The sequence below is a fragment of the Micromonospora sp. NPDC051141 genome, assembly GCF_044455765.1.
GTDB lineage: Bacteria > Actinomycetota > Actinomycetes > Mycobacteriales > Micromonosporaceae > Micromonospora.
Map to the genome: position 1 here is coordinate 1 of NZ_JBITFD010000020.1, position 57,671 is coordinate 57,671.

General features: G+C 73.7%; 32 protein-coding genes, 4 pseudogenes and 2 riboswitches (1 of these 38 running past the window's edge). Of the genes and pseudogenes, 22 read left to right on the forward strand and 14 right to left on the reverse strand.

Annotated features, from left to right (window positions below; genetic code table 11):
• A partial coding sequence (locus ACIA6B_RS29275) for an amino acid adenylation domain-containing protein (RefSeq protein ID WP_396778258.1) occupies nt 1-4,434 on the reverse strand: 4,434 nt, incomplete at its 3' end.
• 295 nt (nt 4,435-4,729) lie between these two features.
• Between ACIA6B_RS29275 and ACIA6B_RS29280 the strand changes: the two genes are divergently transcribed.
• Entirely contained in the window at nt 4,730-5,878 is a 1,149-nt protein-coding gene (locus tag ACIA6B_RS29280) for an acyl-CoA dehydrogenase family protein (RefSeq protein ID WP_396778260.1), read from the forward strand.
• Nucleotides 5,879-5,891: 13 nt separating this feature from the next.
• Here ACIA6B_RS29280 and ACIA6B_RS29285 read toward each other — a convergent pair whose 3' ends face one another.
• Nucleotides 5,892-7,214, reverse strand: coding sequence for an NAD(P)/FAD-dependent oxidoreductase (locus tag ACIA6B_RS29285; RefSeq protein WP_396778262.1), 1,323 nt, complete (start codon nt 7,212-7,214; stop codon nt 5,892-5,894).
• A gap of 201 nt (nt 7,215-7,415) precedes the next feature.
• Between ACIA6B_RS29285 and ACIA6B_RS29290 the strand changes: the two genes are divergently transcribed.
• The gene (locus ACIA6B_RS29290; protein ID WP_396778264.1) at nt 7,416-9,167 is read left to right on the forward strand and encodes an AMP-binding protein; all 1,752 of its coding nucleotides are present in this window, start codon (nt 7,416-7,418) and stop codon (nt 9,165-9,167) included.
• A 1-nt stretch (nt 9,168) separates the two neighbouring features.
• Here ACIA6B_RS29290 and ACIA6B_RS29295 read toward each other — a convergent pair whose 3' ends face one another.
• The 5 genes from ACIA6B_RS29295 to ACIA6B_RS29315 are packed head-to-tail and all read right to left on the reverse strand — an operon-like array spanning nt 9,169 to nt 24,689.
• Nucleotides 9,169-10,422: a cytochrome P450 gene (locus ACIA6B_RS29295; protein ID WP_396778266.1), complete on the reverse strand. Its 1,254-nt coding sequence runs from the start codon at nt 10,420-10,422 to the stop codon at nt 9,169-9,171.
• Nucleotides 10,423-10,431: 9 nt separating this feature from the next.
• Nucleotides 10,432-12,192, reverse strand: coding sequence for an amino acid adenylation domain-containing protein (locus ACIA6B_RS29300; RefSeq protein WP_396778268.1), 1,761 nt, complete (start codon nt 12,190-12,192; stop codon nt 10,432-10,434).
• Nucleotides 12,179-12,937 carry a thioesterase II family protein gene (locus ACIA6B_RS29305; RefSeq protein WP_396778270.1) on the reverse strand — a complete coding sequence of 253 codons (759 nt, stop codon included), beginning with the start codon at nt 12,935-12,937 and terminating at the stop codon, nt 12,179-12,181. Before ACIA6B_RS29305 ends, ACIA6B_RS29300 begins: the two co-directional genes overlap by 14 nt.
• A 14-nt stretch (nt 12,938-12,951) precedes the next feature.
• Nucleotides 12,952-13,170: an MbtH family protein gene (locus ACIA6B_RS29310; protein ID WP_396778272.1), complete on the reverse strand. Its 219-nt coding sequence runs from the start codon at nt 13,168-13,170 to the stop codon at nt 12,952-12,954.
• Nucleotides 13,167-24,689: an amino acid adenylation domain-containing protein gene (locus ACIA6B_RS29315; protein ID WP_396778274.1), complete on the reverse strand. Its 11,523-nt coding sequence runs from the start codon at nt 24,687-24,689 to the stop codon at nt 13,167-13,169. The genes ACIA6B_RS29310 and ACIA6B_RS29315 overlap by 4 nt, the downstream gene beginning before the upstream one ends.
• 277 nt (nt 24,690-24,966) lie before the next feature.
• Between ACIA6B_RS29315 and ACIA6B_RS29320 the strand changes: the two genes are divergently transcribed.
• Genes ACIA6B_RS29320 through ACIA6B_RS29330 form a run of 3 tightly spaced genes read left to right on the forward strand, consistent with a single transcriptional unit; the run spans nt 24,967 to nt 27,816 of the window.
• The gene (locus tag ACIA6B_RS29320) at nt 24,967-25,716 is read left to right on the forward strand and encodes an O-methyltransferase (protein ID WP_396778276.1); all 750 of its coding nucleotides are present in this window, start codon (nt 24,967-24,969) and stop codon (nt 25,714-25,716) included.
• The gene (locus ACIA6B_RS29325) at nt 25,706-27,583 is read left to right on the forward strand and encodes an HAD-IIIC family phosphatase (protein WP_396778277.1); all 1,878 of its coding nucleotides are present in this window, start codon (nt 25,706-25,708) and stop codon (nt 27,581-27,583) included. The genes ACIA6B_RS29320 and ACIA6B_RS29325 overlap by 11 nt, the downstream gene beginning before the upstream one ends.
• Nucleotides 27,580-27,816: an acyl carrier protein gene (locus ACIA6B_RS29330; protein WP_281939081.1), complete on the forward strand. Its 237-nt coding sequence runs from the start codon at nt 27,580-27,582 to the stop codon at nt 27,814-27,816. The genes ACIA6B_RS29325 and ACIA6B_RS29330 overlap by 4 nt, the downstream gene beginning before the upstream one ends.
• Here ACIA6B_RS29330 and ACIA6B_RS29335 read toward each other — a convergent pair.
• On the reverse strand, nt 27,786-28,568 hold the full coding sequence (locus ACIA6B_RS29335) for a thioesterase II family protein (protein ID WP_396778279.1): 783 nt from the start codon (nt 28,566-28,568) through the stop codon (nt 27,786-27,788). The genes ACIA6B_RS29330 and ACIA6B_RS29335 overlap by 31 nt on opposite strands.
• A gap of 129 nt (nt 28,569-28,697) precedes the next feature.
• On the opposite strand from ACIA6B_RS29335, the gene ACIA6B_RS29340 reads away from it, so the two are divergent.
• The gene (locus ACIA6B_RS29340; RefSeq protein WP_396778281.1) at nt 28,698-29,738 is read left to right on the forward strand and encodes a ketoacyl-ACP synthase III family protein; all 1,041 of its coding nucleotides are present in this window, start codon (nt 28,698-28,700) and stop codon (nt 29,736-29,738) included.
• On the opposite strand, the gene ACIA6B_RS29345 is transcribed toward ACIA6B_RS29340, so the two are convergent.
• Nucleotides 29,722-30,870: a glycosyltransferase gene (locus ACIA6B_RS29345; protein ID WP_396778283.1), complete on the reverse strand. Its 1,149-nt coding sequence runs from the start codon at nt 30,868-30,870 to the stop codon at nt 29,722-29,724. The two genes, ACIA6B_RS29340 and ACIA6B_RS29345, sit on opposite strands and share 17 nt — an antisense overlap.
• A 115-nt stretch (nt 30,871-30,985) precedes the next feature.
• On the opposite strand from ACIA6B_RS29345, the gene ACIA6B_RS29350 reads away from it, so the two are divergent.
• Complete coding sequence (locus ACIA6B_RS29350) at nt 30,986-31,399, forward strand: hypothetical protein (RefSeq protein ID WP_396778285.1); 414 nt, start codon at nt 30,986-30,988, stop codon at nt 31,397-31,399.
• 99 nt (nt 31,400-31,498) lie between these two features.
• On the opposite strand, the gene ACIA6B_RS29355 is transcribed toward ACIA6B_RS29350, so the two are convergent.
• Nucleotides 31,499-32,791 carry a cation:proton antiporter gene (locus ACIA6B_RS29355; protein WP_396778286.1) on the reverse strand — a complete coding sequence of 431 codons (1,293 nt, stop codon included), beginning with the start codon at nt 32,789-32,791 and terminating at the stop codon, nt 31,499-31,501.
• A 335-nt stretch (nt 32,792-33,126) separates the two neighbouring features.
• Nucleotides 33,127-33,330, forward strand: a riboswitch (cobalamin riboswitch).
• A 33-nt stretch (nt 33,331-33,363) separates the two neighbouring features.
• On the opposite strand from ACIA6B_RS29355, the gene bluB reads away from it, so the two are divergent.
• From bluB to cobA, 15 genes and pseudogenes are all read left to right on the forward strand, one after another.
• Nucleotides 33,364-34,005, forward strand: a complete 642-nt coding sequence (bluB, locus tag ACIA6B_RS29360; protein ID WP_396778287.1) for a 5,6-dimethylbenzimidazole synthase — start codon at nt 33,364-33,366, stop codon at nt 34,003-34,005.
• A 196-nt stretch (nt 34,006-34,201) separates the two neighbouring features.
• Nucleotides 34,202-34,331: riboswitch (cobalamin riboswitch) on the forward strand.
• 335 nt (nt 34,332-34,666) lie between these two features.
• The gene (gene cobN, locus ACIA6B_RS29365) at nt 34,667-38,335 is read left to right on the forward strand and encodes a cobaltochelatase subunit CobN (RefSeq protein ID WP_396778289.1); all 3,669 of its coding nucleotides are present in this window, start codon (nt 34,667-34,669) and stop codon (nt 38,333-38,335) included.
• Complete coding sequence (locus ACIA6B_RS29370; RefSeq protein WP_396778291.1) at nt 38,332-40,653, forward strand: VWA domain-containing protein; 2,322 nt, start codon at nt 38,332-38,334, stop codon at nt 40,651-40,653. The genes cobN and ACIA6B_RS29370 overlap by 4 nt, the downstream gene beginning before the upstream one ends.
• A gap of 81 nt (nt 40,654-40,734) precedes the next feature.
• Nucleotides 40,735-41,346, forward strand: a complete 612-nt coding sequence (gene cobO, locus ACIA6B_RS29375; protein WP_396778293.1) for a cob(I)yrinic acid a,c-diamide adenosyltransferase — start codon at nt 40,735-40,737, stop codon at nt 41,344-41,346.
• Entirely contained in the window at nt 41,343-42,704 is a 1,362-nt protein-coding gene (locus tag ACIA6B_RS29380; protein WP_396778295.1) for a cobyrinate a,c-diamide synthase, read from the forward strand. Before cobO ends, ACIA6B_RS29380 begins: the two co-directional genes overlap by 4 nt.
• Entirely contained in the window at nt 42,701-43,489 is a 789-nt protein-coding gene (cobI, locus tag ACIA6B_RS29385) for a precorrin-2 C(20)-methyltransferase (RefSeq protein WP_396778297.1), read from the forward strand. The genes ACIA6B_RS29380 and cobI overlap by 4 nt, the downstream gene beginning before the upstream one ends.
• Nucleotides 43,486-44,325 carry a precorrin-4 C(11)-methyltransferase gene (gene cobM, locus ACIA6B_RS29390; protein ID WP_396778299.1) on the forward strand — a complete coding sequence of 280 codons (840 nt, stop codon included), beginning with the start codon at nt 43,486-43,488 and terminating at the stop codon, nt 44,323-44,325. The genes cobI and cobM overlap by 4 nt, the downstream gene beginning before the upstream one ends.
• 50 nt (nt 44,326-44,375) lie before the next feature.
• Nucleotides 44,376-45,392, forward strand: a pseudogene (locus tag ACIA6B_RS29395) (cobalt-precorrin-5B (C(1))-methyltransferase); the annotation flags it as partial.
• Nucleotides 45,353-46,684: a precorrin-6y C5,15-methyltransferase (decarboxylating) subunit CbiE gene (gene cbiE, locus ACIA6B_RS29400; RefSeq protein ID WP_396778387.1), complete on the forward strand. Its 1,332-nt coding sequence runs from the start codon at nt 45,353-45,355 to the stop codon at nt 46,682-46,684. The pseudogene ACIA6B_RS29395 and the gene cbiE, both read left to right, overlap by 40 nt.
• Nucleotides 46,672-47,205, forward strand: a pseudogene (locus ACIA6B_RS29405) (precorrin-3B C(17)-methyltransferase); the annotation flags it as partial. The gene cbiE and the pseudogene ACIA6B_RS29405, both read left to right, overlap by 13 nt.
• A 156-nt stretch (nt 47,206-47,361) precedes the next feature.
• Nucleotides 47,362-48,552, forward strand: a pseudogene (cobJ, locus tag ACIA6B_RS29410) (precorrin-3B C(17)-methyltransferase); the annotation flags it as partial.
• Nucleotides 48,540-48,763 (forward strand): annotated as a pseudogene (locus ACIA6B_RS29415) (4Fe-4S binding protein); the annotation flags it as partial. The pseudogenes cobJ and ACIA6B_RS29415, both read left to right, overlap by 13 nt.
• 63 nt (nt 48,764-48,826) lie before the next feature.
• The gene (locus tag ACIA6B_RS29420; protein ID WP_396778389.1) at nt 48,827-49,834 is read left to right on the forward strand and encodes a HoxN/HupN/NixA family nickel/cobalt transporter; all 1,008 of its coding nucleotides are present in this window, start codon (nt 48,827-48,829) and stop codon (nt 49,832-49,834) included.
• Nucleotides 49,831-50,427 carry a precorrin-8X methylmutase gene (locus ACIA6B_RS29425; RefSeq protein ID WP_396778301.1) on the forward strand — a complete coding sequence of 199 codons (597 nt, stop codon included), beginning with the start codon at nt 49,831-49,833 and terminating at the stop codon, nt 50,425-50,427. Before ACIA6B_RS29420 ends, ACIA6B_RS29425 begins: the two co-directional genes overlap by 4 nt.
• Nucleotides 50,424-52,067: a uroporphyrinogen-III C-methyltransferase gene (gene cobA, locus ACIA6B_RS29430; protein ID WP_396778302.1), complete on the forward strand. Its 1,644-nt coding sequence runs from the start codon at nt 50,424-50,426 to the stop codon at nt 52,065-52,067. Before ACIA6B_RS29425 ends, cobA begins: the two co-directional genes overlap by 4 nt.
• A 96-nt stretch (nt 52,068-52,163) precedes the next feature.
• Here cobA and ACIA6B_RS29435 read toward each other — a convergent pair whose 3' ends face one another.
• From ACIA6B_RS29435 to ACIA6B_RS29450, 4 genes are all read right to left on the reverse strand, one after another.
• Nucleotides 52,164-54,212: a glycogen debranching N-terminal domain-containing protein gene (locus ACIA6B_RS29435; RefSeq protein WP_396778391.1), complete on the reverse strand. Its 2,049-nt coding sequence runs from the start codon at nt 54,210-54,212 to the stop codon at nt 52,164-52,166.
• Nucleotides 54,213-54,217: 5 nt separating this feature from the next.
• Entirely contained in the window at nt 54,218-54,577 is a 360-nt protein-coding gene (locus ACIA6B_RS29440) for an SCP2 sterol-binding domain-containing protein (protein ID WP_396778304.1), read from the reverse strand.
• A gap of 109 nt (nt 54,578-54,686) precedes the next feature.
• Complete coding sequence (locus ACIA6B_RS29445) at nt 54,687-57,041, reverse strand: AbfB domain-containing protein (protein ID WP_396778306.1); 2,355 nt, start codon at nt 57,039-57,041, stop codon at nt 54,687-54,689.
• Between the two features lie 180 nt (nt 57,042-57,221).
• Nucleotides 57,222-57,671, reverse strand: the 3' end of a protein-coding gene (locus ACIA6B_RS29450; protein WP_396778308.1) for a hypothetical protein. It continues 561 nt past the right edge of the window; the window shows 450 of its 1,011 coding nt (coding positions 562-1,011); the start codon falls outside the window, past its right edge; its stop codon occupies nt 57,222-57,224.

Consider the following 57,671-nt stretch of genomic DNA (forward strand, 5'->3'; position numbering starts at 1 on the left):
GTCGGTGAGGATCCGGAGCCACCGGTCGATCAGGTCGGTCACCACCGCCTGGTCGAACAGGTCCAACGAGAACTCCACCACCCCGTCCATCCCGGACGGACGGCCGTCCGGGCTGCGGTGCTGGCGGACGATGACGCTGAGGTCGAGGCGCGCGCTGTCGCGCCCGACCGGCAGGACATCCGCGTCGAGTCCGGGTAGGTCGAAGGCGGTCGCGAGGATGTCGTCCTCGATCGCGAGCAGGATCTGGACCAGCGGGTGGGCGGCCAGAGAGCGGGTGGGGTTGAGCACCTCCACCAGGTGGTCGAAGGGGACGTCCTGGTGGGCGTAGGCGTCGAGGGTGGTGTGGCGCACCCGGCGCAGCAACTCGGCGGACGTCGGGTCGCCCGAGGTGTCCACCCGCATCACCAGCGTGTTGACGAAGAAACCGACCAGCTCGTCCAGCCGCTCGTCCAACCGACCCGCCACCGGAGAACCGATCGGAATGTCCACCCCCGCACCCAACCGGCTCAACAACCCACCCAGACCGGCCAGCAACACCATGTACACCGTCGTACCGGTCTCCCGGGCCAGCCGGACGATGCCCGCGTGCAGGTCGGCGTCGAACGTGAACCGGTAGGTGTCACCGCGGAATGAGGCGGCCGCCGGTCGTGGCCGGGCCAGTGGCACCGAGACGATCTCGGGCAGCCCCGCGAGCACCGACCGCCAGTAGCCGGTCTGGCGGGCGAGGCGGCTGTCGGGCTCGTCCGGCGGGCCGAGGTACTCCTCCTGCCAGAGCGTGTAGTCGGCGTACTGCACGGCCAGCGGTGGCCACGCCGGTGTCGTGCCGGCGAGCCGGGCCCGGTAGGCGGTGCTCAGGTCACGCACGAGCGGGCCCATGGAGGCGCCGTCGGCGGCGATGTGGTGCAGCACGATCAGCAGGACCGCCGTCGTGTCGTCCACGGCGTACAGGTGACACCGCACGGGCAGGTCGCGGGTGAGGTCGAACGGCGCCGCCACGGCGCGTCGCAGCGCGGGCCCGAGATCGTCGGCGGGTACCGGACGTTCGTCGAGCGCGATGTCGAGGCCGCCGGCGTCGAGGACGGCCTGGTGCGGCTCGCCGTCGACCTCCGGGTACACGGTACGCAGCGACTCGTGGCGCGTGGCGAGGTCGGTGAGGGCGGCGCGCAACGCGTCCCGGTCGAGCGGTCCGCGCAGCCGCACGGCCAGTGGGACGTGGTAGGTGTCCCGGCTGCCGAGCCGGTCGAGGAACCACAGCCGCCGCTGGGCGGGGGAGAGCGGGACGAGATCCGGTCGATCGGCGGGGCGCAACGCCGGACGGGCGGCGCGACCGGGCGCCACGTGGGCGAGCACGCCGGTGACGGTGGGCCGGGCGAAGAAGTCGGCCATCTCCAGATCGGTGGCCAGCGTGGACCGGATGCGGCCGATCAGCCTGGTCGCGAGCAGCGAGTGGCCGCCGAGGTCGAAGAAGTTGTCGTCGGCGCCGACCGCGCGAACGCCGAGCGCGTCGGCGAACAGCTCCGCCAGGATCTGGGCGTACGGTTCGTGGTGCACGCCCGCGCTGACGCCGGGCGATGCCGGCGCCGGTAGCGCGGCGCGGTCCAGCTTGCCGTTGGCGGTCAGCGGCAACGCGTCCACGATCACCAGCGCCGCCGGCACCAGGTGGTCAGGCAGCGTCCGGGCCAGGTCGTGGCGCAGGGCGGCCGGGTCGAGCGTGGCGTCCGGGGCGGGGACCGCGTAGGCGACGAGACTGGTCTCGCCGCCGTCGTTCTCCCGTGGCACCACCACGGCCTCGGCGACGCGGGTGTCCCGGGCCAGCACGGCGGCGATCTCGCCCGGCTCGACCCGGAAGCCGCGGACCTTGACCTGGTCGTCGGTGCGGCCGAGGAACTCCAGGGCCTGCCCGGTCCACCGGACCCGGTCACCGGTGCGGTACATGCGCGCGCCGGGCGGCCCGAACGGATCGGCGACGAACCGGGTGGCGGTGAGGCCGAGTCGACCGAGGTAGCCGCGGGCGACACCGGCACCGGCGACGTAGAGTTCCCCGGCGGCGCCGGCCGGTACCGGGTGCATGCTGCCGTCGAGTACGTAGGCGGCGAGATGTGGCAGCGGCGTGCCGATCGGGCTGACCGGGCGACCGACATCCCCGGCGGTGACGTCGTAGCGGGTCACGTGGACCGTCGTCTCGGTGATGCCGTACATGTTGACCAGCCGCGGGCGGTCGGCGCCGTGCCTGTCGAACCAGCCGCCGAGGCGGTCCGGGGCGAGACGTTCGCCGCCGAAGACGACGTAGCGCAGGCTGAGGTTGTCAGGCGCCGCGACGTCGGCGCGGTCGAGCGCGGCGAACGCGGAGGGTGTCTGACTCAGGACGGTGACGCGTTCGCGGGCGAGCAGCCGCCGGAAGGCGTCGGGTGCGCGAGCGACGTCGCGGGGCACGATGACGACGCTGCCGCCGGTGGTGAGCGCGCCCCAGATCTCCCAGACGGAGAAGTCGAACGCGTGGGAGTGGAACATCGTCCAGACGTCGGCCGGGCCCACGTCCAGGTCGACGAGCGTGTTCGCGAGCAGCCGTTCGACGTTGCGGTGGGTGACGACGACACCTTTCGGCGCGCCGGTGGAGCCGGAGGTGTGGATGACGTACGCCGCGCTGTCCGGGGTGGGGCCGGCGATCGGCTCGGCGGTCTCGGGCACACCGGTGTCGTCGTCCCCGTCGACGGTCAGCACCGCGATGTCGAGTGGCGGCAGCAGGGACCGTAGCGCGTTCGTGGTCACCACGGCGGCGGGTGTGGTGTCGGCCAGCAGGTAGGCGACGCGGTCGGCGGGGTGGTCCGGGTCGATCGGCGCGTAAGCGGCCCCCAGCCGGGTCACGGCCAGCATCGCGGTGACCAGTTCCGCGGAGCGGGGCAACACCAGCGCCACCCGCTGCTCGGGTCGGACGCCGTGCCGGTGCAGCAGCGTGGCCAGGCGCGTCGAGTTCGATTCGAGGTCGCCGTAGCTGAGGGTGCGGGACCCGTCGACGACCGCCGGCGCGCCGGGCGAGGCGTCGACCTGCCGGCGAACCAGGTCGACGAGGGTGGTGTCGGCGGAGGCCGAGGCGGACGCGGTTGCGGGGGCGACGCCGGCTCCGGTTCCCACGCCCGTGCTCAGGCCGCCGACCGGCCGGTCGATCCGGCGGGCGGCGGCGGCCAGCAACGCGAGCAGGCGGGTGGCGTGGTCGTCGAGGTCGGACGGGGTGTAGAGCGCGGGATGCCCGTTCAGGTCGACGCGGGGTCCGGCGCCGGCGCGGTCGTAGGCGACCACGGAGAGGTCTTCCAGCAGCGGCGCGGCCGGATTGTGCATGATCGTGCGGTGCTCGCCGAACCGGAGTTCCTCGAACCGCATCACGTTGACCATCGGGCCGAAGAAGCGCCGCTCGGGCCCGCCCAGCCGCAGTTCGCGGTGCAGGTCCTCGCCGCGGTAACGCTGGTGCGCGAGCGCGGCGCGCAGTTCGCCGTCGACCTGCCCGACGAGGTCGGCCACGGTGGTCGTGGGACGCACGGTCAGGCGTAGCGGCACGACGTTCGTCGTCATCGCCGGGGTGCGGCCGGCGTGGGGTGCGCTCCGGCCCGCGACGGGCAGACCCAGCACGATGTCGTCGGCGCCGGCCATGCGGTGCAGGTACACGGCTGTGGTGGCGATGAGCAGCCGGGACCAGCGCACGCCGGTACGCCGTTCGGCCGCCAGCAGTTCGTCGACGGTGCCGGTGGGCAACTCGTGACGACTGCGGACGAAGGTGGCGCTGATCGACGTGTCCACCGGGTTCAGGCTGATGCGCTCGGGCCGGTCGGCGAACCGCCCGTGCCAGAAGGCACGGTCGGCGGCGCGGGTTCCCGAGCTGTGGTAGGCGGCTTCTTCGTCGACGAGCGCCGCCAGCGGGCCGAACGGGGTCGGCGGTGGGGTCCGGCCCGATACGAGTGCCGGGTAGAGGGCCGCGACGCGGCGGGTGATCAGGCTCGCGCCGTAGGCGTCGACCGCGATGTGGTGGTAGCGCTGGTACCAGAAGACCCGATTCGGCCCGGCGGTGAACACGACGTGGGCGAACGGCGCGTCCGTGGTGAGATCGACCGGCCGGGCGAGGTCGGCGCGGGCGTACGCGTCGACGGCCGCGATCGCGTCCTGACCGGTGTCGAGATCGACGACGCGGGGCGCGACGGGCGTCGGTGGGTGCAGCACCTGCACCGGCCCGTCGGCCGAGCGGGCGAATCGCACGTGCAGCACCTCTGCCTCGGCCACCGCCAGGGTGATGGCCCGCACCAGCGCCCCCACGTCGACCGCCCCGTGGATCTCGAGGTAGTTGCCCCAGAGATAGAGCGACGCGTCCGGGTCCATCTCCTGCCCGAGCCAGACGCCGGTCTGGGCCGCCAGCAACGGGTACCGCGTGGGTGACGCTACGGACACGGCACTCCCCTCGTCGAATCTGACCGGCACACCGATCGGCGGCGCGATCGGCGCTGCTGTGGTTGCCGCACAAAACAGACGCAGGTCCCTTGCCCCGCGGTGCACTTAATTCGAAGTGCATAAATGTTTGGTCAGGCTTTCATGATGCCCGGAACGCTGTCAACACTTCGGTTCGCTTCGATGTAAGGGTCTTAGTGATCGTTTTTGTCCGCGCGGGAGCGGGGTGGTCGCGGGCGCGGAAGGTGAACGATGTGAGTCGATGCGAGTGGCCGTCGGCAGTGGTTAAGGTGAGGTGGTGGACGACACCTACCGATCGCCGTGGCAGGTCGACGACGTCGCCGAGCTGGCCAGCCTGAGCCGTCGCTTCTTCACCACCGAGGCCGCGCCGCGACGTGCCGAGTGGGCGGCGCAACGGCACGTCGACCGGGTCTTCTGGCGTCAGGCGGCAAAACTTGGCCTGCTGTGCGCCGGTGTGCCGGCCGAGTACGGCGGCGGTGGCGGCGACGCCCGTCACGATCTCGTCGTCATCGCCGAGCAGGCGCGCGCCGGGGAGTTCGGCTTCGGCAACGCGGTGCACAGCGGTGTCGTGGCCCGGTATCTGGTCACCTACGGCACCGACGGGCAGAAGCGCCGATGGCTGCCGCCGATGGCGAGCGGTGACGTGATCGCCGGAATCGCGCTGACCGAGCCGGAGGCGGGATCGGATCTGAAGGCGATCCGCACGCGCGCCGAGCGCGACGGTGACGGCTGGCGGGTGAGTGGCGCCAAGACGTTCGTCACCAACGGCGGCTCGGCCGATCTGCTCGTCGTGGCGGCGAAGACGAACGCGTCCGCCGGGGCGCGGGGCATATCGCTGTTCCTGGTTCCGGTGGGCGACCAGCCCGGGGTGGTACGTGGCCGGGTGCTCGACAAGATCGGCCAGGAGTCGGCCGACACGTCGGACATCACCCTCGACGACGTCCGGCTGCCCGCGGAGGCGTTGCTGGGGCGGGAGAACGCCGGCTACGCGATGCTGCTCGACCAGTTGTCGTGGGAGCGCCTGCTGGTCGGTGTCATGGCCGCCGCCGTGACCGAGCGCGCGGTCGAGCTGACGGTGGCCTACGCCCACCAGCGCACGGTGTACGACGACGAGCTGTTCGCCCTTCAGCACGTGCGCATGGAACTGGCCGAGTGCGCGACGTTGGCGCAGGTCGGCCGGGTCTTCGTCGATCACTGCGTCGCCCGGCACCTGGACGGCACACTCGACGCGCGCACCGCGTCGATGGCGAAGTTCTGGCTCTCCGACGTGCAGTGCCAGGTGCTCGACCGGTGCCTGCAACTGCACGGCGCCAACGGCTACACCCGCGACTACCCGATCGGCCAGCTCTACGTCGACGCCCGCGCGCAGCGCATCTACGGCGGCGCGAACGAGGTGATGAAGGAACTCATCGCCGGCACCCTCTGAAGCTCGCGCGAGGCTACGCGTTGGCGGGCTCGCCGAGCGCGACGTGGTCGCGTTCGGCGGCTTCGAGTTCCGGATAGACCGGGCAGCCGTAGAGCGGCTCGTACGGCGCGAAGCTCCGGTACGCCTCGATCGTCCGCAGGTGTCGGGCCAGCGGGTTCTTCTGGCTCCAGAAGTCACCGCCGAGCAGCCGCGCGATCCAGATCGGCGCCACCCGCGCGCCGGTGCTCTTGAGAAACCGGCCGAGTCGGAAGTCGTGCTCGTAGAACGCGTAGATCAGCCGGAAGTACGTGTCGTATCCGGTCTTGTAGAACCGCGAGTAGAGTTCGGTCGCCTCCGTCTCGTCCTGCGCGCCGTCGAGGATCGCCACCGTCGTCTCACCGGCCCGGATTCCCGAGGTGAGCGCCAGGTAGACCCCGGCGGAGAAGATCGGATCAACGAAACAGCCCGCGTCGCCGGCCATCAGGTAACCCGGGCCGGCGACCTGGTCGGAGAAGTAGGTGAAGTCGCTCTCCACCCGCGTCTCGCTGTGCTCGGTGAGATCCGCGATCCGCTGGTGCACCCGTGGTATCCGCCGCGTGAACTCGTCGAACACCCGATCGGCGCCCATTCGTTGCAGGATCTCGGGTCGGGTGACCGCGCCGACGCTGATCCGCTCGGGCCGGATCGGGATCGCCCACACCCAGCCATCGGCGTGGCTGCCGATCTGGATGTCACCCGCCACGCCGGGATTGGTGGCCTCCCGCACCCCGTCGTAGTGGCGGAACGCGGCGACCATGCGCAGTCGGTCCGGGGTGCGACGGCTACGCAGCACGCCGGTGCTGATCACGCCGGCCCGGCCGCTGGCGTCGACGATGCGGCGCGCGGACAGGTGACGCGTCACGCCGTCCTGGGTGTAGGTCACGCCGGTGAGGCGCTCGCCCGCGCGCTCGAACCTGGTGACCCGCGCGCCGAAGCGCACGTCGGCGCCGGCCTTGGCGGCGTGCCGCAACAGCATGTCGTCGAAGGCGGACCGCTCGACCTGGTAGGTGGTCAGCTCGCGCCCCGCGCCCTGGTCGGTGAAATCCACCCGGGTGTAGCCGCCGTCGACGTCACAGAACTCGGCCCCGGTCTTGACCGGGAAGTCGGTCGCGTCGACCTCCTCCCGCACGCCCAGGCGGTCGAGCAGCGCGGCGGTGTAGGTCAGCATCGACTCGCCGATGTGAAACCGGGGGAACTGCGCGCGCTCCAGCAGAACTGTCGAGTGCCCGCTCGCCGCGATGAGCTTCGCGGCCGAGGAGCCGGCCGGGCCGCCCCCGATCACGACGGCGTCGACTTCTTCCCGGATTGTCTCGGACACGATGTCCACTCCCCACATAGATCGACACCCGTCGCTACCCACTATTGCATCGACCGGGGTCCACGAAAAGGGTTTGCGGGCTTGTGGTCCGCGCCTGGGTGATCGTCCGGGGTTTGCCGCTGCGGTCGTCCGCGTGAAACGATAACGATCGATCCGCTGACCGATTGTCGCGTGGCCGTGCACCGTGTCCGGAGGTTTACCGTGTCCGCATCCTCGTCGGCTCCCGCCAGCGATCTCTTCCGGGCCGCGCGTGACCTGCTCCAGAGACACCGCGACGACTACGCCGCCGCCACCGCCGCCTTCAGGTGGCCGAGGCTGCCGTCGTTCAACTGGGCGCTCGACTGGTTCGACCACGTGGCGGAGCAGCCGGATCGCCGCGACCGACCGGCGTTGCAGCTCTGGGAGACCAGCACCGGCAGCCCGCGGTGCGAGACCACGCTGACGTACGCGCAGCTCTCCGCCCGCTCCAGTCAGCTGGCCAACTGGCTTCTCGGGCACGGGGTGGCCCGCGGCGATGCCGTGCTGGTGATGCTCGACAACCGGGTGGCGCTGTGGGAGACCATCCTGGCCGTGATGAAGCTCGGCGCCGTGATCGTGCCGGCCAGCCCGATGACCGGCGTCGACGGCATCGCCGACCGGATGCTCCGGGGCGGAGTCCGGCACGTGATCGCGACGGTGGCGAGCGCGCCGGTGTTCGACGTGGCCGGGCGCGGCGACGTCACGTTCATCGCCAGCAGGGACGAGCCCGGTCAGCCGGTGCCCCCCGGGTGGCTCGACATCGAGGACGCCGCCACGGCGGCCACGACGTTCACCCCGTCCGGTCCGACGCGTGCCCAGGACCCGCTCATGCTGTACTTCACCTCCGGCACCACCTCGCAGGCCAAGCTGGTCAGTCACACCCACTCGTCACTGCCGGTCGGCCAACTGTCGACGATGTACTGGATCGGGCTGCGGCGCGACGACCGGCACCTGGCGGTGGCGTCACCGGGCTGGGCCAAACACGTGTGCAGCAACCTGTTCGCGCCGTGGTCGGCCGAGGCGTGCGTGGTGGCGTTGCGCGCCGGCAGGTTCGACCCGGACGTCACCCTCGAAACGCTACGCCGGGGCGAGGTCACCACGTTCTGCGCGCCGCCGACGGTGTGGCGGCAACTCCTGCCGCGCACGACCGCCCGCACCCGGCTGCGGCTGGATGCCGCGACGTCGGCCGGTGAACCCCTCGACGCGGCGCTGCTCGACGGCGTGCGTGCCGAATTCGGCGTCACGGTCCGCGACGGCTACGGCCAGACCGAGATTCCGGGCCTGATCGCGAACTCACCCGGCGTCACCGTACGACCCGGGTCGATGGGCCGGCCGCTACCGGGGTTGCCGCTGGTGTTGCGGGACAGCCGCGGCGCGCTCGCCGACGAGGGCGAGATCTGCCTGGATCTCGCGTCGGACCCGATCGGCCTGATGGCGGGATACCTCGGCGACCCGGCCGCCACCGCCCGGGTGATTCGGGACGGCTTCTACCACACCGGCGACATCGCACGCCTCGACGGCGACGGGCACTTCGGGTACGTCGGCCGGGCCGACGACCTGTTCAAGTCGTCCGGGTACCGCATCTCACCCTTCGAACTGGAACGGGCGCTGCGCGAGCACGACAGCGTCACCGACGTCGTCGTGGTGCCGGCGGCCGACCCGGTCCGGTTCACGGTCCCGAAGGCGTTCGTCGAGCTGACCCCCGGTACCCCACCGGGCACCGACGCGGCCGGTGAACTGTTCCGGTTCATCGCGACCCGGCTCTCGCCGTACCAGCGGGTGCGGCGGCTGGAGTTCGTGCAGCTTCCGCGCACCAGCACGGGCAAGGTGCAGCGCGGTGAGGTGCAGGCGTGGCAGCGGCAGGGCGGCGAGCGCGTCGAGTTCCGCGAGGACGAGTTCACCGGCCTGCCGCGCTGGGGCGCCGCGACCCGCTGAGTCAGCTCGCCGCCGGTCGCCCGGCGCGGCGGGTCCGGATCGGCAGGTGGCTGATGCCCGCCACGAAGTTCGACTTCAGGTGGCGCACCGGCCCGGCCGGCTCGATGTCGTCGACCAGCGCCACGAACTCGGTGAGCAGCATCCGCAGCGCGATGCGGGCCAGCGAGGCGCCGACGCAGAAGTGCGGGCCGTACCCGAAGGCGAGATGACGCTCGGTCCGGCGGCCGATGTCGAAGCGGTACGGGTTGGCGAAGACCGCCTCGTCGCGGTTGGCCGAGCCGAGCCACACCGCGACCGCGGTGCCACGCCGGATCCGCTGGTCCGCGATCGTCACGTCGGTGCGGGCGTACCGCATGAAGTGGTTGGCCGGCGACGACCACCGGAGGCCCTCCTCGACCGCGGGCGCGATCAGACCGGGGTCGGCCTTGAGCCGCCGGAACTCGTCGGGGTGCTCGAGGAACGCGCAGATCAGTGCCGTGAGCACGTGCGGCGTCGTGACATTGGCGCCGAGCAGCAGGCTGTAGCAGTTGTAGACGATCGCGTCGTGCCGCAACGGCCCGCCGTCCGGCCGCATCCGCGTCAGGAAGCCGATCAGGTCGTCGGACGGCTCGGTGCGGCGGCGGGTGACCTCGCTGGAGAAGTAGTCGAAGAGCTCGTGGTGGACGCCGACGAGCGTGATGTGGCTGTCCCCCTCCTGGAACTCGGTGTCGTCGGGCGCGATCGCCATCGTCGTCGCACGCGTCAACCGGGGCCAGTCGGCCTCCGGGATGCCCATCAACGCACCGGTGAACGACATCGGGAAACCGGCCGCCGCGACCGCCAGGTCCCACACGTCCCCGTCGCGGGCGGGCGCCAGGGCCTGGCGCACCGCCCGCGTCAGCAGGTGCCGGCGCTGGTTCAGCCGGTGCGGCGACAGCTCCCGGGCCAGCGGCTCGCGCATCGAGGTGTGCCGCGGCGGATCGGTCGCGGCCATCATCTGGCCACCGGCCGGGTCACCGCGGCCCAGCGCGTTGAGCAAGGTGCCGCGTTGCGACGTGAACTCGGTGTGGTCGGCCAGCACCCGGCAGGCGTCGGCGTGCCGCGTCACCGACCAGAACTCGCGGCCGTCCGCCAGCCGCTGGTGGTGCGCGGGCGCATGCCGGCGCAGCGCGTGCCAGATCGGGTGCGGGTCACCCGTGGCGTACAGCTCGGGGTCGAACAGGTCGACCCGGCTCAGGTCGACCTCGGCGTCCCCGGTGGGCACGGTTATCCGCATGCCAGTTCCTCAGCTCCCGGCGCCGAGATGCGCGTCGACGATCCGGGCCAGCTCCGCCACCGTCGAGTTCTCGTAGAACGTCCTGGCCGGCAGGGAGAGGCCGAAGTTCGCCTCGATCTCGCCGGTGATCCGCATGCCCGCCAGCGAGTAGCCGCCGAGCTCGAAGAAGTCGTCGTGCACGCCGACGGTGAGCAGGCCCAGCACATCGGCCCAGACCGCGGCGACGGCCTGCTCCGTCGGGGTGCCCGGCGGTTGGAACTCGGCGTTGACCTCGGGCCGGTCCCGGGCGGCCCAGGCGGCCAGGGCCGCCCGGTCCACCTTGCTCTGGGGCGTCAGCGGCAGGTCCTCCACGACGGTGATCGCGGCCGGCACCGCGTACCGGGGCAGCGACGCGGCCAGGTGGCGGCGGATCGACAGCGTCGACAGCGGAGGTTCCGCGGGATCACCGGCCACGAAGGCGACCAGGCGCTGACCGCCGTCCGGGGCGCCCTGTGCCACCACGGCCGCGGACCGCACCGGCGGACAGCGGCGCAGCGCCGCCTCCACCTCGCCCGGTTCGACGCGGTAGCCGCTGATCTTCACCTGGTCGTCCACGCGACCGAGGAAGTCCACCGCGCCGTCCGGGCGGCGGCGCACCAGGTCGCCGGTGCGGTACATGCGGGCACCCGCCACGAACGGGTTCGCCACGAAACGCTCCGCGGTGCGGGCCGGCTGCGCGTGGTAGCCACGCGCCAGCCCGGCTCCGTCGACGTACAGCTCGCCGGTCTCGCCGTCGGGCACCGGGCGCAGCCTGGCGTCGAGGATGTGCCCGCCGCTGCCCGGCACCGGCCGGCCGATGGGAACCGCCGGCCCGTCGACCGGCGTGCGTACCGGGTGGCACAGGCTGAACGTGGTGTTCTCCGTCGGCCCGTAACCGTTCACCACGCGCAGCCCGGGCACGGCCGCCAGCACGCGGTTGACCGCCGCCGGGTCGATCACGTCCCCGCCGACGAGGAGCGTGCGAACCCCGCCGAACGCGTCGAGCGGCCCGGCGGCCATGTGGTGGAACAGACCCGCGGTCAGCCACAGCACGGTGACCCGCTCGTGGGCGATGACGTCGAGCAGGTCGCGCGGCTCGACGGCGTCATGTGGCCGGACGGCCACCCGCGCGCCGTGGCACAGCGGCGTCCACAGCTCGAACGTGGACGCGTCGAACGCGACCGGCGCCGCGTGCAGCACCGTGTCCGCCGCGGTCACCTCGACGTAGTCCGGTGCGGCGACGAGCCTGGTGACGGCGCGATGGGGTATCCGGACGCCCTTGGGACGGCCGGTCGAGCCGGAGGTGTACGCGACGTATGCGGTGCTGTCCGGATGCGGCCGTCGCGGCGTGGGGGCATCGGGGCCGTCGCCGTCGACGGGGACGGCGGTACGGCCGTCCGCCGCGCTGTCGTCGCCGGCGGTGACCACGATCCGCACGCCGGCGTCGTCGAGCAGCGCACGCCGGTAGTCCGGTGGCTGCGACGGGTTGACGCCGAGGTAGGCGGCGCCCGCCCTGAGGACGCCGAGCAGCGCGACCGGAAGCCACACCGACGCCGGCACGTCGACCCCCACCGGGGTGTCCGGCCGGACGCCGGCCGCGATCAGGCGATGGCCGAGGCGGTTCGCGGCGGCGTCGAGGTCCCGATAGGTCAGCCGCTCGTCGCGCCAGCTCACCGCGACCGCGTCCGGGCGGGTGGCGACCTGCTCGGCGATCATGTCGAGGACGGTGCCGGCGGACTCAGGTGTCGGCATCGCTTGCCGTCCTTTCGAGGTCGCGCATGATCTCGCCGCGCAGTGCCGGCGGTGCGGCCAGGAACGCGTGGTGGTCGCCCCGCAGCGTCACGAAACGCACCTCCCCGGAGTAGGCGCGCCAGCCGACCATCTGCTCGGGCCGGATCTCCCGGTCGTCGGTCCAGCCGATCACGGTGATGGCCGTCGCCAACCGGACCGGTTCCGGGAAGACGTACCGGCGGTTGGCCGCCAGGTCGGCTCGCAGCACGCCCAGCCCGACCTCGATGGCGTCGGGCTGCGGCCGGCCGCCCATCGCCCGGATCAACCCGGCCAGTTCGACGCCCAGGGCGTCGTCGTCCATGTCGAGGAACCGACCGTACGGGCCGTCGTGGGGCGCCACCTCCGAGGAGACGAAGAGCCGGTCCGGTACCGGGAGGCCGAGCCGCTGGAGATGCAGCGCGGTGGCGAACCCCGCCAGAGCCGAACTGCAGTGCCCGAAGAACGCGAACGGCCGGTCCAGCAGCGGCCGGATGTCGTCCACCAGGGCGGCGGCGTAGTCCTCGTACCGGCCGTAGTGCGGCTCGCGGAACCGGTTCTCGCGCCCCGGCGGCTGCACCAGGCACACCTCGGCGGGGCCGAGCCGGGCCGGCCAGCGCGCGTACATGGACGCGCCGACTCCGGAGTACGGCAGCAGGAACAGACGGTACGTGCTGTCGGCCGTGGGCTTGCGCAGCAGCCATGGTCGGCGGGTGGCCGTGACGTCCATGCGGGCGGCTCCGGTCAGGTGTCGGTTTCGGCCATCGCCTCGACCAGGCTGCGTGGCCGCATGTCGGTCCAGTGCTCCTCGACGTAGGCCAGGCAGCTCTCGCGGGTGTCCTCACCGTGCACCACCCGCCATCCGGCGGGCACGTCGGCGAACGTCGGCCACAGTGAGTGCTGGTCCTCGTCGTTGACGAGCACGACGAAGCGGCCGTCGGGATCTTCGAACGGGTTGGTCATTCTCGACTCCTTGACGTGGGGTGCGGATCGGCGCTGAGCGCCCGGGCCAGCGCCGGCCCGAATGCGGCGACCGCGTCCGGTTCGAGCAGCCGTGGATGGGTGGAGGCGACCTCGACCGTGCGGACCGCCCCGTTGACGTAGGGCTGCCAGCTCGCCGGCTCGGGCCAGTCGTCCACCGGGTTGGCGGTCGTGACGACCAGCAACACGTCGCCGTCGAAGCGTTGCGGTCGGTAGCCGAACTGGAGGCGGATGTTGTTCTCGAACGTGTCGAGCACCGCCTCGATACCGGCCTCGTCCACCCCGGACAACGCGCCGCCGGAGGCATGGAGCCGGCGTACCGTGGCGGCCACCGTGATCTCGTCCAGGTCACCGGGATCGGCGCCGACGAACATCAGGAAGCCGGCCAGGATCTCCTCGCGGGAGGGCATGGCAGGTGGCGTCGAGAACGCGCTCTGCGGGTAGGTGTCGAGGATCGCCAGCAGCTCGACGGTGTCGCCGGCCGCCTGCAGGGTGGTCGCGAGCGCGTGCGCGGCGATGCCACCGAACGACCAGCCGAGCAGGTGGTAGGGGCCTTCGGGCTGCACCGCGCGGATCTCGGCCAGCCACCTGTCGACAAGCGCCGGCATGTCGGCCGGAGCCGGGTCGCCGTGCAGACCGGGGGACTGCAACGCGTACAGCGGCCGGTCCGGTTCGAGGAACCGGGCGAGTCTGGCGTACGACCAGCCGACACCGGCGCCCGGCGGCAGGCAGTACAGCGGTGGCAGCGTGCCGCTGGGCCGCAGCGGCAGCAGTGTCGCGAACGAGTCGAGGTGACCGTCGCCGTCGTCGAGCCGCCGGGCCAGGTCGGCCACGGTCGGCGTCTCGAACAGGTGCAGCAGGCTGAGCCGCGTGCCGAGCGTCTCCTCGATCCGTCGCAGCAACGTCGGGGCCAGCAGCGAGTGCCCGCCCGCGGCGAAGAAGTCGTCGTTCGGGCCGATGTGCGGCCGGTCGAGCACTTCGGCGAAGAGCGCGCACAGCAGCTCCTCGCGGGGGGTGCCGGCGGTGCCCCCGCCCTCGGTCACGGGCGCCGGCGCGGGCTCGTCGGCGGGGACGACGGTGATGTCGGCGGGCACCAGGTGGGCGGGCAGCCGGGTCCGCAGTCGATCGCCCAGCGCCGCCACGTCCAGGGTCGCGCCCGGCTCGGCCACCAGGTAGGCCGACAGCCCCTGCGTGGTGCTGCCGTCGCCGTGCACGGCGAGATCCACGTCGCGGACCCCGGTTTCGCCGCGCAGCGCGGCGCGCACCTGGCCGAGGTCCAGCGGCGTGACGGCCCCGGCCGCCACCACCCGGTCCCCGTCGCACCGCGACAGGGACCGCGCCGGATCCGCCAGGGCGGCGGTGAGCAGGTGGCGCCAGCGGCCGACCAGGGCCTCGACGGTGGCGCGGTCGAACATGTCGGTGCGGAACTCGGCGATGCCGTCCAACCCGAGCAGCGTGCCGTCGGCCGCCTTGCGCTCGATGAGCTGGAAGGACAGGTCGAACTTGGCGCTGGCCGTCGGGACCGGCTCCGCGCCCACCGTGACACCGGGCAGACCGAAGCCGGTGAACGGCACGTTCTGCAACGCGAGCAGAACCTGGAACAGCGGCTGGTGGGCCAGGGACCGGGTCGGGTTGAGGGCTTCCACCAGGTGTTCGAACGGCACGTCCTGATGGCCGTACGCGGCGAGCGCCGTCGACCGGGCCCGCTCGACGAGGCCGGTGAAGCTCGGATCGTCGCTGGTGTCCACGCGCAGGACGAGTGTGTTGACGAAGAACCCCACCAGGTCGTCGAGGGCCGAGTCGAGGCGCCCGGCGACAGGTGTGCCGATGGGGATGTCGTCACCGGCGCCGAGCCGGGAGAGCAGCCCGGCAAGGCTGGCCAGCAGCACCATGAACGGGGTGGCGTCGACGCTGCGGGCGGTGGCCACGAGCGCGCCGTGCAGGTCGGCGTCGAAGGCGAAGGTGACGACCCCACCGCGGTAGGACGCGACCGCCGGCCGCGCCCGGTCGGCCGGCAGCACGAGTTGTTCGGGCAGGCCACGCAGGGTTTCCCGCCAGAAGGCCACCTGGTCCGCGTAGAGGCTGTGGGGGTCGTCCTCGGCCCCGAGCAGTTCCCGCTGCCACAGCGTGTAGTCGATGTACTGGACCGGCAGTGGCGACCAGGCCGGTGGCCGCCCGTCGCTGCGGGCGGTGTAGGCGGTGAGCAGGTCGCGGGTCAGCGGCGCCATGGACCAGCCGTCGCCCGCGATGTGGTGGATCAGCACCAGCAGGACCGAGGTCCGGGCGTCGACGGTGAACAGCCACGCCCGTACCGGCAGCTCGGCGGCCAGGTCGAAGCGGTAGGCAGCGGCCACGGCCAGCGCCTCCGCCAGGCCGGCCTCGTCGGCGGGTGTCACGGTCATCGGCACGGCGAGACCGTCGACCGGCTGGACCTGCTGCACCGGGTGGCCGGCGGTCTCCGGGAAGGTGGTGCGCAGCGACTCGTGCCGGCCGACCACGTCGGTCAGCGCGGCCCGTAGCGCCGGCACGTCGAGTTCGCCGCGCAGCCGCAGCCCGATGGGCACGTTGTAGGCGGCGTCGGCCACGCCGAGACGTTCCACGAACCACAGCCGCCGCTGCGCGTACGACAGCGGCACGACGGCGGGGCGGGGCATCGGCCGGACCGCGGGCCGGGTGGTGGCGACCGCGTCGGTGAGGTGCTCGGCGAGCATGGCCGCGGTCGGGGCCAGGAAGATCTGTCCCACCGGTATCTCGACGCCGAGCACGGCCCGGATGCGCGCGGCGAGCCGGGTGGCCAGCAACGAGTGCCCACCCAGGGTGAAGAAGTTCTCCTCCGCGCCGACCGCGGGGTGGCCCAGAACCTCGGCGAACAGGTCGCACAGGATCTCCTCCTGCGGCGTGCCGGGCGCGCGGGTGGGGCGTGACGCGGTGGCGGCGGGGGCCGGAAGAGCGGCCCGATCCACCGTCCCGTACGGCGTCCGCGGGAGATCGTCGAGTACGACCGTGGTCGACGGCAGTAGATGGGCGGGCACGTGCCGGCGTAGTGCGGCGGCGTCGACGTGGTGTCCGGCGTGCCCGGCGACGTAGGCGACGAACCGCGGCGGCGTCTCCTCGCCGGAGTGGACGACGACGCCGCGCCGGACCGCCGGGTAGTCCGCGAGTGCCGCCTCGACACGGCAGGGGAGCAGACCCGGTTCGAGGCCGTCGACCTGTGCGGTCGGGCCGTAGAGGTCGAGCTGCCCGTCCGGGCGCAACCGGCCACGGTCACCGGTCGCGACCAGGCCGGTGCCGTCGTGCACGTGGAGGTCGCCGGCGACGCCCGGCGGCACGGGTCGCCGCCAGGCGTCGAGCAGGTGGAGGCGGTCACCGGCAGCGGGTCGCCCGATCGGCAGCGGATCCGTGGCGGCGGTGCCCGCGGCGGGTTCGAGCGGGTCGCTGATCGTGAGCCAGGGGTGTGCGGCGGTGCCGTACACGTTGACGAACCGCCGCCCGGCGGCCCAGTCCGTCACCGTCGCGGGAGGGCAGTTCTCCCCGGTGACGGCGATGCCGCCGAGGCCGGTGGGCGCCGCGTCCGGGTCGAGGTCGCTGAGGCGGGTCGGGGTGGTGATCAGGTGAGTGACGCGTGCGGTGTGCAGCCAGCCGTCGAGCTCGGCCGAGTCGGTCGGCACGGGTAGCAGCGACGCACCGGTTTCGGTGGCCAGGAGCGCCAGCGCTCGCGCCACGGCGGGCCCGGCAGTCGCCTCGTGCGCGACGCGGGCGTCGGGGCCGATGCCCAGTGCGGTGGCCAGCGCCCGCGCCCGCGCCGCGAGCACGTCGTCCACCTCGACGGTTCGCGCGACGTCCGGGTCGGGCAGCGTGGCGTGTTCGGCGGGCGTCAGCAGGTCTATCGCGCCCAGCCGGATGCCGGGGTCGGCGACGGCGGCGGCGAGGAGGCGGCGGTAGCGGTCGGCGAGAGCCTCGACGGTGGCCCGGTCGAACAGGTCCGTGTTGAACTCCACCATGCCCGAGATGCCGGCCGGCGCGCCGGCCTCGTCGCGTTCCTCCGCGACGTTGACGAACAGGTCGAACCGGGAGGCGCCGACGCGGGGCCCGTGCGCGCCGGCCGCGAGGTCAGCCGACCTGAACTGCCCGCCCGGTGCGTTCTGCAGGGCGAACATGACCTGGAACAACGGCTGGTGCGCCAGGGACCGGGTCGGGTTGAGCACCTCGACGAGATGCTCGAACGGCACGTCCTGGTGGCTGTACGCGGCCAGCGCGGTCGTCCGGGCCCGGGTGAGGAGGTCGGCGAAGGTCGGATCACTGCTGGTGTCCATGCGCAGGACCAGGGTGTTGACGAAGAAGCCGACCAGTTCGTCGAGCGCCTCGTCCAGCCGACCGGCCACCGGGGTGCCGATGGGCACGTCGCAGCCTCCGCCCAGCCGCGACAGCAGCCCGGCCAGCCCGGCCAGCAGCGCCATGAACATGGTGGCGCCGTGACCACGGGCGGTGGCGGCGAGCGCGGCGTGCAGGTCGGCGTCGAGCGTGAAGGCGACCACGTCGCCGTGGTACGAGGCGACCGGTGGCCGCGGTCGGTCGGCCGGCAGCACGAGCTGTTCCGGCAGGCCCCGGAGCGCGTCCTGCCAGTAGCTCACCTGCTGCGTGTAGACGCTGTCGGGATCGCCCTCGGCGCCCAGCAGCTGGTGCTGCCACATCGTGTAGTCGGCGTACTGCACGGGCAGCGGTGTCCAGGCCGGCGGTTGCCCGTGGCCGCGGGCGGCGTAGGCGGTGCGCAGGTCGCGGGTCAGCGGCGCCATGGACCAGCCGTCACCCGCGATGTGGTGCATCAGGATCAGCAGTACCGAGGAGTGCTCGTCGACGGTGAACAGCCACGCCCGCACGGGTGGCTCGGCCGCCAGGTCGAATCGGTGACCGGCGGCCTCGACGAGCGCGGTCGCCAGGTCTGCGGCGGGCACCCCGACGGTCTCGACGTGGGCCGCCACCTCGCCGATCGGGAGCACCCGCTGCGACGGCACGCCGTCGGTGTCCGTGATGACGGTACGAAGCGACTCGTGGCGTTCGAGCACGTCACGGTAGGCGGCTCGGAGGGCGGCCTCGTCCACGGCCCCGTCGAGGCGGATCGGCACCGGCACGTTGTAGGTGGGACTGGGACCTTCGAGGCGGTGCAGGAACCACAACCGGCGCTGCGCGAAGGACAGCGGCACCACCTCCGGCCGGGCGATCGGCACCACGGCCGGGCGCAGCGAGCGGTGCGGGTCCAGCGCCGTCGCCAGTCCGGCCACCGTGGGCGTGTCGAAGAGCTTGCGCACCTCCAGCTCGACTCCCAGCGTGGAGCGCACGCGACTGACCAGCCGGGTGGCCAGCAGCGAATGGCCGCCCAGATCGAAGAAGCTGTCGTGGACGCCCACCGCCGAGACGCCCAGCACCTCCGCGAACAGGCCGCACAGCACTTCCTCCTGCGGTGTGCGGGCCGCCGCCGCCGCGCTGGTGGCACCGGACTCGGGCACCGGCAACGCCGAGCGGTCGAGCTTGCCGTTCGGGGTTGTCGGCAGGGACTCCAGCAGCATCACGACCGGCACCATGAACTCCGGCAGCCGGTCCCTGATCCAGTCACGCAGGCGGGATTCGACGAGCCCGGCGTGGGGCGTGGGCACGACGTAGGCGACGATCTGGGTGACGCCCGGCCGGTCGTGTGCGACGACGGCGACCTGGTTGACCTCGGGATGCTCGGTGACGACGGCCTCGACCTCGGACAGCTCGACGCGATGACCGCGGATCTTCACCTGGTGGTCGACGCGGCCCAGGTACTCCAGCGTGCCGTCGCGCCGCCACCGCACCAGGTCCCCGGTGCGGTACATGCGGCCACCGGCCGCGCCGAACGGGTCGGCGACGAAGCGTTCGGCGGTCAGCCCGCGGCGTCGCAGGTACCCGCGGGCGGCGCCACGACCGGCGATGTACAGCTCACCGGTGGTCCCCGGCGGCACCGGGTTCAGCCACGGGTCCAGCACGTACACCTGCTGGTTCGTGATGGGCCGGCCGATCGGGGCGGCCGGTGGCCAGTCGTCCGCACCCGGCGGCAGTTCGCATGCGGTGACGACGTGCGCCTCGATCGGGCCGTAGTGGTTGTGCAGGCGACGTTGCGGACCGCGGCGCATGAAGTCACGGATCTGCCTGCTGAGCAGCAGCGCCTCCCCGGACTGCGACACCTCGCGCAGCGCCGGCAGATCCCTGTCGTGCTCGTTCGCCGCCTCGCAGACCGCCTCGATGACAAGCGTCGGGCTGTAGAACTCCCGGATGCGCTGCCGTTCCAGCCATTCGGCCAGCGCGCCCGCGTCCCGGCGGATGGTCTCGGCCGGCAACACGAGCGTCTTGCCGGTGGTGAGCGCCGAGAAGACCTCCTGCGTGGCCACGTCGAACGTGACGGTGGTGAACTGCGCCACCCGGGCGTCGGGGTCGGCGCCGATGTGCTCGTCGTGCCAGCGGAGCATGTTGGCGATGACGGTCGTCGGCATCACGACGCCCTTGGGCCGGCCGGTGGTGCCGGAGGTGTAGAGCACGAAGACCGGGTTGAGTGGATGCGGACGGCCGGTGCGTTCGGCGTCGGCCAGGTCTCCCGCGGGGACGGCGCGCAGCCGGTCGCGTACCTCGTCGGCGTCCACCACGAGCACCGGCGCGACGTCGTGGTCCACGCCGCCCGCCAGCGCGGTGACGGTGAGCACGGCGGCGACCTGCCCGTCGTCGAACATGAAGTCGACGCGTTCGGCCGGGAAGCCGGGGTCCGCCGGCAGGTAGGCCGCGCCGGTCTTGTTCACCGCGAGCAGCGCCACGATCAGGTCGACCGACCGCGGCATCAACAGCCCGACGAGGCGTTCCGGGCCGGCGCCGTGTGCGACGAGCAGGCGGGCCAGCCGGTTGGCACGGGCGTTGAGGTCGGCGTAGGTCACCCGCTCGCCGTCGGACTCGACCGCGATCCGCTCGGGCGCCCGCGTCACCTGCGCCTCCACCCGCTGGTACAGCAACTCGGCGGGCACCGGCCGTGACGTGTCGTTCCACGCGGCGAGATCCGCCCGCTCGGTCGGTTCGAGGAGGTCGAGCGCGCCGAGCCGACGGTCGGGATCGGCAACCGCCGCGGCCAGCAACCGGATCCAGCGCCGCGCGAGAACGCCCACCGTGGCCCGGTCGAACAGGTCGCTGCGGTACTCGATGATGCCGTCCATGCCGGTCGGCCGCCCGGTGGCGTCGTGGCGCTCGACCACGTTCCAGAACAGCTCGAAGCGGGACGTCGCGGTGCCGACGGGCTGGAACGTGACGTGCGCGCCGGGCAGCTCGAAGCCGGCCTCCGGCGCGTTCTGCAGGGCGAGCATGACCTGGAACAGCGGGTGGTGGGCCAGCGACCGGACCGGGTTGATCACCTCGACCAGACGCTCGAACGGCACGTCCTGATGGGCGTACGCGGCCAGCGCCGTCCCGCGGACGCGTTCGAGCAGCTCCGTGAAGGACGGGTCCCCGCTCAGGTCGACCCGCATGACGAGCGTGTTGACGAAGAAGCCGACCAGGTCGTCGAGCGCCTCGTCGAGCCGCCCGGCGACGGGGGTGCCGATCGGCACGTCCCGGCCCGCGCCCAGCCGCGAGAGCAGCCCGGCCAGGCCGGCCACCAGCACCATGAACACGGTCGCGCCGGACGACCGGGCCACCTCGACGATCCGCTCGTGCAGCCGCGCGTCGATGCTGAAGTCGAGCAGGTCGCCCGCGTAGGACGAGAGCGCCGAGACGGGCCGGTCGGTGGGCAGCGCGATGCGGTCGGGCAGGCCGGCCAGCGCCCGCTGCCAGTAGTCGGTCTGCTGGGCGGCCAGGCTGTCCGGGTCGTTCTCGGCGCCGAGCAGCTCCTGCTGCCAGAGCGTGTAGTCGGCGTACTGCACCGGCAGCGGCCACCAGCCGGGCGCACGCCCCTGCGTCCGGCTGGCGTACGCGGTGAACAGGTCGCGGGCCAGCGGCGCCATCGACCAGCCGTCGGCGGCGATGTGGTGCACGTTCAGGAGCAGCACGTGGTCGTCCGGCGCGAGCACCAGCAGGTCACCCCGCACGGGTGGCTCCGACGCGAGGTGGAACGAGTAGCGGGCCGCCCGCTGCAACACCGCTTCCAGCGTCTCCGACGTCACCGGCGTGACGGTGAGGTCCACCCCCGCCCGGTCCGGCGGCCGGACCAGCTGCGACGGCGTACCGTCGACCTCCGGGTAGAGCGTGCGCAGGCTCTCGTGGCGGGCGACCACGTCGGTCAACGCGGCCCGCAGCGCGGCGCGGTCGAACGTGCCGGTGATCCGCAACGGCAACAGGATGTTGTAGGTGGGGCTGGGGCCTTCGAGGCGGTGCAGGAACCACAGCCGGCGCTGCGCGAACGACAGCGGCACCACGCGTGGCCGTGCCCGCGGGGTCAGGGCCGGACGCAACAGCCGGTTGGCGTCCAGCCGCGACGCCAACCCCGCCACCGTCGGCGCCTCGAACAGCGTCCGCACCTCCAGCTCCACCCCGAGGGTGGAGCGCACCCGGCTCACCAGGCGGGTCGCCAGCAGCGAGTGCCCGCCCAGGTCGAAGAAGTTGTCCCGGGTGCCCACCGAGGACAACCCGAGCACCTCCGCGAAGAGGCCGCACAACACCTCCTCCTGGGGGGTGCGCGCCTCGGTGCCGGCGGTGACACCGAATTCGGGCGCCGGCAGCGCCGCCCGGTCGAGCTTGCCGTTCGGGGTCAGCGGCAACGACTCCACCACCATCACGACCGGCACCATGAAGTCCGGCAACCGCTGGCGGAGATGCTGGCGCAGCGCGCCGACGAGCAGGCGGCCGGGGTCACCCCCGAGCGGGCGGTTGGTGAACGCGGCCGGCGCGTGCCGGCCACCGGGCGCGTCCGGCGCGACGGCCACCGCCATGCCGGCGCCGGGCGGACCGTCCGCCGTCGTGCCGGCGGCGATGTCGAGGTCGAACCGGTCGACGTCCTCCGCCGACCATCGGGCGGCCGCCACCCGCCCGGCCCGCTGCACGGCGTCGAGCGCGTCCTGCGGGTCCACGCCGCCGGCGTCGTACGCGGCGGCCACCGCGTCGATCCAGGTCCGCCCGGCGTCCACGACACGTGCCACGGCGGCGTCGGCGGCGACGCGTGCGTTGGGGATACCCGTGACGCGTACCGCTTCGCCGACGCCGGCCAGCCGCTCCACCAGGGCTGCCACCGACGAGACGTCGACGTCCCACCGCCAGGTGGTCCCGGCCGGCGCCGCCGGATCCGGCCCGCCGGCGCGGTAGAGCACGGCGTCATAGCGGTAGCGGTTCAGCTCGGTGTCGTGACGTCCCCGCTTGAGCCGCACGTCGACCGCGCCCAGCAGGGGGAACGCGGCTGCCGCGTCGGTGAACATCCGTGGGTCGACGAGCAGTTCCCGTTCGAGGTCGATGTCGTGGTCGAGCCGTTGCCGGACCTGGTCGACGTCGGCGAACGCCGGGGTGTCGACCAGCCGGACACCGGCGTGGAAGCAGCGCACCAGCGCGAGGTTGCGCAGATCGCCCAGGAACACCGCACCGCCGGGCCGGACCGACCGGAGCGCGATGGTGACCACGTCGACCAGGTAGTCGGCGCTCGGGAAGTACTGGACGACGGAGTTCACCACCACGGCGTCGAAGTGGGCCTCCGGCAGGCCGGTCGGATCGTCGGCGGCCTGCTCGCGTACCCGCACCCGGCCTGCCAGCGTCGGATCGGCGGCCGTCCGGGTCCGCAACGCGGTGACGGCCGGAGCCGAGAAGTCGGTCGCCACGTACTCCTCGGTGTGCGGCGCCAGCGGCCCCAGCAGCAGGCCGCTGCCGGCTCCGATCTCCAGCACGCGGCGGGGTCGCAGCGCACGGATCCGCGTGACGGTCTCGTCGCGCCACTCCCGCATCGCCTCCAGCGGGATCGGCGCGTCGTCGTAACTGCTGTTCCAGCCGCTGAAGTCGTCGTCGAGCGGCGCCGGCGTGGTGGACCGGGGGGAGTAGAGGTCGTCGTAGAGATCGCGCCACTCGCTGACCAGTTCCGCCGCGACCTCCTGGGCGCCGGCGGCGTCGGTGGCCGGCACCACGTACCCGACGAGGCGCTGGTCGCCGGGTTGGACCTCGTGGACGGTCACCGCGGCCTGTGCGACGCCGGGATGGGCGGCCAGCACCGCCTCGACCTCGCCGAGCTCGATGCGGAAGCCGCGTACCTTCACCTGCCCGTCGGCGCGGCCGACGAAATCGAGCACGCCGTCGGGCCGCCATCGGACGATGTCGCCGGTGCGATACATCCGGCCGCCGCCCGGATGGTACGGGTCGGCCACGAACCGCTCCGCCGTGAACGCCGGCCGGTTGAGGTAACCGAGCGCCACCCCGGCGCCGGCGATGTAGAGCTCGCCGTCGACTCCGGGTGGCACCGGCCGCAGCGCCGGGTCGAGCACGTAGACGCGGGCGCCGTTGACCGGCCGTCCGATCGGCGGCACGCCCATCTCCGGCTCGACGAAGCAGGTGGTCGCGTGCACCGTCGTCTCGGTCGGGCCGTAGATGTTGAGGATGCGGCAGCCCGGCCGGGTCTCGTGGAGGTCCCGGACGGTCTGGGCGGGCAGCGCCTCGCCCCCGAGGACGACGGTGTGCAGGGCCAGTGACGCCCACAGCTCGGCGGCGACGGTGCGGGTGGCCAACAGCTCGGCGAAGGCCGACGGCGTCTGGCTGAGCACGGTCACGCCCTCGGCGGCGAGCAGTCGTAGGAAGTCCAGCGGAGAGCGGGTGTCCGAGCGGCTGGCGATCACCAGCCGGCCGCCGTGCGACAGCGGTCCCCACATCTCCCACACGGAGAAGTCGAACGAGTACGACTGGAACAGCGTCCACACCTGGTCGTCACCGAGACCGGGCCACGGCGCGTCGCTGGCGAACAGCCGGCTGACGTTGCGGTGCGCGACGGCGACGCCCTTGGGGCGGCCGGTCGACCCGGAGGTGTAGATGACGTAGGCGGTGTGCTCGGGGGTGAGGCTGCCACCGATCTCGTCGACGGTCAGCGTGTCGGCGGGAAGCTCGGCCAGCCGGGCCACCGTCTCCGGGTGGTCCAGCTCGATGACCGTCGCGGTGGCGGGCAGGCCCACACCGCTCGCCCCGGTTGTCACCACACACGCCGGCCGCGCGTCGGAGACGAAGAACGTCAGGCGGTCCGGTGGGTAGTCCGGGTCGAGCGGGAGGTACGCGGCGCCGGTCTTGAGCACCGCGATGACGGCGACGACCAGGTCCACCGAGCGTGGCAGCGCCAGGGCGACGATGCGCCCGGGCGCCGCGCCCTGTTCGACGAGCAGGCGGGCGAGCCGGTTGGCGCGCTCGTCGAGCCGGCCGTAGGTCAGGCGGTCGTGGCCAGCCACCACGGCTTCCGCGCCGGGCGTACGGATCACCTGTGCCTCGAACATCTGCGGCAACGTCGCGCTGGTCCGCCCCGAGTGCTGGGCACGCTCGGTCGCAGTGTCCGTCATAGCGCTCCTCAAGCTCGCCGATCATGTCGGCAGCGGTGCCGCTCGAATCCCCCTGCGGTGGTTGAAAATTGTCCCGGCGAGCAGCCTCCTGGAATGCCTCGAAGCTAGAGCGCGCATCGATGGCAGTCAAGGCTTGACCTCGTCCGACGCCTCTGGTAGCGATATAGAAGTCAATAAATGCTTTGATCATCATCGACTGTTCGCGAAACGATCAGTGCACCTCGGCGCTTGACATCGCCACGCACCGGGCCGGGGCGGTCATGCAGGGGGAGGCTTCGTGCTCCATCGCAAGGACATCGTCTTCACAAAGCCGCCCATCTTCCGGCCCGGAATCGAAGAGTACGCCACCGCGCACACCTCGCCGGTCGCCGGAGAACTGCACCAGATACAGCAGCGTACGCAACGGGAGTGCCCACAGTGGGCGGACATCGCGTCCACCTCCATCCAGGCCGTCTTCCTCGGCATGCTGGTATCCCTGGCACAGGCCCGGAACGTGCTGGAGGTCGGCACCTTCACCGGTCACGGCGCGGTCGCGATGGCGTCCGCGCTCCCCGCCGACGGCAGGGTGATCACCGTCGACAGCTTCGTCGCCGACGAGCAGGCCCGCGCGGTCGCCAAGTCGGCATTCGACGCCAGTCCGCACGGTCACAAGATCCGGCTGGTGGAAGGTGACGCGCTTGATGTTCTCGGCGAGGTGAACGGGCCCTTCGACATCATCTTCGTCGACGCCGACAAACCGAACTACCAACGGTATTTCGACCGAATCCTGCAACGGCGGTTGCTTTCCCCGCACGGATTACTCATTTTCGACAACACCTTGTGGGGCGGGGCGGTCACCGACCCGCCGCCGGCCTCCGGCGTCGAACTCGACCGCACCACCGACGCCGACGAGTGGTTGCGCGCCATGCGCGGCGACTGGGCGCGGCACCTGGCCGCGTTCAATGCCTCGATCACTGCCGATCCGCGGGTGGAGAACGTGTTGCTGACGGTGCGGGACGGCATGACGCTGATCCGACATGCCCATTGACGGACAGCCGCCGTTGGAGGCGTTGCGGTCGCTGCACGCCGCCGGCGCGCTGGCCGCCGAGTTCCGTCGCCTGCCGCCACTGCTGAACCAGTTGGCCCGCGCTCCCGACGCCGCCGCCAACCTGATCCGGGCCGGTCAGCTCCTGAGCCGCATGGACCCGGTCGACGTGCCCCGGCCGGACCGGCGCGGTCTGCTCACGGTCGCGATCACCAGCGCCACCACCGTGCGGCCGTTGCTGGCGCCGCTGACCGCCGAGTGCGCGCGACACGGTCTGCTGATCCGGCCCCACGTGACCGAACAGGACCCGCACGCGCTCGCGCTGCGCCGGGGCGGGGCCGTCGAGGCGGCCCGGCCCGATCTCACGCTCTGGCTGTTGGCCCCGCCGATGGTCACCTCGCGGCTGTCACCCGGCTGGCGGGCACCGGATCTCGCCGCCGTGCTCGCCGCCCTGCGCGACGAGATCGGCGCCGTCGTCAGCGAGGTTCTCGCCACCACCACCGGGCTGCTGGTGCTCAACACGACGCCGCTGGTCCGCGCGTTCAGCCACCAGGCGCGCGACCTGCGGACCCGGGCCGAGGTCGGCGCGTTGTGGCGCGAGTTCAACGCGGCCCTGCTCCGGCTGAGCACGCGTGACCCACGCGTCGTGGTCATCGACCTCGAACCGCTGGCGAACGCCACCGGACCCGTCAGCGACGAGCGCATGGCCGGGTACGCGGGGGTGCACCTCAGCGACGAGATGTTCGCCGCGTACGCCCGCGAGGTCGGTCACCTCGCCGCCGCGGCGGTCGGGCTGTCCCGCAAGGTGCTCGTGGTCGATCTCGACGGCACCCTGTGGGACGGCATCCTGGGCGAGGACGGTCCGACCGGGATCGCCGCCGCGGGCACGCTGCGCGGGGAGGCGTTCCGCGCCGTCCAACAGCTTCTCAAACACCTCTCCGGGCAGGGGGTGCTCCTCGCCGTGAGCAGTAAGAACGACATCGACGCGGTACGCGCGGTGCTGCGCGAGCACCCGGACATGGTGCTGCGCGAGGCGGACTTCGCGCGACTCAATGCCAACTGGCACCCGAAGGACGTCAACCTGGACGATCTCGCCGCCGGGCTGAACGTCGGCGCGGACAGTCTCGTCTTCGCCGACGACTCGCGTTACGAGGTCGGCCTGATCGCCGCCGCCCGACCGGAGATCGCCGTGGTCGAGCTCGACGACGAGCCGGCGTCCCACGTGTCGCGACTGCTCGCCGACGGCTGGTTCGACGTGCTCGACCTGACCGACCAGGACCGCACCCGCACCGCCGCCTACCACGCCGACGCCGCCCGCACCGAGCTGCGTGATCAGGCCGGCTCGACCGCGGCGTACCTGCGCAGCCTCGGCACCGTGGTGCGCCTGGCCCGGCCGCGTCCGCACGAGATCGGCCGGATCTCGCAGTTGACGTTGCGCACCAACCAGTTCAACCTCACCGGCGAGCGTGTGCAGCCGGCCGGTGTCCAACGGCGGCTGGACGATCTCGTGGTCGCCGTGGAGGTCACCGACCGCTACGGCCGTTACGGCATCGTCGGCGCCGTCTTCGCCTGCCGCGACGGCGACACGCTCGACCTCACCAACGTCGTGCTCAGCTGCCGGGTCTTCGGCCGGGACATCGCCGAGGCAGCGGTGATCAGCATGCTGCACCACGCCCGCGACACCGGATGCGACCAGGTGATCGGCCGTTACCGGCCGACCGGCCGCAACGCCGGCGCGGCGCGGTTCTACCCGGCGCTCGGCTTCGCGCCCGTCGCCGGGGGCTTCCGCCACGACCTGCGGGCGGTGCCGGAGCAGCCCGAGCACCTCGCCGTGGAGAACGACCTTGCCCCGACGGAGGCGGCGTCATGATCGATGAGGCGGAGTTCCTCCGGCTCGTCCGCGACGAGCTGAGCCTGCCGGTGGCCGACACCGGTGACCTCGACGTGGACCTCGACGCGGTCCCCGGCTGGGACTCGATCCATGTGCTGCGGCTGGTGGTGGCCATGGAGAGGCGCACCGGCCACCGGGTGCCCGTCGGCGCCCTGCTGACCCAGCGGACCCTGCGTGGCATCTACCGCCGTGCGACCGCGGCGCCGGACTGACCCGGCACCGCCGCGAGCAACCGCCGGCCCACGTCCTCGACCACCGCGCGCTCCTGCGGCGTCAGGAAGAAGTGGTCACCGGACCACGTCCGCAGCTCGAACCGGCCCCGGGTCACGTCCCGCCACGCGGCGACGTCGTCGACGGACACCTCCGGGTCGGTGTCGGCGCTGTAGCCGACGATCGGCACGTCCACCCGGTCGACGTGATCCGGATAGTACGTCTCCACCAACCGGTAGTCGGCCCGCACCATCGGCAGCAGCATCTTGCGCAACTCCGGATCGTCGAAGACGTGCGCGGTGTGACGGTCGAGCCGGCGGATGTCGTCGATCAGCGCGGCGTCCCCGCGGATGTGCAGATCGTTGCGCGACAGGCGATGGGGCGCGGGTCGCGCGGACACGAACAGCATGCGCAGCACCGGGCCGAGGTCGCGCTCCAGCCGCACCGCGACCTCGTGGGCCACCGATGCCCCCAGACTGTGGCCGAAGAACGCCAGCGGCGGCCCGACGAGTGTCGCCGTCGCCTTGCTGATCGCGTCGGCCATCGGCGCCATCGCCTCGATGAACGGCTCCCGGATGCGGTCCTCGCGGCCCGGGTAGCGCACCGCGAGCACCTCGACGCCGGGCGGCAACGCCCCCGGCCAGTTGCGGAAGAAGCTTGCCGCGCCACCGGCGTGCGGGAAGCACACCAGCCGCGCGGTGGGCGCCGGCACCCGCCGATGCCACCGGAACCAGAGCGGGTCGGCCTGCGTCATCTCGCCTCCTCACTCCCGCCGGACGTCACCACCGACCGATGCCGCCACGCGACGCCTCCCCGAAGCCTTTCACGTTAGTCTATGCGTTGACCGGCTTACCGGCCGAACCCGCCGACCGAAGGGAACACCGTGCGCTGGGCCGACGTCTATCTCGCCGGAACCGGTGCGTATCTGCCCGAGCGTCGCGAGTCCGCGCGGCGGGCCGTCGCGACGGGGCGCTACGACGCCGCCGAGAGCACCGCCAACGGCATCCGCGCCGTCCGCGTCGCCGGCCCCGCCGAGCCGCCGCCCGTGATGGCCGTCGCCGCCGTACGGCAGGCGCTCGACCGGGCGGGCCGGCGCACCGCCGATGGGCCGACCCTGGTGATCCACGCCAGCCTCGGCCACCAGGGCGTGGACTTCTGGACGCCCGCGCACTACATCCGGCGCGAGACGATCGGCGGTGACGGCCCGACCTTCGAGATCCGGCACAGCTCCAACGGTGGGATGGCCGCGATCGAGACCGCCGCCGCCTACCTGACCGCGATGCCCTCCGTCACGGCAGCCGTCGTCACCGCGGCCGACGCGTTCGCCCTGCCGTACGTCGACCGGTGGCGCAGCGAGAACCAGCAGGTGTACGGCGACGGCGCCGGGGCCCTGGTGCTCACCCGCGAGCCCGGCCTTGCCCGCCTGGTGGCGACCGCGACCGTCACCGACTCGGGCCTCGAACCGATCTACCGCGGCGCGGCCGAGTGGGCGGCGGCGCCGATGCCCGGCGGCGGCCCGGTGGACCTGCGTGGCCGCAAGCGGGAATACCTGTTGCTCAGCCCGGAACGCTACGACGAGGCGATCGAGCAGACCCAGGCCGGCCTGCGCACCGCCCTGGACAACGCGCTGGCCGACGCGGAGATCACTGTCGACGGGGTGGACCTGTTCGTCCACCCGGTCATCGGCGAGACGGTCGTGGCGTACACCTATGGCGAGCGCCTGGGCATTCCGGCCTCGGCGACCCTCTACGACTGGGGCCGGGACATCGGGCACCTGGGCGCCGCGGACCAGTTCGTCCAGCTCCATCACCTGCTCGTCAACGGCCTGGTCCGAGCCGGGCGGCACGTCGTGGCCATCGGCTCCGGCGCCGGCTTCGGCTGGACGGTCGCGGTGTGGGAGATCCTGCCTACCGCACCCCGGTGAGCGCGGGGAACTCGGCGACCAGCTCGTCCACCGACGGCAGCGCCGCCATCTGCCGGCGTACCGTGTCCGCCCGCTCGCGGTAGGCCGGCTCGCTCAGCACCCGCCGGATCTCCCGCCGCAGCCGTGCGATCGTCGCCTCGGCGGCCGGCGCGCTCGCGGCGACGCCGGCATCGACGCAGCGGGCGGCGTTGTAGAGCTGGTCTCCCATGATCGGCATCGTCACCATGGGAACCCCGGCCCCCAGCGCCTCGCGCACGCTGTTCTGCCCGGCGTGCGTGACGAACACGTCGCAGCGGGCCAGCAGCAACGGTTGCGAGATCGTGTCGACAAGCACCACGTGCGGTCGCCCCGGCGCCACGCCCGCCGGCAGCACGCCTGCCGTCGACACGATCGCGTCGACCTCCAGCCCGTCCAGTGCCGTGACCAGCATCCGGACCAGTGCGGGCCCGTAGCCGGTCACATGCGGCACCAGGGTGCCGAGGCTCGCGAACACCAGCGGGCGTCCGGAACGCCGCTGCTCCAGCCATTCCGGCAACGACTCACCGGCGGTCAGCGGATCGACGTGCCGGTAGCAACGCGTGTTCGGCAGCGACTCCTCGGCCCGGTCATGGCCGGGCGGCAGGAAGGAGGCGTGCCGATAGCGGTAACTCGCCAGCCCGTCCGGGTCCGGCGCGAGGCCGAGCGCCTCCCGGTGCGGCGCCAGCGAGGCCGCCAGCCGATCGGGCCCGTACGTCAGCGCCGTCGCGCCCCCGGTCGACACCGAGACGTGCGGCACGCCGAGCACCTCCGCCGCCAGCGCGCCGCCGAACTCGGTCGACGCCCGGACGACGAGATCCGGCGCCTTCCGCTCGGCCAGCGCCAGCAGGTCGGCGGCGGTTCGTCCGGCCGGCCCGCCCGCCATCTGCTGCGCCACGGTGCGCGCCCCGTCCTCAAGCTCCGCCAGCGGCACGACGGCCGACCGACCGTCCTCGCCGGTGAGCCGCGTCAGCCAGTCGTCCCCGACCGCAGCCGTGGCGAAGCCCTGCCGTCGAACCAGCGGCTCCGCCGCCGCCGGCACCGCGACCGTGACGTCGTGTCCCGCCCGTCGCGCCGCGTCGGCCACCGGCAGCAGCGGCCGGACATGGGACGTCATCGCGTGACTCGTGATCCAGATCTGCATAGACGACCTTCGCTGGATTGGATGAGCGTCACTGTACCGAAGCCGGTGGCTCGCTGCCACAGCCCGGCGTCCCGGCTAGAGTCACCGTGTGCGCCAGGCGGACGTGACCACCGAGCTGGCCCGGGTGGCCGCGCTGATCGGCGCCGGTGACGTCTCCCGCGACCGCCTGATCAGCGAGTGGGCCGCGTCGTCGGATCCGCTGACCCGCTGCGTCCTGGCCCACCACATCGCCGACCTCAGCCCCGACCCCGTCGACGAACTGGCCTGGGACGAGCGCGCCCTGGTCGATGCCGACACCGCCCCGCACCCGTCGGTAGCCCCGTTCTATCCCTCGTTGCACCTCAACCTCGCTGCCTCGCACCTGCGCCTGGGCGACCTCCCCGCCGCCCACCGTCACCTCGACCACGCCGACGCCACCCGGTCGGCGCTGGGCGACGACCCGTACAGCGTGATGATCCGCGCCGCCGTCGACCGGCTGCGGGCCAGGACCCGAGCTCCGTGACCCGGAGGAGCGCCGCCCGGATCGCCGGCGCCGTCCGGGAGGCGACGGCGGCCCGACAGCGGTGCCCACGGTCGGGCGGCCACGGCTGACGGGCGGCGATCAGCTCAGCGCCTCGGCGCGACGGTGTTCCCGCGCCGACGCGGGCAGTCGGGCGGCTGCGTAGCGCAGGCAGGGCGGCGCCATCACCGAGGTGACGATGGCGACCAGCACGATGACCGTGAACATGGCGGTGTCGAGGACGCCGAGGCGCAGCCCGACCGTGGCGACGATGATCTCGATGACGCCTCGGGCGTTGAGGCCGGCGCCGAGGGCGAGGCCCTCCCAGTGCCCCAGGCGGGCGGCGCGGGCCCCGACGTACGCGCCGACGAACTTGCCGACGACCGCCACGGCCAGCACCAGCAGGGCGACCCCGAGCACGGTGGGACGGGCCAGCGCGGTCAGATCGCTGCGCAGGCCGACGGTGGCGAAGAACAGCGGCGCCAGGACGCTCATCACGACCAGCCGCAACGGGGCGAGAGCATTCCGGTCCAGGCCGGCGCAGCCGTTGATCACCAGACCGCCGACGAAGGCGCCGAAGACCGGCTCCAGGTGCAGCGCGTGGGTGGCGGCGGCGAACAGCAGCAGGATCACCACGACCGACGCGGCGGTCGGACCATGCTCTCCACCCGCTCGTACCCGCCGCAGCAGCGCGCCGACGAGCGGCCGGGCGAGCCAGAGGGCGACCACGACGACGAGGGCCACGGTGCCGACCGCGAGGGCGATGTCGAGGCCGCCGAGACTGCCGGCTGCCATCGCGGCCACGACCGAGAGCAGCAGCCAGCCGACAACGTCGTCCACGATGGCCGCGCTCATGATCAGGTGGCCGATGTCGCGGTGCAGCAGTCGCATCTCCCACAGGGTCTTGGCGATGACCGGGATGGCACTGACACCCATCGCCACCGCGAGGAACAGGGCGAAGACCGGGCGGTCGGTGCCGGCCGGGAGCACGCTGGACGGGAGGAGCAGTCCCAGGCCGACGCCGAGCGCCAGGGGGACGACGAGTCCTCCGATGCTGACCCGGGCGGCCGCGCCACCGGCGCGGCGTAGCTGCCCGAGGTCCAGGTGCATGCCGGTGAGGCCGACCAGCAGAAGCACGCCGAGTTGACCGACCGCGTCGAGCAGGTGCAGTTGTTCGGGCTGCTGGGGGAACAGCCACCGGGACAGGTCGGGCACGGCCGCGCCCAGGACCGACGGACCGAGCACCACGCCCGCGGTCAGTTCACCGACCAGCGAGGGCATGCCCGCGCGTACCGCGAGGCGCCCGAGCGCGATGGCGGCGGCCAGCAGGATGCCCACCTGGAGCAGGAAGATCAGTAGCGGATGGGTGCCGAGAGGTGCGACCGGTACGGCCACCAGGAGTCCTTTCGGTGCGGGCGCGCGGACGCGGCCGGGAAACGCCGTGGCGGAGCCGACCCGCCGCGGCGTCGGTGTGGGCCGTGGCGTCAGCCGGTCGACGAAGCACCACTCCCGGATTGACTGTCGCCAACGAATCGACCTTCCCAAATTCGTTGAGATCACTCAAGACATCGGACAGCCGGATCGGGAAAGCTCGCGGGAAGGCGGCCGACGCGTTCTCGGGGCGCGCGGATCGTGCTGTCGGAACGTGCGGAGAGGTAAGCCGCCGGATGACCGCTTGTGAGTCTCCATCCCGCCACGGGCGCGGTCCTCGATCAGGGTATTGTGCCGGGCGGCACGAACTGTTGCGAGGTGCCCCACCCGGTGGTGGGGAGAATCGGGAAGCCGGTGTGACTCCGGCACGGGCCCGCCGCGGTAACCAGGGAACTGCCGCCCACGCGCACGTGTGCGCAGTCACTGGCCGAACCGGCTGGGAAGGCGGGCGGACCGGTGTTGATCTGGGAGTCCGAAGACCGGCCTCGCGTCATCGGCCCCACCGGGTGGGGCATGAGCGCAGCGGGAGCCTGCCCATGATCAGCGACATCTACGACGTGATCCACCGTCGCCGCGACGTCCGCGGCCAGTTCACCGGCGAGCCCCTCGACCCCGGTGTCCTCGACCGGGTCCTGGCCGCGGCGCACGCCGCGCCCAGTGTCGGACTGTCCCAGCCGTGGGATTTCATCCTGGTCCGTGACCGGGACCTGCGCGAAGCGTTCCACCGGCACGTCCGGGCCGAGCGTGACACGTTCGCCGCCACTCTCGACGCCGAGGCGGCCCAGCGGTTCTCCCGCATCAAGATCGACGGGATCATGGAGTCCACGCTGTCGATCGTGGTGACCTACGACCCCGACCGTGGCGGCCCCGCGGTCCTGGGCCGGCACGCCATCGCCGACGCCGGCCTGTACTCCGTGTGCCTGGCCATCCAGAACCTCTGGCTGGCCGCCGCCGCCGAGAACCTCGGCGTCGGCTGGGTGTCGTTCTACCGCGAGCGGTTCCTCCAGCGGTTGCTCGCCATTCCCGCGGGCATCCGACCCGTCGCCTGGCTCTGCCTCGGCCCCGTCACCCACCTCGAAGCGGTGCCCGATCTCGAACGGCACGGCTGGCGTCGTCGCCGCCCCCTGGGCGCGGCGATCCACCACGACCGCTGGAACCCCGGATCGGTCACCGGCTGACGTCGGTCCACCGGGTCGGGGCCGGTGGCCCGGCCGGCATCGCGCGGCAGGGTCACCGGCCCGGGTGATCGTGACGGCGTCCCATCCGGAGAAACCGATCAACGCATTTCGATGGCGCGATCGCGCCCACCCCTGGCGGGAGGGGCGTTGACCCGGGGTCGGAAGGTGTGGCAGCATTCGCGGCCTGACGGCAGTGAAGGAAGCCGGTGCGATTCCGGCGCGGTCCCGCCACTGTCACCGGGGAGCGATCCCCCCTCGCGAGTCACGGCCGTGTGCGTGCGGCTGGAAGGCCGGGGGAGAGCGTCGATCCGGAAGCCAGGATACTTCGGCCGTCGGACGTACCCCAGGGCGTGGACACCCGAGGAGGACCCGATGACGCACGGCATCTCTTTCATCGACGATCATCGTCATGACCCGCACGGTGGACGCTCCGCCGCACCCGTCGCCCGGCAGGGCGCCGGTCGTGCCGGCATGCCCCGCGCCGGCGCACCCGGGACCGTGGACCCCTTCGGTCGGGGCGCCTGCCGCCGGCGTTGACCGCTCGCCGACCCGCGTCCCGGTGAGTCGCGCCGCGGGTCGCCGCACCCGCTGACGCCGCTCCCCTCCCGCTTCGCCCCGGTCGCCTCCGTGCGACCCCGAGCGTCACTCTCCGGAGTTTCCCGTGCGCATCCTGTTGCTCTCCACCGCCGACACCGACCTGTTGGCCGCCCGCGCCAGCGACGCCGACTACCGGCTCGCCAACCCCGCACGGGTCGCCGCCGACGCGGTGCCCGCGCTCGTCGACGGCGTCGATCTCGCCGTCGTACGCCTGCTCGGCGGCCGGCAGACGTGGCCGGACGGGCTGGCCGCCGTGCTGGCCGGCGGCGTCCCCACGGTGGTGCTCGGCGGTGAGGCGCTGCCCGACGCGGAGCTGATGGCGGTCTCCACCGTGCCGTCCGGTGTGGTCACCCAGGCGCTCGCGTACCTGGTCGAGGGCGGCCCGGCGAACCTGGGCCGGCTGGCCCGGTTCCTGGCCGACCGGGTGCTGCTCACCGGCGAGGGCTTCGCCCCGCCCGTGCCCACCCCGGCCTACGGCGTGCACGGCGATCCGGAGATCGTGCCCGGCCGGCCCACCGTGGGGATCGTCTTCTACCGGGCGCACGCGCTGGCCGGCAACACCGGCTTCGTCGACGTGCTCGCCGACGCGGTACGGGCCGCCGGCGGGAACCCGCTGCCGATCTTCTGCGGCTCGCTGCGGGGGTTGACCACCGGCGCCGGTCCGCTCGGACTCTTCGGCCGGTGCGACGCGCTGCTGGTCACCGTGCTCGCCGCCGGCGGAGCGGTGGCCGCGGACGCCTCCGGCGGCGGCGACGAGGACGCCTGGGACGTCGGCGCCCTCGCGGCGCTGGACGTGCCGGTGATCCAGGCCCTCTGCCTCACCAGCACCCGCGAGCAGTGGGCGGGCAGCGACGCCGGACTGTCCCCGCTGGACGCCGCCATGCAGGTGGCCATCCCCGAGTTCGACGGCCGGATCATCACCGTGCCGTTCTCGTTCAAGCGGATCGACGCCGACGGGCTCTCGGTCTATGCCGCCGACCCCGACCGGGCCGCCCGGGTGGCCGGCATCGCGGTCCGCCACGCCCGGCTGCGGCACGTGCCCGCCGCCGACAAGCGCGTCGCGGTGGTGCTCAGCTCGTACCCGACCAAGCATTCCCGGGTCGGCAACGCGGTCGGTCTGGACACCCCGGCCTCCGCCGTCCGGCTGTTCGCGGCGATGGCCGAGGCCGGCTACCACCTGGGCGACGCCCCGCCACCCGACGACGGCGACGCCCTGATCCACGCGTTGATCGCCGCGGGCGGCCACGACGTGGAGTGGCTCACCCCGGAGCAGCAGCGCGCCGCCGAGGCCCGGATACCGGGGCGCACGTACCGGCGGTGGTTCGACGAGTTGCCCGCCCCGCTGCGCGAGCGGATGCGGGAGCACTGGGGTGAGCCGCCCGGCGAGCTGTACACCGACGGCGGGGACATCGTGCTGGCCGGCCTGCGCTTCGGCAACGTGGTGCTGCTGATCCAGCCGCCGCGCGGCTTCGGGGAGAACCCGATCGCCATCTACCACGACCCGGACCTGCCGCCCAGCCACCACTACCTGGCCGCGTACCGCTGGCTCGCCGCGCCGGTCGCCGACGGTGGGTTCGGCGCGGACGCCGTGGTGCACCTGGGCAAGCACGGCACCCTGGAGTGGCTGCCCGGCAAGGGCCTCGGCCTGGCGGCCGACTGCGCCCCCGACGCGGTGCTGGGCGACCTGCCGCTGGTCTACCCGTTCATCGTCAACGATCCCGGTGAGGGCACCCAGGCCAAACGGCGTGCCCACGCCGTCGTGGTCGACCACCTGGTGCCGCCGATGGCCCGGGCCGAGACCTACGGAGACCTGGCCAGACTGGAGCAACTGCTCGACGAGTACGCCACCGTGCAGGCCCTCGACCCGGCCAAGGCGCCGACCGTGCGAACGCAGATCTGGGACCTGGTCTGCGCCGCCGAACTGCACCACGACCTGCACGCCGAGGCGATGCCCGACGCCGACGACTTCGACGACTTCGTGCTGCACCTCGACGGCTACCTCTGTGAGGTCAAGGACGTGCAGATCCGCGACGGGCTGCACGTCCTCGCTGCCGCCCCCACCGGCGAACCGCGGGTCAACCTGGTCCTCGCGGTGCTACGCGCCCCGCAGGTCTGGGGCGGCTCCCGCGCCCTGCCCGGCCTGCGGCAGGCCCTGGCCGGCGCGTACGGCCTCGACGAGCAGGCGCTGCTCGCGTCCCCGGGCCAGCGTGTGGTCCTGCCGGCCGCGTTGACCGAGGTCGTGGACGGGCCGTCGGCCACCGCCGCCGACGCCGTCGACCTGATCGAGGCGCTGGCGCGCCGGCTGGTGGTCGGCATGGAGACCCTCGGCTGGGACGCCGACGCGGTCGAGGCGGTGGTCGCGGAGGTGACCGGCCGGGCCGTCCCGGACGCCGCCGCGGTGCTCCGCTTCGCCGCCACCGAGGTGGTGCCCCGCCTGGCGCGGACCACCGACGAGCTGGCCAACACCCTCGGCGCCCTGGACGGCCGGTTCGTGCCGCCCGGCCCGTCCGGCTCGCCCACCCGGGGGCTGGTCAACGTGCTGCCCACCGGTCGCAACTTCTACTCCGTCGATCCCAAGGCCATTCCCAGCCGCAACGCCTGGGACGTCGGCACGGCGCTGGCCGACTCGCTGCTCGCCCGGCACCTCGCCGACACCGGCGCGTACCCCCGGTCGGTCGGGTTGTCCGTCTGGGGCACCAGCGCCATGCGGACCCAGGGCGACGACATCGCCGAGGTGCTGGCCCTGCTCGGCTGCCGACCCGTGTGGGACGACCGGTCGCGGCGGGTCACCGGCGTCGAGGTGGTACCGACCGCGGAACTGGGCCGGCCCCGCGTCGACGTGACGGTCCGCATCTCCGGGTTCTTCCGTGACGCGTTCCCGCACGTGGTGGCGCTGCTCGACGACGCCGTCCGGCGGGTGGCCGCGCTGGACGAGCCGGACGCGGAGAACTTCGTCCGCGCGCACGTCGCCGCCGACCTGGCCGAGCACGGCGACGAGCGGCGGGCCACCGCCCGGATCTTCGGCTCCAAGCCGGGCGCGTACGGCGCGGGACTGCTGCCGCTGATCGACGCCCGTACCTGGCGCAGTGACGCCGACCTCGCCGAGGTGTACGCGGTCTGGGGCGGCTACGCCTACGGCCGTGGTCTCGACGGGCGGGAGGCGCGCGCCGACATGGAACGCTCGTTCGCCCGGATCGCGGTGGCCGTGAAGAACCAGGACACCCGCGAGCACGACATCGTCGACTCCGACGACTACTTCCAGTACCACGGCGGGATGGTGGCGATGGTCCGCCACCTGACCGGCGCCTCGCCGGAGGCGTACGTGGGTGACTCGGCGATGCCGCACGACGTGCGCACCCGGACGCTGGGCGAGGAGACCCGGCGGGTGTTCCGGGCCCGGGTGGTCAACCCGAAGTGGATCGCCGCCATGCGCCGGCACGGCTACAAGGGCGCGTTCGAGCTGGCCGCCACCGTGGACTACCTGTTCGGCTACGACGCCACCGCCGGGGTGGTCGACGACTGGATGTACGAGCACCTGGCCGCCGCCTACGTCTTCGACGACACCACCCGTGACTTCCTGGAGCGGTCCAACCCGTGGGCGTTGCGCGGCATCACCGAGCGGCTGCTGGAGGCCGCCGACCGGGGACTGTGGGCCGAGCCGGAGCCGGCCACCCTGGACCGGCTCCGCGACACGTACCTCGCCAGCGAGGGTGACCTGGAGGAACGCGCATGAGCACCTACCCGTTCAGCGCTGTGCTCGGCATGGCCGACATGCGGCTGGCGCTGCTGCTCAACGCCGTCTCCCCGGCGATCGGCGGGGTGCTGGTGCGGGGCGAGAAGGGCACCGCCAAGTCCACCGCCGTACGGGCCCTCGCCGCGCTGCTGCCGCCGGTGCGGCGGCTGGCCGGCTGCCGGTTCGGGTGCGACCCGGCCGCGCCCGACCCGGCCTGCCCGGACGGTCCGCACCCCGCCGGCGCCGCCGCCGAGACCGCGCCGGCCCGGCTGGTCGAGCTTCCGGTCGGCGCCGCCGAGGACCGGGTGGTCGGCTCGCTGGACCTGGAGCGCGCGCTCGGCGAGGGGGTACGCGCCTTCGAACCGGGCCTGCTGGCCGCCGCGCACCGCGGCGTGCTCTACGTCGACGAGGTGAACCTGCTGCACGACCACCTGGTCGACCTGCTGCTCGACGCCGCCGCGATGGGTCGCAACCACGTCGAGCGGGAGGGCGTCTCGGTCAGCCACGCCGCCCGGTTCCTGCTGGTCGGCACCATGAACCCGGAGGAGGGTGAGCTGCGCCCGCAGCTCCTCGACCGGTTCGGGCTCACCGTCGAGGTGGGCGCGAGCCGGGACCCGGCGGTCCGCGTCGAGGTGGTCCGTCGCCGGCTGGCCGCCGACGCCGACCCGGCCGGCTTCGCCGCCCGCTGGGCCGAGGCCGACGCGCGGACCGCCCGACAGGTGGCCGCCGCCCGGCAGCGGCTCGCCCGGGTGCGACTGCCGGACTCCTCGCTGCGCCAGATCGCCGAGGTCTGCGCCGCGTTCGACGTGGACGGGATGCGCGCCGACATCGTCACCGCCCGTACCGCGATGGCGCACGCCGCCTGGCACGGGCGGGACCGGGTGACCGTCGACGACGTCCGGGTGGCCGCCCGGCTGGCCCTGCCGCACCGGCGTCGCCGCGACCCGTTCGACACTCCCGGCCTGGACGACAAGCGCCTCGACGAGGCGTTGCAGCGTGCCCAGGACGAGCACCCCGACGACCCGGACGACGGCGGCCCCGACGGCGACGGCCCGCGGGGCGGCGGACCGGGCGGTCCCGGCGGTCCGGGCGGTCCGGGCGGTCCCGGCGGTCCCGGCGGTCCCGGCGGTCCCGGCGGTCCCGGCGGTCCGGGCGGTCCCGGTGGGGCGGCGGGGGACGGTCCCGGCTTCGGCGGGGGCGGCCCGGACGGACGCGGCGGAGCCCCGGCGGCCGGGGACGGTCGTGGTCTGGACGGGGCCGGCCCGGGGCGGCACGGTTCCGGCGGGCGCGACACCGTCGACGCCGAGCGTCGTGGACCCGACGCCGACCGAGGCGGACCCGACGGAGAGCCGTTCACCGGGGACAGGTCGCACGGTCCCGCCGGACGGCCGGCGGACGGCCGACCCGGGTGGGTCGACGGCGGCGGGCCCGGCGACGGCGACGGCGACGGCGACGACCAGCGTCGTGGTCGGCCGCGTCCGGGCGACGCCGCCGCCGGTCAGTCGGTGGCCGTACCCCGGGGTGGGCTGACGGCGCGGCTGCTCACCGCGCCCGGGGTGGGGGACGGGGTGCCCGGCCGGCGGTCCCGGGCCCGCACCGGGCGGGGCCGCACCACGGGCGCCCGGGTGCCGGCCGGTCGGGTGGCCGCGCTGCACCTGCCGGCCACGGTCCGCGCGGGCGCGCCGCACCAGGCGGCCCGGGGTCGGCTCACCGGCCCACTGCGGCTGCGCCCGGACGACGTGCGCGAGGCGGTCCGCGAGGGACGTGAGGGCAACCTGGTGCTGTTCGTGGTGGACGCCAGCGGGTCGATGGGCGCCCGCGAGCGGATGACGGCGGTCAAGGACGCCGTGCTCGCCCTGCTCACCGACGCGTACCAGCGGCGGGACAAGGTGGCGGTGATCGCCTTCCGGGGCGACCGGGCCCACACCCTGCTGCCGGCCACCTCGTCGGTGCTGACCGCCTCGGTCCGGCTGGCCGAGCTGTCCACCGGTGGGCGTACCCCGCTGGCCGAGGGCCTGCTCGCGGCGGCCGACCTGCTGCGCCGGGAACGGCTGCGCGACCCGAAGCGCCGCCCGCTGGTGCTGGTCGTCACCGACGGTCGGGCCACCGCGGGCCGGCGTCCGCTGGAGCGGGCGGCCACGGCGGCGACGGTGCTCGCCGCCACCGGCGCCCCCTGCGTGGTCGTCGACTGCGAGTCGGGCCCCGTTCGCCTACACCTGGCCCGCCGCCTGGCCACCCAGCTCGATGCCCCCCATCACCTGCTGAACGCCGTCACCCGCCCTCTCGCCCGCGATCTTGCACTTGCTGCCCCGGCATAGCGGACGAAGTGCACACATGGCGGACCGAAACCGCAAGATCGCGGGAGTGCTCGCGGGGATGACGACGAGGAGAGAACGCTGATGCCACAGGGGAAGCCGAGCACGGTGCCCGACGACGGGCTGACCACCCGGCAGCGGCGGCACCGGCCACTGCTGCTCGTCCACACCGGACAGATGAAGGGGAAGTCGACAGCCGCGTTCGGGTTGGCGCTGCGGGCCTGGACCGCCGGCCTGCCGATCGGGGTGTTCCAGTTCGTCAAGAGCGCCAAGTGGCGGGTGGGGGAGGAGAACGCCTTCCGGGCGCTCGGCGAGGTGCACGAGCGCACCGGTCAGGGTGCGCCGGTGGCCTGGCACAAGATGGGCGAGGGCTGGTCCTGGATCCAGCGCGGCGGGGCGGCCGACCACGCCGCCGACGCGCTGGAGGGCTGGCGGCAGATCCAGCGCGACCTGGCCGCCCAGCGGTACGGGCTGTACGTGCTGGACGAGTTCACCTACCCGATGAAGTGGGGCTGGGTGGACGTCGACGAGGTGGTCGCCACCCTCGCCGACCGGCCCGGTTTCCAGCACGTGGTGATCACCGGACGGGACGCCGACCCCCGGCTGGTGGAGGCGGCCGACCTGGTCGCCGAGCTGACGAAGGTCAAGCACCCGATGGACGCCGGCCAGAAGGGCCAGAAGGGTATCGAGTGGTGACCGGCCCGACGACGCCCTGGGCGCTGCCCCGGCTGGTGGTGGCCGCGTCGGCCAGCGGGCACGGCAAGACCACGGTGGCCACCGGGCTGCTCGCCGCGCTGCGCCGCCGTGGCCTGACGGTCAGCCCGCACAAGGTCGGTCCGGACTACATCGACCCCGGCTACCACGCGCTCGCCGCCGGCCGGGCCGGCCGCAACCTCGACCCCTTCCTGGTCGGCGCGGACCGGATCGCCCCGCTGCTGCGGCACGGCGCGAGCGTTCCCACGCCCGCCGACGTCGCCGTGGTCGAGGGCGTGATGGGCCTGCACGACGGCGCCGTGGGCCGGGGCGACTTCGCCTCCACCGCGCACGTCGCCCGGCTGATCGACGCGCCGGTGCTGCTGGTGCTCGACACCACCGCGCAGGGCCGGTCGGCCGCCGCGCTCACCCTCGGCATGGCCGCCTTCGACCCGACGGTGCGCATCGGCGGGGTGATCCTCAACCGGGTCGGTTCGCCCCGGCACGAGACGCTGCTGCGCGACGCGCTCGCCGAGGTGGGCGTGCCGGTGCTCGGGGCGGTCACCCGGGCCGCCGAGGTGGCCGCCCCGGCCCGGCACCTGGGGCTCGTCCCGGTCACCGAGCGGGCGCCCGAGTCGCTCGCGATCGTCGCGGCCCTCGCCGAACTGGTCGAGTCCACGGTGGACCTGGACGCCGTGCTCGACCTGGCCCGCACCGCCGCGCCGCTGCGGGCGCCCGCCTGGGACCCGGTCGCCGCCGTCGGCGGCCCGGCCGGCCGGGACCGCCCGCTGGTCGCGGTCGCCGGTGGTCCGGCCTTCACCTTCTCGTACGCGGAGACCACCGAACTGCTCACCGCGGCCGGCGCCGACGTGGTCACCGTCGACCCGCTGCGCGACCCGGCGCTGCCCGCCGGCACCCGCGCGGTGGTCGTCGGGGGCGGGTTCCCCGAGGCGTACGCGGAGGCGCTGGCCGGCAACGCCACACTCCGTGCCGAGGTGGCCGCCTTCGACGGGCCGATCGTCGCCGAGTGCGCCGGGCTGCTCTACCTCGGCCGGTCCCTGGACGGCGCGCCGATGTGCGGGCGGCTCGACCTGACCGCCCGGATGACCGGCCGGCTGACCCTCGGCTACCGGGAGGCGGTCGCCGCCGCGGACTCCCCGGTGGCCCGGGCCGGCGACGCGGTACGCGGACACGAGTTCCACCGCACCACCACCGACCCCGGCCACGGCGAGCGGCCGGCGTGGCGCTGGAACGGCGCGGCGCACGGTTTCGTGGCCGGCCGGGTGCACGCCTCCTACCTGCACACCCACTGGGCCGGCCACCCGGACGCCGCCCGGCGCCTGGTCGAGGCGTGCCGATGACCGCCGGAACCGGAGCCGCCGCGCCCGTCGACGCGGTGCTGACCGGGATCGGCGTCGGCCCCGGCGACCCGGAACTGCTCACCCTCAGGGCGGTACGGATGCTGCGCGCGGCCGATGTGGTCTTCGTACCCGTGATGGCGGACCGGCCCGCGGGCGGCGCGGACCAGGGCGGGGCCGCCGGGCGGGCCGAGCGGACCGTGCTGGCGCACGTCGGGGCGGACCGGCTGCGCCGGCTGCCGTTCGCCCTGGACGACCGGGGCGGGGTGAGCCCCCGGCGCGCGGCGGCCTGGGACGCCGCCGCCCGGGTGGTGGTCGAGGCGGTCGACGCCGGGGCGCGGGCGCTCGCCTTCGCCACCATCGGCGACCCCAACGTCTACTCCACCTTCGGCTACCTGGCGCAGAGCGTCCGCGCGCTGCGCCCGGCGGTGCGGGTCGCCACCGTGCCCGGCATCACCGCCATGCAGGAGCTGGCCGCACGCAGCGGCACCCCGCTCTGCGAGGGACGCGAGCCGCTGACCCTGCTACCGGCGACCGCCGGGCTGGCGCTCTTCGCCGACGCGCTGGCCGGCCCGGGCACCGTGGTCGCGTACAAGGGCTGGCGGCGGCACCCGGAGCTGGTCGGGGAGCTGCGCCGGCAGGGCCGCCTCGGCGACGCCGTGCTCGGGTGCGGCCTCGGGCTGCCCGACGAGCGGATCGGCGCGGTGGACGACGCCGAGCACGACCTGCCGTACCTGTCGACGCTGCTGGTCCCCGCCCGCCGGGACCGCCGAGGAGGAAAACTGTGACCAGCTCCGGCAAGGTGTGGTTCGTCGGGGCCGGCCCCGGCGCGGCGGACCTGTTGACCCTGCGGGCGGCCCGGGTGATCGCCGACGCCGACCTGGTGATCTGGGCGGCCAGCCTGGTGCACGCCGACGTGCTCGGCCACGCCCGGGCCGACGCGGAGATCGTGGACTCCTCGCAACTGCCCGTCGAGGGAGTGCTGCCGCTCTACGAGCGGGCCGCGCGGCGCGGGCTGACGGTGGCCCGGGTCCACTCCGGCGACCCGGCGCTCTGGGGCGCGGTGCAGGAGCAACTGGACCTGTGCCGGGCGCTCGGCCTGGCCGTCGAGATCGTTCCCGGCGTCTCGTCGTTCACCGCCGTCGCCGCGATCGCCGGACGCGAACTGACCGTCCCCGAGGTCGCCCAGTCAGTGATCCTCACCCGTCTCGAAGGCGGCAAGACCCCGATGCCGCCCGGCGAACGGGTCCGCGACTTCGCCCGGCACGGCACCACCATGGCGCTGTTCCTCTCCGCCGCACGGTCCGGGCAGGCGCAGGCCGAGCTGCTGGCCGGCGGCTACCCGGCGGACACCCCGGCGGTGGTCGCGTACCGGGCGACCTGGCCGGACGAGCTGGTGGTGCGCTGCACGGTGGGCACCCTGGCGGCGACGGTCAAGGAGCACCGGCTGTGGAAGCACACGCTCTTCCTGGTCGGGCCGGCGCTGGCCGCCGCCGGGACGCGTTCCCACCTCTACCACCCCGGGCACTTCCACACCTACCGGCGGGCCGAGCCGGCCGCCCGGGCCGAACTGCGCCGCCGCGCCGCCGCCCACCCCACCGATCCGTCGGACGGTTCCCGGTGAGTTACCCGGAACCGCCGCTGCGGGAGCCGGACCTGCCGCGTACCGCGAAGGTGCGGCCCACCGCGCTGCGTACCGGCTGGACCACCGGGGCCTGCGCGACCGCCGCGGCCAAGGCCGCGGTGACCGCGCTGGTCACCGGCGTGCCGCAGCCGGAGGTGGAGATCGGGCTGCCGGCCGGCAGCCGGGTCCGCTTCCCGGTCGCCCGCTGCGAGCTGACCGGCGTCCCGCCGCGGCGCGCCGAGGCGGTCGTGGTCAAGGACGCCGGTGACGACCCGGACGTCACCCACGGCGCGGAGCTGACGGCCACCGTCGACTGGGCCGCCGCCCCCGGGCTGCGCCTGGCCGGCGGGCCGGGCGTGGGCACCGTCACCAAACCCGGCCTGGGGCTCGCCGTGGGCGGCCCGGCGATCAACGACACTCCACGCCGCATGATCGACGCGGCGGTGGCCGAGGTGGTCGACCTGGCCGAGGTCGGCGTCCAGGTGGTGATCAGCGTCCCGGGGGGCGAGATCATGGCCCGCAAGACCACCAACCGGCGGCTCGGCATCCTCGGCGGCATCTCGATCCTCGGCACCACCGGGATCGTCCGGCCCTTCTCCACCGCCTCCTGGCGGGCCAGCGTCGTGCAGGCCGTGCACGTCATGGCCGCGCAGGGCGAGCGGACCGTGGTGCTCTGCACCGGTGGGCGCACCGAGCGGGCGGCCCGCGCGCTGCTGCCGGAACTACCCGAGGTCTGCTTCGTCGAGGTCGGTGACTTCACCGGCGCGGCGGTCCGGGCCGCCGTCGCCGACGGCATGACCGGTGTGGTGTTCGTCGGGATGGCCGGCAAGCTGGCCAAGCTCGCCGCCGGCGTCCTGATGACCCACTACACCCGCTCCGCCGTGGACCTGTCGCTGCTCGGCGCCGTGACCGCCGAGGCCGGCGGCGACCCGGCGCTGGTCGCCGCCGTGACCGGGGCGAACACCGGCCGGCACGCGTACGAGCTGTGGGAGGCCGCCGGGCTGCTCGGCCCGGCCGGGGACCTGCTCTGCCAGCGGGTCCGGCAGGTGCTGCTGCGCTTCGCCGGGCACGCCGTCACGGTGGACGTGGCGATGGTCGACTTCGCCGGGAGTCGCACGGTCGCCGCCACCGGCCGGTGGGCACGGTGAGCACGGTGACCGTGGTCGGCCTGGACGCGGCCGGTGCGCCGGCGCATCCCGCCCTGACGCCGGCGCTCGCCGCCGCCGGGCTGGTCGTCGGCGCGGCCCGGCACCTGGCCGCGGTGCCCGTGCCGCCCGGCGCGGCCACCGTCACGCTCGGGCCGCTCGCCCCCGCCGTGGACCGGCTGGTCGCCGCCGTCGCCGCCGGCGTACCGGCCGTGGTGCTGGCCAGCGGCGATCCCGGCCTGTTCGGCATCGTCCGCCGCCTGCGCGCGGCCGGGCTGCCGCTGCGGGTGGTGCCGGCGGTGTCCAGCGTGGCCGCCGCGTTCGCCCGCGCCGGGCTGCCCTGGGACGGCGCCGCGGTGGTCACCGCGCACGGCCGGGACCCGCGCCCGGCGCTGAACGCCTGCCGGGCACTGCCGCTGGTGGCGGTGCTCACCGCCCCCGGCGCCGGGGCCGCCGAGCTGGGCGTCGGGCTGGTCGGCTGGTCCCGCCGGCTGCTGGTCGCCGAGCACCTGGGCACCGACGCCGAACGGATCCGCGAGGTCACCCCGGCCCAGGCCGCCGCCGGGACGTGGGCCGACCCGCACGTGCTGCTCAGCGTCGCCGTGTCCGACCCCGGCGGGATGCGGTGGGACAACCAGCCGGCCGCCGCGCCCGTCGACGGGTGGGCCCTGCCGGAGAGCGCCTACGCCCACCGCGACTCCATGATCACCAAGTCGGAGGTACGCGCCCTCGTCGTCGCCCGGCTGCGTCCCCGGCTGGGCCGGCTGGTCTGGGACGTCGGCGCGGGCAGCGGATCGGTGGGCGTCGAGTGCGCCCTGCTCGGTGCGGCGGTGCTCGCCGTCGAGCGGGACGCCGGGGCCGCCGACGCGATCCGGGCGAACGCCGCCGCGCACGCCGTCGACGTACGGCTGGTCGTCGGGCGGGCCCCGGCGGCGCTGGCCGGCCTGCCCGAACCGGACGCGGTCTTCGTCGGCGGCGGGGGCACCGACGTCCTCGCCGCCGTGCTGGCCCGCCGCCCCGACCGGGTGGTGCTCACGCTGGCCGCCCTGGACCGGGTCGCGCCGGCCGTGGCGCTGCTGCGCGACGCCGGCTACCGGGCCGGGGGCAGCCAGCTCTCCGCCGCCCGCCTCGCCGACCTGCCCGGCGGGTCGATCCGTCTCGCGGCCACCAACCCGGTGGTCGTCCTCACCGGGGAGCGCACGTGCACCACCTGACCTCGCACGCCCGGATCGGGCTCGTCGCGGCCACCGCCGCCGGCCGACGCCACGCCCGGACCGTCGCCGCCGCCTGGCCGCATGCCCGGCTGGTGCCGGGGGAGAGCGTCGCCGACGCACTGCGAACCGCCTGGTCCGACTGCGACGCGGTGGTCGCCTTCCTGGCCACCGGCGCGGTGGTCCGGATCCTCGCGCCGCTGCTCGGCGACAAGCGCACCGACCCGGCCGTCGTGGTCGTCGACGAGGCGGCCCGGCACGCCGTGGCGCTGCTCGGCGGGCACGCCGGCGGCGGCAACGCCCTCGCCGAGGCCGTCGGCGCGCTGGTGGACGCCCGGCCGGTGGTCACCACCGCCACCGACGCGGTCGACCTGCCCGGCCTGGACACCCTGGGCTGGCCGGTGGAGGGTGCCGTCGCCGCGGTCTCCCGGGCCGTCCTGGACGGCGAACCGGTCCGGCTGGTGGCCGACGCCGACTGGCCACTGCCCGCCCTGCCGCCGAACGTCCGCCCGTCCGCCGCGGACGTCGCGGACGTCACGAACGCCGCGGACGTCACGAACGCCGCGGACGTCACGAACGCCGCGGACGTCACGAACGCCACGAACGCCGCGGACGTCGCGGATGCCACGAACGCCGGGGACGTCGCGGACGTCGCGGACGTCACGGACGCCGCGGACGTCGCGCCGGCCGGCTACCGGCTGCTGGTCACCGACCGGCTGGTGCCGCCGGACGACCGGACCGCCGTGCTGCGACCCCCGTCGCTTGTCGCCGGGATCGGGGCCAGCCGGGGCGTGCCCGCCGCCGAGGTGCGCGACCTGCTGCACCGGGAGCTGACGGCGGCCGGGCTCAGCCCGGCCAGCCTGCGCTACCTGGCCAGCGTCGACGTCAAGGCCGACGAGACGGGCATCGTGGCGACCGCGGACGCGCTGGGCGTACCGCTGGTGACGCATCCGGCGGCGACGCTGGCGGCGGTCGACGTGCCGCACCCCAGCGAGGTGGTGCGCGCCGCGGTCGGCACACCCAGCGTCGCGGAGGCCGCCGCGCTGCTCGACGTCGACGGTCGGTCCGGCGACGCCGAACTGCTGGTGCCCAAGACGGCGTCCGCGATGGCCACCGTGGCGGTGGCCCGGCACGCGCCGCGCGGCCGGCTCGCCGTGGTCGGGCTCGGGCCGGGCGCCGCCGACCTGCGTACCCCCCGCGCGGTCGCCGAGCTGCGCCGGGCGGCCGTGGTCGTCGGCCTGGACCAGTACGTCGACCAGGTGCGCGGCGTGCTGCGCCCGGGCACCCGGGTGGTGGCCAGCGGGCTGGGCGCGGAGGAGGCCCGGGCCCGGGCCGCCGTCGCCGAGGCCGCCGCCGGCCGGGCGGTCGCGCTGATCGGCTCCGGCGACGCCGGGGTGTACGCGATGGCCAGCCCCGCCCTGGAGTACGCCGACGAGCGGATCGACGTGGTCGGCGTGCCCGGGGTGACCGCGGCGCTGGCCGCCGGCGCGCTGCTCGGCGCCCCGCTCGGCCACGACCACGCGTACCTGAGCCTGTCCGACCTGCACACCCCCTGGGAGGTCATCGAGCGGCGGGTGACCGCCGTCGCCGAGGGCGACTTCGTGGCGCTGTTCTACAACCCGCGCAGCCGGGCCCGCGACTGGCAGCTCGGCCGGGCCCTGGCGATCCTCGCCGCGCACCGCCCACCGGACACCCCGGTCGGCGTGGTGCGCAACGCCAGCCGCGACGGCGAGCGAGTGCACCTGGCCACCCTGGCCACCCTCGATCCGCAGGTGGTCGACATGTACAGCGTGGTCGTCGTGGGCAGCAGCGACACCCGCCTGGTCGCCGGTCGGATGGTCACGCCCCGGGGGTACCGGTGGCGCTCGTGACCATCGGCGCCTGCCAGGGCTGCGGCGCCTGCCTGCTCACCTGTCCCACCCACGCGATCCGGCCGGTCGCCGGCGGCCTGACCGTCCGGGCCGACCGCTGCACCGGCTGCCTGGAGTGCGTGGAGATCTGCCCGGTGGACGCGATCCGGCTCACCGACCCCGACGAACGTGGAGGAACCCGATGAGTACGACCGCCGCCAGCACCGCACCTCCGGTCGGCCGGTGGAGCCGCGCCGAACGGGCCCGCCTCGGCGGCATCGTGCTCGCCGTCGCCATGCTGCACGTCGCCGGCTGGAGTTTCTACCTGTACTGGAACAACCAGCCCGCGGCGGCCGGTGGGCTGGCCGGCGCCGGCACCCTGGCGTACGTGCTCGGGGTGCGGCACGCGTTCGACGCCGACCACATCGCCGCCATCGACGACACCACCCGGCTGATGCTGCTGCGCGGTCGGCGGCCGGTGGGCGTCGGCTTCTTCTTCGCCCTCGGGCACAGCGCGGTGGTGTTGCTGCTGGCCCTGATCGTCGGCCTGGCCTCGACGAACCTCAGCGGCGCGGGGCTGGTGCGGGCCCGCGAGCTGGGGGCCACCGTCGCGATCGTCACCGCCACCGTGTTTCTGACGCTGGTCGCGGTGCTCAACGCGGTGGTGTTGAGCGGGCTGGCCCGGCTGTGGCGCCGGCTGCGCCACGGTGGCCTGGACGAGCGGGAGCTGGACCTGCACCTGCTCAACCGGGGGCTGATGCAGCGGGTCCTCGGCGGCCGGGCGAGGGCGCTGGTGCGCTCCTCGTGGCACATGGCCCCGGTCGGTTTCCTGTTCGGCCTCGGCCTGGAGACCGCCAGCGAGGTGACCCTGCTGGCGCTGTCGGCGAGCACCGCCGCCGCCGGTGGCCTGCCGGTGCTGGCCCTGCTCACCCTGCCGCTGCTCTTCGCCGCCGGGATGTCCGCCATGGACACCGCGGACAGCCTGCTGATGAGCCGCGCCTACTCGTGGGCGTACCGGCAGCCGGCCCGACGGCTCTTCTACAACCTGGCCACCACCGCGATGACGGTGCTGGTGGGCGCCGTGGTGGCCAGCGTCTACCTGGCCGGGCTGCTGGTCGACCACCTGGGGATGACCGCGCTCTCCGGGTACGCCGCCGTCGCGGACCACTTCGAGCAGCTCGGATACGTCGTGGTGGGCCTCTTCGTGGCCTCCTGGGTGGGCGCGGTCGCGCTGTGGAAGCTGCGCGGCTACGACCGCCGCTACGCCGGCACGCTGCCCGCCGGCACCGGGGAGCAGCCGTGAGCCGGGTGGTGCACCCGATCGAGGCGGAGTCGTACCGGATCCTGCGCGAGCGGGTCGACCTCACGCACCTGCCGCCGCTGACCCGCGCGGTGACCGAGCGGGTGGTGCACGCCAGCGCCGACCTGGCGTACGTCGACGAGTTGGTCTGCGACGAGGCGGGCCTGGCGTCCGGGCTGGCCGCGCTGCGCGCCGGCGTGCCCGTGGTGACCGACGTGGCGATGGTCGCCGCCGGGATCACCCGGGCCGGCCTGGACCTGGTCTGCCCGGTCGCCGAGCCGGCCGCCGCCGAGCTGGGCCGGGCCGCCGGGATCACCCGGTCGGCGGCGGCCGTGCGGATCGCCCTGGACCGGGTCGGTCCGGGCGCGGTCTGGGTGGTCGGCTGCGCGCCGACCGCGCTTGTCGAACTGCTCACGCTGGCCGCCGCACCGGCGCTTGTCGTCGGTCTGCCGGTCGGCTTCGTCGGCGCCGCCGAGTCCAAGGCGGCGCTGCGGGCCAGCGGCCTGCCCGCCGTGTCCAACGTGGGGGAGAAGGGCGGTTCGGCGGTCGCCGCCGCCGCCCTCAACGCCCTGCTCTACATCGAGGAGGTGCCATGACCGCTCTGGTCATCGTCGGGCACGGTACGCGCAGCGCGGCCGGGGTCGACCAGTTCGCCGCGCTCGTCGAGCGGGTTCGTCGACGCGGTGTCGTCGAAGACGTCGAGGGTGGCTTCATCGAGCTGTCCCGTCCGCCGCTGACCGACGCGGTGACCGCGTTGGTGGAGCGGGGACACCGGGCGCTGGTGGCGCTGCCGCTGGTGCTCACCGCCGCCGGGCACGGCAAGGGCGACATTCCCGCCGCGATGGCCCGCGAGCAGCAGCGCCACCCCGGGTTGACCTACCGCTACGGCCGTCCGCTGGGCCCGCATCCCCTGCTGCACGCCGCCATCGAGGAGCGGATCGACGCCGCGCTGGCCGGCGCCGACCGGGCCGGCACGTGGATCGCGTTGATCGGCCGGGGCTCCACCGACCCGGACGCCAACGCCGAGGTGGCGAAGGTCGCGCGGCTGCTCTGGGAGGGACGCGGTTACGCCGGTGTCGAGCCGGGGTTCATCTCCCTCGCGGAGCCGTCGGTGCCGGCGGTGCTGGAACGGCTGCGCCGGCTCGGGGCGCGGCGGATCGTGGTGGCGCCGTACTTCCTGTTCGCCGGGGTGCTGCCGGACCGGATCGTCGCCCGGTCGGCCGAGTTCGCCGCCGCGCACCCGGATCTGGACGTGCGGGTGGCCGAGGTGATCGGCGACTGCGACGCGCTGGCCGACCTGGTGCTCGAACGGCACGCCGAGGCGCTGGCCGGGGACATCCGGATGAACTGCGACACCTGCGCGTACCGGGTGCTGATGCCGGGCTTCGCCGACAAGGTGGGCCGTCCGCAGCGCCCGCACGACCACCCGGACGACCCGGTCGACGGTCACCACCATCACCACGGCCACGGCCACGGCCACCATCACCACGGCCACCAGCACCACCACGAGGCGACGGCGGGGTCGGTCGCGGTCGTCGGCGGCGGGCCCGGCCCGGACGACCTGATAACGGTACGCGGAAAGGCCCTGCTGGACGCCGCGGACGTGGTGGTGGTCGACCGGCTGGCCCCGCAGGGGCTGCTCGCGGGGCTGCGTGACGACGTGCTGGTGGTCGACGCGGCCAAGGTGCCCCGCGGTCCGTCGATGGCGCAGGACACGATCAACGCGGCGCTGGTGACACACGCCCGCGCCGGCCGGCGGGTGGTCCGGCTCAAGGGCGGCGACCCGTACCTGTTCGGTCGCGGCCACGAGGAGGTGCGGGCCTGCGCGGAGGCCGGTGTGCCGGTGACCGTGGTGCCCGGCGTGAGCAGTGCGTTCGCCGCGCCGGCGCTGGCCGGTGTGCCGGTGACCCACCGCGGCGTCGCGCACGATGTCACAGTCGTCTCCGGGCACCTGCCGCCGGGTCACCCCGGCTCGCTTGTCGACTGGGCGGCGCTGGGCCGGGCCCGGGGCACACTGGTGCTCCTCATGGCGGTGGACACCATCGCCAAGATCGCCGCCGTGCTGGTCGAGCACGGCCGCGCCCCGGAGACGCCGGTGCTCGCCGTGCAGGACGCCGGGCACCCCGGGCAACGCGCGGTGCCGGCCCGGCTGGACGAGATCGGCACGGTCGCCGCCCAGCAGGGTATCCGTCCGCCGGCGGTGTTCGTGGTGGGTCAGGTGGCCGCGCTGGGCTGACCGCGGGCGGGCGGGGCGTGGGCGACGACCGGTGTCCCGGACCGGGCCGGGGCGAGCGCCGTGGGTGGCGGAACGCCTCGATGCGCAGCGCCCCGCTCAGGGGCTCGCCGGACCCGGCCGGCGACGCGCGAAGGCGTCGAGCCGGCCCCAGCGGCCGGGAATGTCCAGCAGGGTGATCCGTTCGAAGGCGGGCGGGAGCGCCGGGGTGGTGGCCAGGTGGTCCTCGTGTGGCTCCAGGCCCAGCATCGTGCGGAGCAGGAGCAGCGATGCCCCGCTGGACCACGCCTGCGGGCTGCCGGCGGTCGGATACCGGACCGGGTAGCGGGTGGTCCGGCGGTCGAACCCGCCGAACGCCTCGGGTAGGCGACCCTCGAAGAAGCCCGCGGCCTCGATGATTCCTTCGGCGATGCGTCCCGCCTCGTCGGTCAGTCCGTAGCGCCGCAGGCCCCAGGCGATGAAGGAGTTGTCGAACGGCCACACGGTCCCGTTGTGGTAGCCCAGCGGGTTGTAGCGGGCCTGCCCCTCGGCCAGCGTGCGGACCCCCCAGCCGGCGAACAGCGCGGGACTCATCAGGAGTTCGGCGACCCGTCCGGCGCGCTCCGGCGGGACGATGCCACTCCACAGGAGGTGCCCGATGTTGGAGGACAGGCTGTCCACCGGCGTGCCGTCGCGGTCGAGCGCCAGGGCGTAGTAGCCGCGGTCCGCCAACCAGAAGTCGCGGTTGAACCGCTCGTACAACGCCGCCGCCCCGTGCTCCAGACGCTCGGCCAGGGCCGGATCGTTCCAGAAGGCACGCGCCAGCCGGGCCGCGCGGACCTTGGCATCGTAGGCGTAGCCCTGGGTCTCGCACGTCGAGCGGGGGAAGCCCGGGAGTCGTCCGTCGGCGTAGGAGATGCTGTCCCACGAGTCCTTCCAGCACTGGTTGTCCAGGCCGGTGGAGCGGTTGCGGCGTTCGTACGAGACGTAGCCGGCGCCGGTGAGGTCGGCGTGGTTGTCCAGCCAGTCCAGCGCGGCGCGTGCCTCCTGTTCCAGCTCGCGGACGAGGTCCGCGTCGCCGCTCCACCGCTCGTACTCGTCGAGCAGCACCAGGAACAGCGGTGTGGCGTCCACCGTGCCGTAGTACGGCGAGTGGGGTTGCTCCTCGAAGGCCGCTGACTCGCCGTAGCGCAGTTCGTGCAGGATCCGGCCGGGATCCTCCTCCAACACGTCGTCGGTGCGCGCGCCCTGGAGGGAGGCCAGGATCCGCAGGGTGGCCGGTGCCAGGGACGGGGTGAACGGCAGCGCCTGGAGACAGGTGAGCAGACTGTCCCGGCCGAAGAGGGTCATGAACCAGGGCAACCCGGCGGCGGGCACGGTGGCGCCGCCGAGCGAGAGCGGCGTGAACCGCAGCGCCGCCAGGTCCACCAGGCTGCGTTGGTAGACCTGGCGCAGCACCGGGCTGTCGGTGTCCAGGGTCGGAGCCGCCGCCACCCAGGCGCGGACACCGTCGGGCAGGGTCGACGCGTCGGGCCGGTGGACCCGGAGCCCGGCCCGCAGGTCGACGCCGTCGGGTCGCGGCGCTCTCATCTCGGCCCGCACCTCGACCGTCCAACTGGATCCGGCGGCCAGCCGGATCGGGAAGTCGAGGTGCTCCGGGGTGAAGGTCGCCGGCTGGCTGGCGGTGAGGACGACCTCCCGCTGGAAGGTGGCCCGGCGATAGCCCAGCCGTAGCTCGTCGGGGGTGACATGCGCGTAGCGTTCGCCGACCTTCGCGTCGGCGGCGAACTTGATCTCGAAGATGTCGGCGAAGTCGGCGGCCACCTCCAGCCGTACCGCGAGGTCGAGATCCGACTCGCCGTAGTTGAAGACGGTGACGGTCTCGACCATGTCGGCGCCGATGCGGCGTCGTCGGATCGCGGACACGTCCGCCTGGACGTAGTCCATCCGGCCGCCCGGCACGAGGAAGAACGCCACCTCGAAGTACTGGCTGTCGTCCACCGAGAGGGCGGTCATCCGCTCGCCGTCGATGGTGAGCACCCACCGGGACAGGTAGCGCGAGTCGGCGGAGAACAGACCCACCGGCGCGGCCGACGAGGCCTCGATGTCCCCGCTGCTGTCGGAGACGACGAACGTGTTCCCGTCGATGCACGACACGGTGCCCGGCACGTCCCTCACGCGGCGCCTCCACCCGGCCGGCCGGCCGCCGTCGCGGGCGCGGAGAACAGCCGTCCGATCCGCAGTGCCAGCGCGAGGTCACCGTCGACCATGATCTCGCCCCGGGCGATCGCCGCCAGCCCGTTCATCCCGCCGGCCACCATCGCCACGGCGGTCCGTTCGGAGAGCGTGATGACCGTGGTGGCGGGGCCGGCGTCCGCGGTGACCCGTAACCGCCCGTGGTCGATGTCGAGACGCCGGTGGTGTACCCCTCGGTCGTCGTGGATGTCGAACCGCACGCTGCCACTGACCTTGACGAGCCGCTCGTCGGAACCGCTCCGACCCAGACCGTCGAAGAAGGCGTCGATCGGCGTCACCCGGACCTCCTCGCTGCCACCGGTGTCTGGCCGGCGGTGGCTACCCGCGCCGGGGCGGCTCTAACACCGCCCGCACCGTCGGCGCGGGGTGCAAACCACGCAGACCCGCTCAGGGCGCCCAGGGCGTCGTGATGTTCCAGGTGCTGTCCGCGGCCCACAGCGCGGGTGAGTTCCACGCCTCGCCGCCCGTGCCGTTGCTCAGCCAGACCTCGGAGTCGTAGTGCCGCAGGTATCTGCCGCGGAAGTTGTAGGACTCCACCGAGACGCCGCTTCCGGTGACGCCGACCCGGGCGCACCAGGTGGCGTCCGCGCGGAGCAGCGCCGAGCCGTCGTTCGGCGAGTTGCGTACCCGCGAGTTCTGGTGCCGGAGGAACTGCCCGGGGAAGTTGACCGACTCGAACGAGTAGCACGTCGCGTCGGCCAGACCGGCCCGGACCGTGTAGGTCGCGTCGTTCCTGAGCAGCGCGGAGCTGTTCCCGTCCACGACCTCCGTGTAGGCGAGGCTGTCCCGGTGCCGCAGGTACCGGTTGGTGAGTCCGGGGGTGGTGACCTGGAAGGAACGGCGGGTGTTCAGCGGCAGTGCCACCGGCGCGGAGCTGCCGACGGATCTCGACGCGTTGATGAGGGACAGGTTGGCGGCCCGTACCCGGGCCTGGTCCATCTTGACCACCTGCCGGTCGTAGGTGAGGAATCCGTTCAGCTCACCCTCCTGGTCGGCGATCTCGGTGTAGACCGAGGCGCTCAGTCCCTTGCCGAGCATGAGGTTCTGGGTGCCCTGCACGAGGCCGACGTAGCGGTCGGTCAGCGCCGTGGCGTTCGGTTGCCACTCGTACGCGAAGAACGCGCCGTTCGGGCTCCACTCGTGTCCGGGCGCGCGCAGGCCGAGGCCGCCGAACTCGCCGAGCACGGCGATCCGGCTGCTCGACGGCACCGGCGAGTCCGGCCCCAGGTAGACGTGCCAGTCGTCGATGTCGCCGTTGCCGGGGTTGCCCAACGACTGGCAGCAGTTGTAACCGCTGTGCGCGTTGACCAGCCGGGTCGGGTCCTGGTTCTTCACGTTCTGGGCCACCCGGCGGGTGTCGGCCAGCGCGCGCTCCCCCCACCCCTCGTTGTAGACGGTGTAGGTGACCACGGCCGGCGAGCTGCGGTGCTCGTCCACGATCTCGCGGGCCTCGGCCTCGAGCTGCGCCTGCTGCGCGTCGGTCGCGTCGATGTCCTGCGCGGTCAGTGACGGGATGTCCTGCCACACCAGCAGACCGAGCCGGTCGGCGTGGTAGAACCAGCGCTGCGGTTCGACCTTGATGTGCTTGCGCACCATGTTGAAGCCGAGGTCCTTGTGCTTCTGCAGGTCGAAGGCGAGCGCGGCGTCGGTGGGCGCGGTGTAGAGCCCGTCCGGCCAGAAGCCCTGGTCCAGCGTGCCGGTCTGGAAGACGAACTGGCCGTTGAGCTTCGGCCGCAGGACGCCGTTGACCACGCCGGTGCTGATCTCACGCATGCCGAAGTAGTGCGTGGTCCGGTCGACCTGACCGCCCGCCGCGTCGCGCAGGGTGATCCGCAGATGGTAGAGGAACGGGTCGTCGGGGGACCAGCGACGGGCGTTCGGCACGGGCACCGTGAACTCGGTGAAGCCGCCGGTCGCGGAGCCGACCACGGTGGAACCGTCGAGCGCCTCGGCCTCGACGCGGTGCCCGCTGACGTCCCCGCGGGTGCGGACCCGGACGCGGAGGGTGTTGTCGGCCAGGCGTGGGTAGAGGTCGACGCTGCTGATCGACGCCGCCGGCACCGGTTCCAGCCACACCGTCTGCCAGATGCCTGAGCTCGGCGTGTAGAAGATGCCGCCGGGTTGCTTGGTCTGCTTGCCGATCGGCGGCAGACTGCCGCTCTGCCGGCTGTCCGTCGGGTCCCACACCTTCACCACGATCTCGTTCGCGCCGCCGCGCAACTGCGCGGTGACGTCGAAGGTGAAGGCGTCGTAGCCGCCGGTGTGGCCGCCCACCGCCACGCCGTTGACCCAGACCGTGGTCTGCCAGTCGACGGCGCCGAAGTGCAGCAGCACCCGACGCCCGCTCCAGGTCGTCGGCACCGTCACGGTCCGCCGGTAGAACAGGTGGTTGCGGTTGTCGCCGGCCGCCCGCTGCACCCCGGACAGCGCGCTCTCCACCGGGAACGGCACGTTGATCCGCTCGGGCAGGTCGGTGCCGAACTGCGGGGCGTCGTCCGTGGCGGACTGGCGTAGCTGCCACTCGCCGTTCAGGTTGAGCCAGTCCGGCCGGGTCATCTGCGGTCGCGGATAGTCCGGCAGCGGCACGCCGTCGAGGGCCTGGGCGGTCCAGGGAGTGGTCAGCGGCGGGTTCTTGGCCGGCACGGCGTGCGCCGGCGCGGCCGGCGCGGTGAGCAGGCCGGCGACAAGCGTGAGAACGGCCAGCAGGGGCGTGGCGAGGCGGACGGGACCGGGACGTGTCATGCCGTCTCCATCGGGCGGGCCGTCAGGGCCGAGCTGCGCCGCCGGCGGCTGGCGGTGGGTGCCCGGCGGCCGATCGGGTCAGGCCCGGTCCCGACATCGTTATAGAGCCCTGACGGGCCACCCGTCAATCCTCATCCATCGATATGTCACATCGCGTCATCCGTCGGCCGGCAACCGGTCTCACGTGGTCAGGGGCGTGAGGAACACCGTGGCGGTGCAACTGATCGCGCCGACGTTGGTCACGGTGAGGGCGAGCTGGCGTTGGGTGGTGCCGTCCGGGTTGACCCGCTGGACGTACCAGCTACGGGTGATCTCCATCTGGCACGGGTCGGTGAGCTGCGCGCCCCAGGGGGACAGGCCGATCAGGTGGACGGCGGTGAGCGGGTTGGCGTTGTTCCAGGTCCAGGTGGACGAGCCGGCCGGGGCGAGGGTGCCGACGTACCAGGTGGTCGGCACGGACAACTGCGCCAGGCGGACCTGTGCGCCGCAGGTGACCGCGCCGATGTTGCGCACCACGAAGGCGAACTTGCGGACCGCGCCGGCCTCCTGGAGGTACCAGGTGCGGGTGATCTCGAGCTGGCAGGCGGCTGCTCCGCTCGCGCCGGTCGGGCTCAACCCGAGCAGGTAGGA

Excerpts from the sequence above, each read along its gene's own strand:
- ACIA6B_RS29370 (WP_396778291.1), top strand. The coding sequence starts at position 38,332 with ATGAGCACCTACCCGTTCAGCGCTGTGCTCGGCATGGCCGACATGCGG.
- ACIA6B_RS29300 (WP_396778268.1), bottom strand. The coding sequence starts at position 12,192 with ATGCCGACACCTGAGTCCGCCGGCACCGTCCTCGACATGATCGCCGAG.
- ACIA6B_RS29420 (WP_396778389.1), top strand. The coding sequence starts at position 48,827 with ATGCTGCACGTCGCCGGCTGGAGTTTCTACCTGTACTGGAACAACCAG.
- bluB (WP_396778287.1), top strand. The coding sequence starts at position 33,364 with ATGATCAGCGACATCTACGACGTGATCCACCGTCGCCGCGACGTCCGC.
- ACIA6B_RS29445 (WP_396778306.1), bottom strand. The coding sequence starts at position 57,041 with ATGACACGTCCCGGTCCCGTCCGCCTCGCCACGCCCCTGCTGGCCGTT.
- cobI (WP_396778297.1), top strand. The coding sequence starts at position 42,701 with ATGACCGCCGGAACCGGAGCCGCCGCGCCCGTCGACGCGGTGCTGACC.
- ACIA6B_RS29335 (WP_396778279.1), bottom strand. The coding sequence starts at position 28,568 with ATGACGCAGGCCGACCCGCTCTGGTTCCGGTGGCATCGGCGGGTGCCG.
- ACIA6B_RS29305 (WP_396778270.1), bottom strand. The coding sequence starts at position 12,937 with ATGGACGTCACGGCCACCCGCCGACCATGGCTGCTGCGCAAGCCCACG.
- ACIA6B_RS29325 (WP_396778277.1), top strand. The coding sequence starts at position 25,706 with ATGCCCATTGACGGACAGCCGCCGTTGGAGGCGTTGCGGTCGCTGCAC.
- ACIA6B_RS29330 (WP_281939081.1), top strand. The coding sequence starts at position 27,580 with ATGATCGATGAGGCGGAGTTCCTCCGGCTCGTCCGCGACGAGCTGAGC.
- ACIA6B_RS29315 (WP_396778274.1), bottom strand. The coding sequence starts at position 24,689 with ATGACGGACACTGCGACCGAGCGTGCCCAGCACTCGGGGCGGACCAGC.
- ACIA6B_RS29310 (WP_396778272.1), bottom strand. The coding sequence starts at position 13,170 with ATGACCAACCCGTTCGAAGATCCCGACGGCCGCTTCGTCGTGCTCGTC.
- cobA (WP_396778302.1), top strand. The coding sequence starts at position 50,424 with ATGACCGCTCTGGTCATCGTCGGGCACGGTACGCGCAGCGCGGCCGGG.
- cobO (WP_396778293.1), top strand. The coding sequence starts at position 40,735 with ATGCCACAGGGGAAGCCGAGCACGGTGCCCGACGACGGGCTGACCACC.
- ACIA6B_RS29345 (WP_396778283.1), bottom strand. The coding sequence starts at position 30,870 with ATGACGTCCCATGTCCGGCCGCTGCTGCCGGTGGCCGACGCGGCGCGA.
- ACIA6B_RS29295 (WP_396778266.1), bottom strand. The coding sequence starts at position 10,422 with ATGCGGATAACCGTGCCCACCGGGGACGCCGAGGTCGACCTGAGCCGG.